Annotated in this window: 21 protein-coding genes, 2 tRNA genes and 2 pseudogenes (1 of these 25 running past the window's edge); 16 read left to right on the forward strand and 9 right to left on the reverse strand. The window is 71.0% G+C overall.

Annotated elements, in window-relative coordinates; genetic code table 11:
• The 5 genes from CRM89_RS25545 to CRM89_RS25555 all read right to left on the reverse strand — a co-directional run.
• Window positions 1-845: the 5' portion of an LLM class flavin-dependent oxidoreductase gene (locus CRM89_RS25545; protein ID WP_098086511.1), read on the reverse strand. 289 nt of this gene lie to the left of the window's left edge; only the first 845 of its 1,134 coding nucleotides appear in the window; it begins with the start codon at window positions 843-845; the stop codon falls past the left edge of the window.
• Window positions 846-1,260: 415 nt separating this feature from the next.
• Window positions 1,261-1,330, reverse strand: a tRNA-Arg gene (locus tag CRM89_RS30630).
• A 411-nt stretch (window positions 1,331-1,741) separates the two neighbouring features.
• Complete coding sequence (locus CRM89_RS31145; protein ID WP_170986843.1) at window positions 1,742-1,918, reverse strand: hypothetical protein; 177 nt, start codon at window positions 1,916-1,918, stop codon at window positions 1,742-1,744.
• Window positions 1,919-2,592: 674 nt separating this feature from the next.
• The gene (locus tag CRM89_RS25550; protein WP_011207232.1) at window positions 2,593-3,123 is read right to left on the reverse strand and encodes an AAA family ATPase; all 531 of its coding nucleotides are present in this window, start codon (window positions 3,121-3,123) and stop codon (window positions 2,593-2,595) included.
• On the reverse strand, window positions 3,120-3,980 hold the full coding sequence (locus CRM89_RS25555) for an AAA family ATPase (RefSeq protein ID WP_011207233.1): 861 nt from the start codon (window positions 3,978-3,980) through the stop codon (window positions 3,120-3,122). Before CRM89_RS25555 ends, CRM89_RS25550 begins: the two co-directional genes overlap by 4 nt.
• 191 nt (window positions 3,981-4,171) lie before the next feature.
• Here CRM89_RS25555 and CRM89_RS25560 point away from each other — a divergent pair, with 191 nt between their 5' ends.
• The 10 genes from CRM89_RS25560 (at window position 4,172) to CRM89_RS25600 (ending at window position 10,958) form a co-directional block, all read left to right on the forward strand.
• Entirely contained in the window at window positions 4,172-4,615 is a 444-nt protein-coding gene (locus CRM89_RS25560; RefSeq protein WP_098086512.1) for a hypothetical protein, read from the forward strand.
• 2 nt (window positions 4,616-4,617) lie between these two features.
• Window positions 4,618-5,235: a DUF2637 domain-containing protein gene (locus tag CRM89_RS25565; RefSeq protein WP_098086513.1), complete on the forward strand. Its 618-nt coding sequence runs from the start codon at window positions 4,618-4,620 to the stop codon at window positions 5,233-5,235.
• A gap of 6 nt (window positions 5,236-5,241) precedes the next feature.
• Window positions 5,242-6,543 (forward strand): FtsK/SpoIIIE domain-containing protein, encoded by a 1,302-nt coding sequence (locus CRM89_RS25570; RefSeq protein ID WP_098086514.1) that lies wholly within the window; start codon window positions 5,242-5,244, stop codon window positions 6,541-6,543.
• The gene (locus CRM89_RS25575) at window positions 6,540-6,866 is read left to right on the forward strand and encodes a hypothetical protein (RefSeq protein ID WP_098084737.1); all 327 of its coding nucleotides are present in this window, start codon (window positions 6,540-6,542) and stop codon (window positions 6,864-6,866) included. Before CRM89_RS25570 ends, CRM89_RS25575 begins: the two co-directional genes overlap by 4 nt.
• Window positions 6,866-7,063 carry a hypothetical protein gene (locus CRM89_RS25580; RefSeq protein ID WP_098084734.1) on the forward strand — a complete coding sequence of 66 codons (198 nt, stop codon included), beginning with the start codon at window positions 6,866-6,868 and terminating at the stop codon, window positions 7,061-7,063. The genes CRM89_RS25575 and CRM89_RS25580 overlap by 1 nt, the downstream gene beginning before the upstream one ends.
• Window positions 7,060-7,215: a hypothetical protein gene (locus CRM89_RS31150; protein WP_172964520.1), complete on the forward strand. Its 156-nt coding sequence runs from the start codon at window positions 7,060-7,062 to the stop codon at window positions 7,213-7,215. Before CRM89_RS25580 ends, CRM89_RS31150 begins: the two co-directional genes overlap by 4 nt.
• Window positions 7,212-7,850: a hypothetical protein gene (locus CRM89_RS25585; protein ID WP_098084731.1), complete on the forward strand. Its 639-nt coding sequence runs from the start codon at window positions 7,212-7,214 to the stop codon at window positions 7,848-7,850. The genes CRM89_RS31150 and CRM89_RS25585 overlap by 4 nt, the downstream gene beginning before the upstream one ends.
• The gene (locus CRM89_RS25590) at window positions 7,847-9,529 is read left to right on the forward strand and encodes a replication initiator (protein WP_098086515.1); all 1,683 of its coding nucleotides are present in this window, start codon (window positions 7,847-7,849) and stop codon (window positions 9,527-9,529) included. Before CRM89_RS25585 ends, CRM89_RS25590 begins: the two co-directional genes overlap by 4 nt.
• A 14-nt stretch (window positions 9,530-9,543) precedes the next feature.
• Window positions 9,544-9,747, forward strand: coding sequence for an AlpA family transcriptional regulator (locus CRM89_RS25595; protein ID WP_011207242.1), 204 nt, complete (start codon window positions 9,544-9,546; stop codon window positions 9,745-9,747).
• 83 nt (window positions 9,748-9,830) lie between these two features.
• The gene (locus tag CRM89_RS25600) at window positions 9,831-10,958 is read left to right on the forward strand and encodes a site-specific integrase (protein WP_041559828.1); all 1,128 of its coding nucleotides are present in this window, start codon (window positions 9,831-9,833) and stop codon (window positions 10,956-10,958) included.
• A gap of 16 nt (window positions 10,959-10,974) precedes the next feature.
• Here CRM89_RS25600 and CRM89_RS25605 read toward each other — a convergent pair.
• Window positions 10,975-11,047: transfer RNA gene (locus CRM89_RS25605), tRNA-Arg, on the reverse strand.
• Window positions 11,048-11,146: 99 nt separating this feature from the next.
• Window positions 11,147-12,784: a long-chain fatty acid--CoA ligase gene (locus CRM89_RS25610; protein ID WP_060593177.1), complete on the reverse strand. Its 1,638-nt coding sequence runs from the start codon at window positions 12,782-12,784 to the stop codon at window positions 11,147-11,149.
• Window positions 12,785-13,085: 301 nt separating this feature from the next.
• Here CRM89_RS25610 and CRM89_RS25615 point away from each other — a divergent pair, with 301 nt between their 5' ends.
• Complete coding sequence (locus CRM89_RS25615; protein ID WP_098086516.1) at window positions 13,086-14,558, forward strand: NAD(P)/FAD-dependent oxidoreductase; 1,473 nt, start codon at window positions 13,086-13,088, stop codon at window positions 14,556-14,558.
• A gap of 60 nt (window positions 14,559-14,618) precedes the next feature.
• Here CRM89_RS25615 and CRM89_RS25620 read toward each other — a convergent pair whose 3' ends face one another.
• Together CRM89_RS25620 and CRM89_RS25625 are read right to left on the reverse strand one after the other, a co-directional pair.
• The gene (locus tag CRM89_RS25620) at window positions 14,619-15,011 is read right to left on the reverse strand and encodes an SCO5389 family protein (RefSeq protein ID WP_011207246.1); all 393 of its coding nucleotides are present in this window, start codon (window positions 15,009-15,011) and stop codon (window positions 14,619-14,621) included.
• A 69-nt stretch (window positions 15,012-15,080) separates the two neighbouring features.
• A complete protein-coding gene (locus tag CRM89_RS25625; RefSeq protein ID WP_229434867.1) occupies window positions 15,081-16,127 on the reverse strand; it encodes a nitronate monooxygenase in 1,047 nt (348 codons plus the stop codon).
• Window positions 16,128-16,348: 221 nt separating this feature from the next.
• Here CRM89_RS25625 and CRM89_RS25630 point away from each other — a divergent pair, with 221 nt between their 5' ends.
• From CRM89_RS25630 to CRM89_RS25650, 5 genes and pseudogenes are all read left to right on the forward strand, one after another.
• Window positions 16,349-17,218: a M23 family metallopeptidase gene (locus tag CRM89_RS25630; RefSeq protein ID WP_170986858.1), complete on the forward strand. Its 870-nt coding sequence runs from the start codon at window positions 16,349-16,351 to the stop codon at window positions 17,216-17,218.
• Between the two features lie 810 nt (window positions 17,219-18,028).
• Window positions 18,029-25,357, forward strand: coding sequence for a non-ribosomal peptide synthetase (locus CRM89_RS25635; RefSeq protein WP_228821914.1), 7,329 nt, complete (start codon window positions 18,029-18,031; stop codon window positions 25,355-25,357).
• 203 nt (window positions 25,358-25,560) lie between these two features.
• Window positions 25,561-31,347: pseudogene (locus tag CRM89_RS25640) on the forward strand (amino acid adenylation domain-containing protein); the annotation flags it as partial.
• 267 nt (window positions 31,348-31,614) lie between these two features.
• A pseudogene (locus CRM89_RS25645) lies at window positions 31,615-40,677 on the forward strand (amino acid adenylation domain-containing protein); the annotation flags it as partial.
• 176 nt (window positions 40,678-40,853) lie between these two features.
• Window positions 40,854-57,593 carry a non-ribosomal peptide synthetase gene (locus tag CRM89_RS25650; protein ID WP_098086519.1) on the forward strand — a complete coding sequence of 5,580 codons (16,740 nt, stop codon included), beginning with the start codon at window positions 40,854-40,856 and terminating at the stop codon, window positions 57,591-57,593.
• Window positions 57,594-57,671 lie beyond the last annotated feature (78 nt).

The raw sequence follows: 57,671 nt of genomic DNA on the forward strand, positions 1-57,671 counted from the left end.
TACGTCGCTGCGCGATGGCTTGCCGTAGCGTCGTCGCTCGCAACAACCACATCAGCAGAGACCGCCAGATACGGTCTCGGGAACCGCGACGAGGGCCGAAACGAATCCCGGTAAGCCTCCACCGTTTCCAGAATGTTGCTGGGCGAAACATGGTAGCTGGCGGCAAACGGAAGCCCGAGTTCACCTGCGAGCCGGGCACTGCCATGAGCGGAACTGCCGAACAGCCAGGGCTGCACAAACGCGCTCTCGCCCGGCACTGCGTGCAGCTCGACTCCTGAAGTTGTCCGAAATGTCCCATCGATTAGTGACAGGACGTCGCGGACCTGCTGGCCGAAGTCTGCGGCGTCCGTGTCGGGGAAAGGTAGGACCTCCTTCCAGGCGTCGAGGTTGGTCGGAGAAATCGGCTGGGTTTGGACGAAAGGTGCTGGTATCACCACGCCCTGTACTGATCGGGAGGCTGTCTTCTCGGCGGCCACCGCCGTGGTGCGGCGCGCCGGTTGCTGCGCCGCCCGATAGGCAGACCGGCCCAGGCCCAGATCGAGTCGCCCAGGGAAGAGAGCATCAATCGTGCCGAAAGCTTCGACTATCGCGACCGGTGTGTGGTGCCCAAGCTGAATCGCGGCCGATCCAACACGGATATTCTTGGTGGCCGAAGTGAGCAACGCTACAAGAGTAGCGGTAGACGAGCTCGCTACCTGCGCGAAATGGTGTTCGGCTACCCAGTACCTTCTATATCCCCAGCGTTCGGCAAGCTGGGCCAATTCGACCGAGTTGCGGAGAGCCTGCCTAGCGGAAGATCCCGCCGCGATCGGCGCAAGGTCCAAAACAGAAAGTGGAATAGTCACTGGCCCCCCTAATCTGCTGTGACTCAGCTTCGGCCACTGACCTGCGGCCAGCCGTCTCTCTGTCAACGTACCGCTGCCGTGCCGGTGCGGAAGACCATAGAAATCGTGACGATCGAAATGATCGACACTGCCTGGTGAATCGCCCCGGTGAGTCCGGAGACCTATCGGTGTGACAGCTCGGCGGACACGCTGCTCGCCTCCGCAGTGCCGACGAGCTCACGCCTGGCGAGACACTGGCCTCCGCTTCCCGGACGTGCTGTTTGAGCACTCGGTCGACCAGGAGAGGCTCATGTCGTAGGTTCGTGACCCCAGGAATCGAACCTGCGACAACCCACCTGGGGCTTTGTGTCCGGCAGCGGCCTCAAGGGGGAGCAGGTTGACCTGACCTGCGGCAATCGATGTCGCAGGTTCGTGCCCTCGGCAGGATTCGAACCTGCGACACCCGCTTTAGGAGAGCGTTCGGGACCGGATTTGCCAGGTGCGGTGGTCGCGGACAGCGTTGGTTACGAGGGGCCGACCTGGGTGAATAGCGATTGATGCGTTGGTATGCGTTGGTGCCGTGTGGTGCTGCTGCGTACGTTCTGCGTACCGAGGCTGCGGGGTGAATGCTCCGCAGCCTTCGTCGTGTCTGGACCACGGTTGGCCTTCCTCGGTGGTGGGTTGCACCTCACCGGGGCTGGCTCACCGCCTGCCCCTACGGCCTGCCCGTCACGCGCAGAGGCTCACGGGTCAAGAGTCGGCGGATGCCGATCCCGTAGGGACGCCGATAGGCGCTCTTGAGGCGTGAGGGGCGCGGGATCACAATGCAGGCCACCACCGAGGAAGGCCACGCGGCCGGAGGACGCGCAAGTACCGCGCCGGTGCGTGAGGGAGAGGGGGCCGGAGCCCCCTCCGGGTCAGTCGTAGTCGCGGTCGAACGCTTCCATCGCGGCGTCGTTGCGGAGTGCCTGGCGGTAGTGGGCGGGGCAGAGGTGATCGGTGATGGTGCGGTTCTGCCACTGGTAGTGGTAGAGGTCGGTGGCGGGGGCGGTGCAGTCGCGCAGGGAGCAGGTCGCGGCGGGGGTGATGGTCATGGTTGTGGTCCTTTCCGGGTCGGTGGGATCTGGGCACCGCCTGGACCAGGCCGCACCCGCCCCGGCAAAGGCTCGGCGCCGGAGGGGGGCGCGCGGCCGTAGCCTTGGAGGTCACCGCCGGATGGGCCGGGAATTGCCGCGTGCCCGCCTCTGGTGCCGACACCGCTTGGCCTTTGCCGGGGTGGGTGTGGTCTGGTACACCCCTCGGGCAGATTCCGTCGACCCGGAAAGGACCGCGGCCCTCGCCCCCGCCGCGATCTGCTCCCGGGTCGTGGCTGCACCGCCCCCGCCACCGACCTCGGTCCCGAAGGCGACCAGAAGCGCTGCCCCGCTGCCCCGTCCGCTACCGCCAGGTGCTCTGGTGAAGCGTGGGAGGAGGCGACCACGGCCGGTCGACCGGGCACAGGCCGGCTGATTCGTGCTCGACTGCGGGAGGCAAGTCCGGTAGGGCACTCGTCGTGCCCAGCACCGCCCGGTTGTTGGAGAAGGCGGCCAGACAGGAACAGTCGGCGTTCTGCCACGGCGCAAACGCGTCGCCGACGCGCCGACGCGCCGCGGGCGACGCCTTATCAGCCAGCGCCGCGCGTCGTAGCGCGGCGGCGGCGCGTATGCGCCGCCGCGGGCGCTCTTGATCCTGTATGGCGAAATTCGGCAACAACCGCGCTAACTGGCGCTCATCGAGAAATCGCGGCATGGATTGCCGCTGCCGCTGCGTCCGGCGAGGTGACGGCGGTGTCGATCTGGAGATGGGCGGACGGCAGAGGCTCGGTTTCGTCCCAAGCTGCAAGGCGTTCGGCTGCATCGCCGGTCGCCCTGGCCTCGATTCGAGTTCGGGCGGTCTCTCTGTCGGTGCACAACGCGACTACCAACCATGAGACGTGCGGCGTGGCTTGCGTTACGGCGGAGATGACGGCGGGCTGTCCGGCATGCACCACTGGGATAACGCCGGAATCCACCATGTTCATAAGCTCGGCTCGGTCGATGGCGTAGCGGGCTCGATAGCGGGTGTTCGTCCACACCAAACCCCCGTCCTTTGCCAGCCGATCGAACTGCTCAGCCGAGACCATGCGGTAGCCAGCGGTCCTACCTGGGCCGTCCTTGAGGCGCTGAAACAGGCGGAATCGCTCGTCAAGCTTCGATAGAGCGGCGGTCACGGTGTCTTTGCCGCTCGCAGGTGGTCCATAGAGCAGAACTCCAGGACTCATCGCTCGGTTGTTTCGCGTCGAAAGCTCTCGATGAGGGCTTGGGCTTGCTTCCTGAGCGGAGGGCTGTCCGGGTCGTTGTCGATGACCACGTGCGCAACCGATGGACGGAAACTGAGGTCCAATCCTGAGCTGTACCTATCCCAGTGCGCCAGCTTCCATGCATCGCGGGCGGCACCTCGACGGCGCAGGTACATCAGCATCGTCTCAAGCGTGCACCGTACCCACACAAAAGTGACATCGGCGCTCTGCGACTCAGCGCGTGCGATCACGTTGTCCAACCAGGTTTGATCCGCAAACTCGCGCAGGTACGGCGCGGAAGCGACCGCGGAATTTCCGACCTCAAGGTTGTCTTGAATGACCGCCGCGAGTGCTTCGTACTCCCGCGGTCGGATGCGATTGAGATAGACGTCTGATTCGCGGTCGTCGATAGTCGAGCCGAGGTCTTCCAGCGCTGGTTCGATGATCGGTCGCGCGATCGTGTCCTTGTCCAGGATCGCCCAACCGGTTTCTCGTGCGAGCGTCCGGGCGAATTCGCTCTTGCCGCTTCCCGGATAGCCTCCGACGTAGACAGCTCGTGGACGGATTGGCCGGACTGGGTGCGTGAGCGAGAGACTGACCGATGTCGGTGTGGTCACGATCCGGCCTGACCGATCGTGACTGGCGACGTACCCATCGGCGGCGAGTTGCTCCATCGCCTTCGTGATAGTCAACTGGCTCGCTTGCCACTCCTCCGCGAGCGCTCGCGTCGACGGAAGGCGCTGCCCGTCCCGGAGTCGACCCGACTCGATGTCGTTCCGGATCGCCTGCGCGATCCGCAAGTGGGCGGGCATCGTGTGGTGACGCTTTGACTCCGGCACTCGGCCATCTCCTTCGTCGGTAGCAGTTGCGTCATTGACAGTAGCAGTCGACTCTGACGCCTCTACCTGGCGATTCCCTGTAATTGTCACGATTTGATCTCGAAGTTGAGGGAAGTAGTTGCTACTCAATGAAAGCAACTGCTACTTTCGCTGTATCACGAGATCGCCCTACTGACACAAAGGAGATTGACATGGCACTCAAGGGCTACCGCTTCCCGATCGCTCACGCTGAGGCGTTCCCGCAGGGGCTCGTGCTGGTCGGCCAGATCGAGCCGTTGATCAAGTACAACCCGGATCGGAACGCGGTCCCCGAGCAGCAGATCGACTACAACCCGAAGACCGGCGCGGGGTCGCGTCTGCCGATGTGGAAGGCGACGGTGACCGATCCGTCGGAGACCACCGCCAAGCGGGCGAGCTTTCAGCTGATCTTCCTGTCCGAGGTTCAGCCGGTGCCGTCGACGCCGGAGGTGCTGCCGGGGATGCGGCAGATCGAGTTGGAGGGTCTGTTGGCCGAGCCGAAGGTGATGGGCACCGGCGAGTTCAAGTACCAGGGGTTCGTGTTCTACGCCGGTGGCATCAAGGGCGACAACTCGGGTGCGCGTGGCAAGTCCGCTGCTGAGTCCCGGGCGGCGTGACGATGAGCGCGGCGGATCAGCAGTCCAAGTCCAAGGGAGTTCGGTGGGCTCGCTGGTCCGCTGTGCTCGTTGTCCTGGCCATTGGTGGGGCCGCGTTCGTGTTGTCGTTCGCGGCCCTGCGTGACCTGGCGATCAAGGCCCATACTCCGACACATCTGGCGTGGCTGTTCCCGGTGATCGTGGACGGCACCATCATTCAAGCCACGATTGCGGTACTCGCCCTCGCGGACTCGCCGGAGCGCCGCTGGTTTACCGGGGTCCTCGCCGCGGGTGCGGCGGTCTCGATCGGCGGCAACGTCGCTCATTCCCTGGTCTCCGGTCACGGCTATCTCGCTGCGCTGCTGGCGGTGATTGCTCCGGCCGCGCTGCTGATCGATACCCACGGCTTGGCGGTGCTGCTGCGTACCCGCCGAGCGTCTGAGCGGTCCGAACCGGCGGATGCGCCGTCTGTTGTTCCGGCTGCTGCGCCGACACCGACACCTCGGCCTGCGGCTGCGTCTGTGCCGACACCGCAGGCTGTCGCGGTCTCCCCGGTGCCGGTGCGACCGATCGCAACACCACCTCGGGTGGTTCAACCTCCGCGCCCGGTCCGGCCGGTCGTGGTTCCTGCTGGGAGTTGAGTTTAAATGTCCACTGTTGCAACACTTGCCGCTGCTGGCGGCGCGCTTGCTGGGGCGGGCTGGCTGGCCTGGATGCGTCATCTGGGTACCGGTCCGCGTCCGGTGAGTGTGGATGACATCGTGGCTGCTGCCCCGCCTGAGCTGCGGCCGGCGGCTCTGATTCTGGGCGACCGTGCCCAGACGAATCTCATGTTCGCTGCCTTGGGTCTGGGTTCGATTGAGGGCGGCTGGCCGTTCGTGGATCGTTGGGACTACACCGACCACGGCGTCGATGTCGACGTGATGATGTTGGGCGGTCAGTCGTTCTCGGACTGGTCCAACGACGAGGTGTTGAGCCAGTTCGCTACCTATTTCTCGGTGCCCGAGGTGACAGTGTCGTCGCCCGCTCCGAGTTGGGTCCGTCTCCATCTCCGCGTGTTCGACACGTTGGAGGCTCCGGCACCGGCGCCGGGTGCGGTCCACAGTGTGGTGGACCTGGAGGCGGTCCCGGTCGGTGTGACCGAGACCTATGACCTGTGGCGGTTGCGGGTGCTCTACGGGCACATCCTGGTCACGGGTGCGACGGGGTCGGGTAAGGGCTCGGTGCTGTGGTCGATCCTGGCCGGTGTCGGCCCGGCGATCCGCGACGGCCTGGTGGATGTGTACCTGGCCGACCCCAAGGGCGGGGTCGAGTTCGGGCGTGGTGAGAACCGGTTGTTCGTCAGGTTCGCCACCGATGTGGATTCGATCCTGGAGATGCTGCGTGAGCTGGTGGAGGTGATGCGGGAACGGCGGGCGTTCATGCGTGCCAATGGGATTCGCAAGCATCGCCCGACCACCGAGCAACCGTTGATCCTGATCATCATCGATGAGGCGGCGGCGTTGTCGGCTTATGCCGAGCCTGACCAGGTCAAGGAGTTCCGCCGCCTGACCGGGTTGATCCTGTCGCAGGGCCGCGCGGTTGCGGTCTCGATGATCGCGGCGCTACAGGACCCGAGCAAGGAGACGATGCCGCTTAGGCAGCTGTTCCCGATCCGGGTCGGGTTGCGGCTGGATGAGCCGACGCAGGTGGCGATGGTCCACGGCCAGGGCGCCCGTGATCGCGGGGCACGCTGCGACAAGATCAGCGAGCAGACCCCGGGTGTCGGCTACGTGGGCGAAGACGGCAGCACCGATTTCCTGCGAGTGCGAGCGTTCTGGGTCTCGGATGAGGCCGCCGACGCGATCGTGGACGCCTACTCGCCTGCCCCCGAAATCACCGGCCCCACTGAGGATTACAGCGGGTTCGATCCGGACTACATCCCGGGCGAGGACGGGGCGGCGGCATGAAGCGCGGCTTCCAGACCGAATCTCACGTGGTCGTCTACTGCGATGTCTGCGGTGACGTCTACACCGAACGGGACGGGGCGTTGACCTGCTTCGCCACCACGAGTGAGGCCATCGGCTACCTGACCCGCCGCGCCGGTCTCGGCTGGGTTTATGACGGTGACCGCGTGATCTGTGACGCCTGCCTGGCCACTCGCGAGTGCCAGGACCACGGCCACGACTTCCCGGCCCGCTGGACCACGACCGTGTGGCCGCTGGGCGAGATGACCCATACCCGCGCCTGCACCCGCTGCGGCGTCCCCGAAAACGAAACCGAGGTTCTGTGATGAGCAACCACCGTTCGACTGACATCGACGCCACCGTGATCGACCTCGCGGCCCGCCGCCGCTGCCGGTGGGAAGCCCGCGGCCTGGACCCGGCTGCGGTCGCGGTCCGGCTCCTGGTCGAGACCGGCACGGCCCCGGCCTGGACCCCTGATGGTTTCGACTACGACGACGACGGTGACGGCGGGTGGGCGGCATGACCCGCAAGCCGCAACCCGCTGCGCCACAGGTCAATCCGATCGTGCGCGCTGCCGCTGAGAAGGTCACACGGACCAAGCGGCGCACGCCGACCGACCTGCACGCCCCGTGCCCCGACCAGCTGACCCTTTTCGACCCGAAGGACCTGCGATGACCACCAACACGAGCACCCGCAATCCCGAGCGTGATCCGATGGATGTGCTCGGCCTGGCCGTGATCAACATCGTCTCCGGCCTGCTCACCGCTGCGTTCTTGGCCTTGTGGTGGGCGGTGCTGTTCCCGATGGTCTCGCTCCCGATCGTGGCGGCGGTCGCGGCCGGCGTGTTCGTGCACCCGTGGGCGGGTGTGGGTGTGGCTGGTGGGGCTGTCGCGGGGATGGTGCTGTGGAGGGCGAAGCACCCGCCCACCTTCGAGCGCTGGCTCACCGCCCGCGCCCGCGCCCGGGCCCTGGCATGGGGCCGCTACCGGCGTCGGTGGGTGGCTCTGATGACTGCTTGCAATCTGGTGGTGCGTGAGGGTGAGCGGGTGATGGTGCCGCGCTGGCTGGAAGTGTGGATCGGTGACGCCGATGACCTCGTGCTGGTGCGGATGCTGCCGGGCCAGTGCCCCGAGGACTTCGAAAACCGCGCCGACCGCTTGGCGCACGCTTTCGGTGCCGACGAATGCCGGGTGCGCGTGGACGGCCCCGGCGTGCTGGAGCTCAATTTCCGCTACGGCGATGCCTTGGCCGACCCGGTGGACCTGCCCCACATCGACGGCGGACTCGGCTGGACCAAGGACGCAGCATGACCACCACCGAGGTTCCGCCCCGCCTGACCGCCGCCCAACGCCGCGCCCTGCCCGACTTCACCGACGTCGCGCAGGCCACCGCCGAGAAGTTCGGCGTCTGCACGCGCCCGGTGACCATGAGGGCTTTCGACCCGATGACCGGGCAGACGACTTACCTGGCGGCGCCGTGCAAGTCGACCATTGCCAGCGTGTGCAAGCCGTGCGCGGACCGGGCTCGCTGGCTGCGCATGACCCAGTGCCGGGAGGGCTGGCACGCCGACACCGAGCCCGTCGATGAGACGCGCGAGCCCTCCGAGCAGCAGACCGAACTATTGGCGGCTCGTGCTGATGCGGTGGCCGACTATGGGCAGGCACGCGAGGACGGCGACACCGAGCTTGCCGACGCCCTGGCCGACGTGGTAGCCGAAATCGACTGCGAGATACGGGAACTCGGTTTCCGTGGCCCTCTGCCGCCGCTGGAGGTGAAGTCTCGGGCTCGGCGGGTGCGGTCGACCAAGCGCCGTCAGGACGTGCCCAACCTGCCCCGCAAGCGCGTCGAGCGGCGCACGGTCGGCCAGGTGATCGGCGGCTATCGGTCCTCGATGATGGTCACCCTCACTATGCCGTCATACGGGGCGATCAACCGCGACGGCGCAGTGGACAGCGAGGGCAAGCCGTGCTCGGACGGCTCACCCCGCAACCCCGACACCTACGACTACGCCCGCGCCGCCCGCGACATCGTGTTCTTCTCCAAGCTGGTCGACCGCTGGATTCAGAATTTGCGCCGCTGCGTCGGCTATGACGTGCAGTACTTCGCCACTGTGGAGCCGCAGAAGCGCGGGGCTCCGCACCTGCACCTTCTGTTGCGGGGCGCGATCTCCCGCGAAATCCTGCGCATGGTCACTGCGGCGACCTACCACCAGGTGTGGTGGCCGCACTTCGACCCCGAGCACGAGGTGTATTCCGGTGATCGGCTCCCGGTCTGGGATCACCGGCTCATGACCTTCGTGGACCCGGATACCCGCCGGCCGTTGACGGGCTGGGATGAGGCCCTGGACATCCTCGACAGCGTGGACGACCTCGACCCCGCCTACGTCGCGCGGTTCGGCGAGCGCATGGACCCCGGCCACATGCGCGGGTTCATTCCCGGGGAGAAGGCTGATCGGGCGATCGGCTACGTGACCAAGTACCTCACCAAGTCGATCAGCGAAGTACTGGACACGACCTCGGCCCGCACGGCCGCGCACTACGACCGTCTGCACGCCGAGCTCCAGCACACCCCGTGCTCGCCGCGCTGCCCGGTCTGGCTGCGCTACGGCATCGTGCCCAAGGGCGCCAGCGACAAAACGATCCCCGGCCGCTGCAAGGGCAAAGCGCACCGCCGTGACACCCTCGGCCTGCCCGGCCGCCGAGTGCTGGTCTCCCGCCGCTGGTCCGGGAAGACGCTGCCCGACCACAAGGCCGACCGCGCGGAGTTTGTTCGGCAGTTGCTGGCTCAAGTGGGTATCAGCAAGCCCGATACCTCGCACTGGATCGTGCGCCCGGTCGAGCCCGGCGACCAGTCCGCGCCACCTCGAGATCACCTGATCATGTCCGCCATCGCCCAACGCACAGCCTGGCGAGCGGAATACACACGCGCCCTGCTGGCGACGGGACCAACAGCAGCACAACGAAGTTCGGCAATCCCGATAGCAGCATAGAAAGGGGTGTTCCGATGGAGGCTGAAACCTACTTGCGGGCGAAGGACTGTGAGGCGTTGACCGGGATTCCGGAAGCGACCTGGAGGTGGTGGGCACACGTGGGCAAGGGACCGGCGAGCTTCAAACTCGGGCCGCGTCGTCGGGTGTGGCGCAAGTCGGTGGTTCTGGCCTGGATCGTCGAGCAGGAACAGCTGACCGGTACCGGTGAGGCCGCCTGATGGCTGTTCGGCGGAACCGGCGGGCAGGCGTCGAAGACCTCTGGACCAAGGAAGAACGCTGCCCCGATGGCACGGTGCATCGGGTGCCCTCCAAGCTGCATGGCAAGGGAAAGCGTTGGCGTGCAAGGTATGTCGACGGAACTGGCCGAGAGAACACGAAGCGGTTCGCTCGCAAGGTGGATGCGCAGTCGTGGCTTGACGCTCAGACGGCGGCCGTCGTGAGCGGGGTTCATGCGCCGCCGTCTGCTGGCCGTGTGACGGTCGATGTCATCGCTACCGCCTGGTTGGACAACCATCCGTCCTGGGAAGAATCGACGCGTTCCCGGTACCGGTCGGTGGTCGACGCCCACATTCGGCCTCGGTGGGGGAACGTCCGTGTCGCTGACCTTGCCCACGAGGAAATTCAGCAATGGGTGATCGAGCAGGTCTCGGGCGGTGCTGCTGGTGGCACCGTTCGGAAGAATCTGGGTGTGCTCTCGCAGATTTGCGACTATGCGGTGATCACGCGCCGCATCGCAGTGAACCCGTGTTCCACCGTGAATCGCCCGAAGCAACGACTTGCCAAGCGCCGGTACCTCTCCGGCATGGAGGTGGAGCGGTTGGCCGAACAGGCAGGCGGTAACTGGCTGACGGTCATGGTGTTGGCCTACTGCGGTCTGCGCTTCGCGGAGTTGGCGGGATTGCAGGTGTCGTCCGTGTCGTTGCAGCGCCGTCGCCTCCAGATCGAGCGCACGATTACCGAGGTTGACGGCGTGTTGGTGACGAAGGCCCCGAAGGATCATCAGCGGCGTAGTGTCCCGTTCCCGGCGTTTCTGGCAGAGCCTCTGGAACGGCATTTGGCGGGCCGTCGCCCCGACTCGGAGGTGTTCACGTCGAGCACGGGCGCGATTCTGCGGGTGCGGAACATGCGCCGCGCCTGGTGGGATGGGGCTGCCAAAGCCGCTGGTCTGGAGGGACTGACTCCGCACGAGATGCGGCACACCGCGGCGTCGCTGGCGGTCTCGCACGGTGCCTCGGTCCTGGCGTTGCAACGGATGCTCGGGCATGACAAGCCGAGTACGACGCTCGACTTCTACGCTGACCTCTTCGATGACGACTTGGATGAGGTCGCGTGCAAGCTCGACGCGGCCCGTACCGGCTTCGCTGCTGCGTACTCTCTGCGTACCGCGTCCGATCCGGCAACGGCTAGTCAGGGTAGGAAAACGGCCTGAACTGCATGTTTGTCTGTGCCCTCGGCAGGATTCGAACCTGCGACACCCGCTTTAGGAGAGCGGTGCTCTATCCCCTGAGCTACGAAGGCTGGTATGGACGTGGGGCAGTCTACCGGGTGGACGGGCCGGAGGCAGCATCGTCCCCGGGGTGCGCCCGGCGGCGAAAGGGGCCGCCGGGCGCACGGGGGTCAGGCGAGGGTCTTGACGTCCAGTTCGCCGTTGGCGTACTGGGCGCGCAGCTGCTTCTTGTCGAACTTGCCGACGCTGGTCTTGGGCACTTCGGAGATGAAGGTCCAGTGTTCGGGGAGCTGCCACTTGGCGAACTTGTCGGCGAGGAAGTCGCGCAGTTCGGTGGGTTCGGCGGTGGCGCCTTCGGCCAGGACGATGGCGACCAGGGGGCGCTCGTCCCACTTCTCGTCGGGCACGCCGATGACGGCGGCCTCGGCGACGGCGGGGTGGCCCATGACGGCGTTCTCCAGGTCGACCGAGGAGATCCATTCACCGCCGGACTTGATGACGTCCTTGGAGCGGTCGACGAGGGTGAGGTAGCCGTCGGGGCTGATCTTGCCGACGTCGCCGGTGCGCAGCCAGCCGTTGTCGAACTTGTCGGGGTCGACGGGGGAGCCGTCGGGGGAGTAGTAGGAGCCGGTGATCCAGGGGCCCTTGACTTCCAGTTCGCCGAGCGATTCGCCGTCGTTGGGCACGACGTTGCCCGCGTCGTCGACCAGGCGGGCCTGCACGGAGGCGGGGAAGCGGCCCTGGGTGTAGCGGTAGGCCCATTCCTCCTCGCCGGTGACGCCGGCGGGCGCGTGGGCGACCGAGCCGAGCGGCGAGGTCTCGGTCATGCCCCAGGCGTGCAGCACGCGCACGCCGTGGCGCTCCTGGAAGGCGTGCATCATCGACGGGGGCACGGCGGCGCCGCCGACCACGACGGTGCGCAGGTGCGAGATGTCCTGCGGCTGGGCGGCCAGCGCGGCGAGCACGCCGCCCCAGATGGTGGGCACGGCGGCGGCGAAGGTGGGCTTCAGGTTCGCCAGGATCTCGAGCAGCGGGCCGGGCTGCAGGAAGCGGTCGGGCATCACGACATTCGCGCCGGACATGAGCGCGGCGTAGGGGATGCCCCAGGCGTTGGCGTGGAAGAGCGGCACGATGGCGAGCACGCTGTCGGCGCCGCTGAAGCCCATGCCCGAGGGCGAGACGACCTGCATGGCGTGCAGCCAGTTGGAGCGGTGCGAGTAGACGACGCCCTTGGGGTCGCCGGTGGTGCCGGACGTGTAGCACATGGCGGCGGCGGAGCGCTCGTCGATGACCGGGAAGTCGTAGCTGTCGGACTGGCCGGCGAGCAGCTCGGAGTAGGAGTGCACCTGCACGCCCTCGGGCGCCTGCAGGGTGGCGGCGTCACCGTTGGCGACGATGACGTGCCGCACGGTCTTCATGTTCGGCAGCAGCTGGGCGAACATCGGCACCAGCGAGCCGTCGACGATGACGACCTTGTCTTCGGCGTGGTTGGCCACGTAGACGAGCTGTTCGGGGAAGAGGCGGATGTTCAACGCGTGCAGCACCGCGCCCATCGCGGGGACGCCGATGTAGGCGACCATGTGCTCGTTGTTGTTCCACATGAAGGTGCCGACCCGGTCACCGACGCCGATGCCGAGCCCGCTCAGCGCGTTCGCCAGCCGGGCGGCCTCGGCGCCGAGCTCACGGTAGGTCATCGTGCGGACGCCGTCGCCGGTCCAGGTGGACACCGTGCTCTCACCCTGGAAGGTGGCGGCGTATTTCAGCAGTGTCGCCAGCGACAGCGGCTCGTCCTGCATGGTGCTCAACATCGAAGAACTCCTTCTCGTCGGTGGCCGGCATGAGCCACGTCACACCGGATGCTACCGAAGGGTCAGCCGTGGTGGTGGCGCTCGGCCTCGGGGCACCCGCCTTCACTTTCCGCAGGTCACGGTAGCTGCCGGAGCAAAAACAAGCACACGAGCCCGGAAAATGGGCTCCTGGCTGCGACGATGCCACGGGCTCGCGCGGCCGTCGTGGTCGCTGGAGCCGGGGCGCGGGTGTGGCCGGAAATGCTGATCGGTTGTCCGCGGATCTCTGCTCCGCGGCGCGTGCGGCGCTTACGCTCGAAAGATGACATCGCCGTCCGTCCTGATCATCGGCGCCGGGTTCGGCGGGCTCGGCCTCGCGCTGGAACTGCGGCGCGCCGGGTTCGACGATTTCCGCATCCTCGAGAAGGCCGCCGACCTCGGCGGCGTGTGGCGGGAGAACACCTATCCCGGCGCCGCCTGCGACGTGCCCTCGCCGCTGTACTCGTTCTCCCACGAGCCGAAAGCGGACTGGCCCCGGCGCTTCTCGGAGCAGCGCGACATCCACGACTACATGCGCGGCGTGGCGCGCAAGCATGATCTGGAACGGTTCATCCGGTTCGGCACCGAGGTCACCGACGCCGAGTTCGACGAGAGCCGCGGCGGCTGGACGGTGTCCACCGCCGACGGCGAGCAGCTGCGGTGCGCGATCCTGGTGTCCGCGGTGGGGCAGCTCTCGCGTCCGGCGATGCCGAGCATCCCCGGCATCGACACCTTCACCGGGGCGGCCTTCCACTCCGCGCGGTGGGACCACGACGTCGATCTCACCGGCAAGCGGGTGGCCTGCATCGGCACCGGCGCCAGCGCCATCCAGTACATCCCGCGCATCCAGCCCGACGTCGCCCACCTCACGCTGTTCCAGCGCTCGGCCGCGTGGGTGTTGCCCAAGCCCGATGTCGAGTACCGCGCGCTGCACCACGCCCTGTTCCGGTACCTGCCGCCGACCCGGCTGGCCGAGCGGTTCGCGATCTGGGCGATCTTCGAGTTCCTCGCGCTCGGGCTGACCGATCTGCCGTGGATCAAAGGGCCGGTGGTGGCGCTGGCCGAACGGCACCGGGAGCGCCAGGTCGTCGATCCGGTCCTGCGCGCCAAGCTGACGCCGGACTACGAGCCCGGCTGCAAGCGCGGGCTGTTCTCCAACGACTACTTCCCGGCCCTGGCCCAGCCGAACGTGACGGTGGAGACCACGGCCATCACCGAGATCACGCCCACCGGCGTGCGCACCGCGGACGGCATCCTGCACGAGGCCGACGTGATCATCTACGGCACCGGTTTCAAGGGCACCGAATTCCTGGCGCCGATGAACATCTACGGGCTCGGCGGCCGCAAGCTGGCCGACGTCTGGGCGGACGAGGGCGCTCGCGCCTACCTGGGACTCTCGGTGCCGGAGTTCCCGAACCTGTTCATGATGTACGGCCCGAACACCAATGTCGGTGCGGGCTCGATCATCTACATGCTCGAGTCCCAGGCCCGCTACATCCGGCAGGTGATCGACTACGTGACCGCGCGGCCGGGCCGTCATCTGGCCGCGCGCGCCGATGTCGAACAGAATTGGGACGACTGGCTGCAACGACGGCTGCGGGACACGCCCTGGAACTTCTGCTCCAGCTGGTACCGCAACGCCTCGGGCCGGATCACCAACAACTGGCCGGGAATCACCTGGCTGTACCGGTGGAAGACACGCCGGTTCGACCCGCTCGACTACGTGGAGGGGCAGGCCGTGGCGGGGCGGGGCTGAGGGAGAACGGCGGCCCGCCCGGCGCGGGGTGTCGCGCCGGGCGGGAAAGCGGCTGCCGGATCAGCAGTTCCGCAGTTCCGGGCTCTGGTTGAGCAGCTGGGCCCGGGTGCTGATGAACGTCGAGTAGGTGTCGCCGCCCACGGCGCTGAGCGGGAAGGCCGCCACCCGGTGGCAGTTCTGGAAGGCGAGCTTGACGCCGAAGTGCCGCTCCAGGCCGCCGCGGATCGCGTCGGAGGCCATCGCGCGCAGCAGCTGCCCGCGGGCGGTCTCGTCCGGCGGCGGAACCACGTTGTCGGCGAATTCGGCTGTGCCCGACTGCAGGTCGCCGACGACCCGGCTCACGACCTCCCAGGCGTAGGGCAGCGAGTTCTTCACGCAGTCGACGAAGTCGGCGTCGTCGATCTCACCGCGTTCGGCGCGTTCGAGCAGGGCGGCGGGAACATCGAGGGACATGGCGCTCTCCTCCTGGGATGGGGTGGATGGCGGTTGCGATGCCTTCCCGAGTGTAAACGATACTCGTTGTCAACAAGGCTGGATTCGGCGCGAAAGTGCCGAATCCAGAGCGGCTTTCGTCTCTTCGGCCAGCTGTCGCACGAGTTCGCCCGCCGGTAACTCGGACGCGAGCGAATGTGCTTGGCCCGCCCACAGATTGACATTCTCCGGGTTGCCGGACGACCGCGCTTCGGCGCGCAACGGCGCTGTCGCGAAGTGGATTTCGGGATAGGCCGCCGGGGCGCTCGCGGAGTGTCGCGCCATGAAGTCGTTGCGCACCCCGCGCGCGAGCCTGCCGGTGAACGCGCGCGTCAGCATGGTGGGCGTCTCGGTCGGCACGGCGGCGCGGTGCACCGGGTTGGTGCCCGCTTCCGGGCAGCGCAGGAACGCGGTGCCCAGTTGCGCGGCGGCGGCGCCCGCGGCCAGGACGGCGGCGATGCCCGCGCCGGTGGCGATACCGCCCGCCGCGACGATCGGCCGGTCGGTGGCGGCGGTGAGCAGTTGGAGCAGGGCGAGCAGGCCGAGCGGGTCGATCGCGTCGTCGGCGACCCGGTCGACGAACGTCGCCCGGTGCCCGCCCGCCTCGGCGCCCTGCGCGACGAGCACGTCCGCACCCGCCTCGACGGCGATGCGCGCCTCCGCCACCGAGGTCACGGTGACCCACACCTCGGTGCCGACCGCGTGCAGGCGCGCGATCTCGGCGGCGGTGGGGCAGCCGAAGGTGCAGCTGACCACGGGCACCGGGGCGGCCACCAGGAGGTCGAGCTTCGCGGCCCAGTCGTCGGTGTCGTGGCGGGGCTCGCCGAGTGCGAACCGCTCGCCGAGCTCGGCGAGATACCCGGCGAATTCGGCGCGGGGAGTGGCCGGTCCCGGCACGAAGAGGTTCACGCCGAAGGGGGCGTCGGTGCGGCTTCTGGTGGCCTCGATCCTGGCCGCGGTGTCGGCGGCGCTCAGGTAGCCGGCGGCGACGGTGCCGAGGCCGCCCGCCGCGCAGACCGCCGCCGCGAGTTCGGGAGTGGAGGGGCCGCCCGCCATCGGGGCGAGCACGATCGGGACGCGCAGTTCGTCGATGATCACGGTCCGAGTCTGCGCCCGCGGCCGCTGTGACATGGACCTCACCGTCGATTCGTGACCGAAGGTTGCGGAATGGTCACGACAGGGTAGAGTTCCCGTCACAACGGATGCCGAAACGTTACAAATCGCGGACCACGGCCGATCCCGACGACATGGTCGGCCCGGGTCAGCGGGTGACGCGGCGGCGTTCGTTGGCAACTGTAGGACGGACGCGAGGACGAATCTTGTCGCAGCACCGGCTTGGCCCCAGTTCCATCACCGTCGAGAGCCTGCTCGGCCACGGCGCCACGGGTCGTCCGACGCGTCACCGTGCCCAGTCCAGCCAGGGTGAGCGGGTGCGGGCCGCCGCGAGCGCCGCCGTCGCCGCGGGTGCCCTGGTCGGCGTCGCCGCGCAGGTCGCCCCGGCCCTCGCCGCCGCATCGCCGCTGGCCCCCGCGCGCAACACCGAGGCCGCCGAGGAGACCATCGCGTTCAAGGGCACCGCCGAGATCCCGGCCGCCGAGGCGAAGCAGATCGCCGAGCCCGCCCCGGCCGCCGATCCCGCGCCGGTCACCCAGGTCGCCGCGCCGGTCGCGCAGAACGTCGCGCAGCAGCCGTTCGGTATCCCGAACCTGCCGCCGGAGATCGCCGCGCCGCTGGCCCAGGTCGAGGACGTGCTCAAGAACGTCCAGCAGCACGTGGCGCCGCCCGTGGCGGTTCGCCCGGTCGCCGGCGCCATCAGCTCCGGCTACGGCACCCGCTGGGGCCAGTTCCACTACGGGCTCGACTTCGCCGACGCGCTCGGCGCCCCGATCCGCTCGGTCAGCAGCGGCACCGTCATCGAGGCCGGTCCCGCCTCGGGCTTCGGCCTGTGGGTGCGCGTGCTGCAGGACGACGGCACCACCGCCGTCTACGGCCACGTCAACGACATGTATGTACAGGCGGGCCAGCGCGTCAACGCGGGCGACGTCATCGCCACCGTCGGCAACCGCGGCCAGTCCACCGGCCCCCACCTGCACCTGGAGATCTGGGACCAGGGCGGCAACAAGATCGACCCGATGCCCTACCTGGCCGCCAAGGGCGTCCCGATGCACTGGGGCCCGTCCGCCCACTGAGGGTAAGGAACGCGGCCGTAGACCGTGATCCGACCGCGTCCTCCGGCGAACGGATCGATACTTTCCGGACCGAGGGCGATCCCGTGCAACGCGGACCCGATCACCCGCCCATGCCCCGGGGGGACGTCGTACGGTCCGCTCACGCGGCCGACCCTGCGCCGGTCCCTCGTGCGGGCCGCTTTGTCGAGGGACGTGGGTCCGCTGGCGTGGCCGCCTCACGATGACGATGTCGGTTTGGCCGTCTCGGTGACGGGGGTCCGTTCCGCAGCCGTCTCCCGACGGCGTGAGTTCGCGGGCGTGGCCGTCTCGCGACGGCGGTGTCGGTTCGTTCGGATGGCTGCCTTCGATGACGGGGGTCCGTTCGCGCGGCGGTCTCGCGAGGGTGACGCGGGCTGGTTCGTGTGGCCGCCTTCGCGACGCGGCCCGCAGGCGGCGTGGCCGTCTCGCGACGGCGACCTCGGCCTGCTAGCGTGCCCGTCTCACGTCGCCGTTTCTCACCCGACCAGCCCGTTTCGGCCTTCGCTCGGCCTACGCCTAAACTTCCTGTAACCGGTGTCAACACAAGCCGCAACCGCAGGGCGTTACCCCCTTGCGATCCGGCCCACACCGCCGGATAGTGTGAGCTGCGCCACTCGGTGGCAACGGGTCGATGTGGGGGGACGATTAGAACAGGGTTGCCGACGTTGTCGGGGGCAATGGCGCCAGGTCGAGCGGGCCCGGACTGCGCTGGCGCAGCAGAAAGCACGGCCTCGGGTGGGGCTGAGGTAACCGGCCGTGTGGCCATATGTGACGCGAGAGGTGTGCAGTCGGATGGATAGCGCTCGTCGTTCTGCCGGTACACGCGGTGCGGGTGGGCGTCGCCGCCGATCCGGTGCGGCGCTGTTGCCGCAGTTGCTGACGGCGGCTGTCGAGTCCGCGCCCGAGGCGGTGGCGCTGCGATTCAATCCGACGGGTGCGCCGGCCGATCAGCGCGAGCTGACCTACCGGGAATTGGACGAGTCCTCGTCGCGGCTGGCGCGGGAGCTGATCGACCGCGGCATGGGCCCCGGCGACTTCGTGGCGATGGGCATCGCCCGCTCGGTCGAGTCGGTGAACTCCCTGTGGGCGATCGCGAAGACCGGCGCGACCTATGTGCCGGTCGATCCGGCGTATCCGGCCGACCGCATCGCGCACATCCTCGGTGATTCCGGCGCCCGTGTCGGGCTGACCACGTCGGCGCATCGCGGCGCGCTCGGTGGCGATGTCGACTGGATCGATCTGGACGACCCGGAGCAGCTGGCCCGGATCGCCGCGCGCCCCGCGCACCCGATCTCCTACGCCGACCGGGTGCGCCCGCTCACCGCCGCGCATCCGGCCTGGGTCATCTACACCTCCGGTTCCACCGGCAAACCCAAGGGCGTGCTGGTCTCCCATCACGGCCTGGCGATGGTCGCCGCGGTCGGTGCCCGGTTCGGTTTCGGTGTCGGTTCGCGGGCCACCCACGTCACCTCGCCGAGTTTCGATTTCTCGCTGATGGAGATGCTGTTCGCCTTCTCCCAGGGCGCGACGTTGATCGTGGCGCCGCCGATGGTGTACGGCGGCGCGGAGATGGCCGAGCTGGTGCGGCGCGAGCAGGTGACCGACCTGCTGATGACCCCGGGTGCGCTGGAGTCGGTGGATCCGGCGGGTCTGGACTCGGTGCGCACCGTCGTGGTGGGTGGCGAGAAGGTCAATCCGGAGCTGGTGGCCCGCTGGCAGCGCCCGGATCGGGCGATGCACAACGTGTACGGGCCCACCGAGACCACCGTCATCGTGACGTCGGCGGAATTGCGCGCCGACGAGCCGGTCACCATCGGCACCGCGTTCCCCGGTGTGGGCGCCTACGTGCTCGACCCGCGTCTGCGGCCGGTGCCCGCCGGGGTGGTGGGTGAGCTGTATCTGGCGGGCCCGTCGCTGGCGTACGGGTATTGGGGTAGGCCGGAGTTGACCGCGGAACGGTTCGTTGCCAATCCGTTCGCTGCCAAATCGTCGGCTTCCGAATCCTCGGGCGGCGAAACCGATTCGGCCGGTTCCCGGATGTACCGCACCGGCGATCTGGTGCGCCGTCGCGAGTCCGACGGCGCGTTCGAGTACATGGGCCGCTCGGACTTCCAGGTCAAGATCCGCGGCCTGCGTATCGAATTGGGGGAGATCGACAACGCGCTGATCGCCCATCCCGACATCGATTACGCCGCGACCCTGGGTGTGACGTTGCCGTCGGGCACCACCGCGCTGGCCGCCTACGTGCTGGCCAAGCCGGGCACCGAACCGGACACCGCCGAGGTGGCCGAGTTCGTCGGGAAGACGTTGCCCGCGTACATGGTTCCGGCGTCGATCACGGTGCTCGACGAGCTGCCGCTGAACGCGGTCGGCAAGCTGGACCGGGCCGCGCTGCCCGCTCCGGTGTTCGCGGGCAAGGCGTTCCGTGCGCCGTCGAACCGCTACGAGCAGATCGTCGCCGACGTGTTCGCGGCGCTGCTGCTGCCGGATTCCGAGGAGCGGGTCGGCGCCGACGACGACTTCTTCGAACTCGGCGGCAACTCGCTGCTGGCCACCCAGGCGGTGGCCCGCATCGGCGCCGAACTCGACACCCGGGTGCCGCTGCCGCTGCTGTTCGAATCGCCGAGCGTGTCCGGGCTCGCCGCGCAACTCCAGCAGCAGCTCGGTGCGCCGTCGCGACCCGCGCTGCGCGCCGTGCCGCGTCCGGCGCGGGTGCCGCTGTCGTATGCCCAGCAGCGGATGTGGTTCCTCAACCGCTTCGATCCCGACAGCGGCGTCAACAACATTCCGGTCGCCGTGCGTCTCACCGGCTCGCTGCACGTGGACGCCCTGCGAGCCGCCGTGCGTGACCTGGTGGAGCGCCACGAGGTGCTGCGCACGGTCTACCCGGAGGTCGACGGGGACGGCGTGCAGGAGGTGCTGCCGCTCGACGACCCGCGCGCCGTGCCCGCGCTGGATGTGGTCACCGCGACCGAGGAGGAGCTGTTCGCTCAGGTCGGCACCGTCGCACTGGGCGGGTTCGACGTCACCGTCGCGCCGCCGGTGCGGCTGCGGCTGTTCGCGCTCGGGCCCGAGGAGCACGTGCTGCTGTGCGTGGTGCATCACATCGCCGGTGACGGCTTCTCGATGGGCCCGCTGACCCGCGACCTGATGTCGGCCTATTCGGTGCGCGTGAACGGCGACCGTCCGCGGTGGGCGCCGCTGGCGGTGCAGTACGCCGACTACGCGCTGTGGCAGCGCGAGACGCTCGGCGCCGAGGACGACCCGGATTCGCTGCTGGCCCAGCAGATCGCGTTCTGGCGGGAGCAGCTGGCCGGGCTTCCCGAGCAGCTGGACCTGCCCGCGGACCGTCCGCGTCCGGCGGTGATGTCCAACCGGGCCGCCGCGTACTCCTTCGAGCTCGACGCCGAACTGCACGCGGCACTGGACAGCCTGGCGCAGCAGCACAATTCGACGCTGTTCTTCGTCATGCACGCCGCGTTCTCGGTGCTGCTGGCGCGGCTGTCGGGGACCACCGACATCGCCGTCGGCACCGCGGTGGCCGGTCGTGGCGACGAGGCGCTCGACGATCTGGTCGGCATGTTCGTCAACACGCTGGTGCTGCGCAGCGACGTCGACCCGGACGCGAGCTTCGCCGAACTGCTCGCCCAGGTCCGCCAGACCGATGTGGCGGCCTTCGCGCACGCCGATCTGCCCTTCGAGCGGCTGGTCGAGCTGCTCGACCCCGCCCGGTCGATGGGCAGGCACCCGCTGTTCCAGGTGATGCTGACCTTCCAGAACATGGCCCACACCGAACTGCGGCTGCCCGGCCTCACCGCGGCGGCGCTGGAACTGGGTGCGCCGCTGGCGAAGTTCGATCTGGAACTGACCCTGGTGCCGCGTGAGACCGACGGCGCCCCGGCGGGCATGGCGGCCTCGTTCATCTACGCCACCGACCTGTTCGACGAGTCGACGATGGCGGCCTTCGCCGAGCGGTTGCGCCGCGTCCTGACCGCGGTGGTCGAGGACGCCCGGCGCAGCGTCGGCGCGATCGATCTGCTGGAGCCGGGGGAGCGGCAGCGGATCCTGCTCGACTGGAACGACACCGCGCACCCGCTGCCCGCGCGGCTGCTGCTGGACGGCTACCGTCGCGCGGTGGCCGCGCACGCCGACGCGGTGGCGCTGTCCTACGAGGGTGCCGAGTTGACCTACCGCGAGTTCGACGAGCGGGTCAACCGGCTGGCCCGGCTGCTCATCGCGCGCGGTGTCGGCGCGGAGTCCCTGGTCGGCCTGGCGATCCGGCGGTCGCTGGATCTCGTGGTCGGTATGTATGCGGTGGTCGCGGCAGGTGGCGCGTATGTGCCGTTGGATCCGGATCATCCGGCCGAGCGCATCGCGCACATCCTCGACACCGCCGATCCGGTGTGTGTGCTGTCCACGTCCGCCGACGCGGCGGCCGTGCCCGCGGGGGCCGAGGTGCTGCACGTCGACACCGTCGATCTGTCCGGGTACTCGGCCGCGCCGGTGGAGGCGGCGGAGTTGGTGCGTCCGGTGCGTCGGGACAATCCGGCGTATGTGATCTTCACGTCGGGTTCGACGGGTCGTCCGAAGGGCGTGGCGGTCTCGCACGGGGCGATCGACAATCAGATCGAGTGGATGCTGTCGGAGTATCCGATGGGTCCGGGGGATGTGTATCTGCAGAAGACGGCGACGACGTTCGACGTTTCGCTGTGGGGTTACTTCATGCCGCTGCGGGCGGGCGCGAAACTGGTGGTCGCCACCCACGACGGCCACCGCGACCCGGTGTACATCGCCGAAACCATTGCCGCGCAGCGTGTCACGGTCACCGACTTCGTGCCCTCGATGTTGACGGTGTTCGCCACCCACACCGCGCCCGGCTCGGTGCCCACGCTGCGGGACATCTTCGTCATCGGTGAGGCGCTGCCGCCGGAAACCGTCGCCGCCGTCCGCGCGATGTCCGACGCCGCCGTGCACAACCTGTACGGCCCCACCGAGGCCGCCGTGTCGGTGACGTACTGGCCCGCCCGTGAGACGGACGTCGCCACGGTGCCGATCGGCCTGCCGCAGTGGAACACCCGGGTGTACGTGCTGGACGCGCGCCTGCGCGCGGTGCCCGCGGGTGTGGTCGGCGAGCTGTACCTGGCCGGTGCGCAGCTGGCCCGCGGCTATGTGTCGCGGCCCGATCTCACCGCCGACCGGTTCGTGGCCAACCCGTTCGAGCCGGGCGCGCGCATGTACCGCACCGGTGACCTGGTGGTGTGGCGCGATCAGCCGCACCGGCTGGAGTACTTGGGCCGCACCGACTTCCAGGTGAAGTTCCGCGGCCAGCGCATCGAGCTGGGCGAGATCGAGACCGCGCTGCTGGCGCAGCCGCAGATCAGCCAGGCCGCGGTGCTGGTGGTGCCGACGGCCACCGGTGACCAGCTCGTCGGCTACGTGGTGCCCCGCCCGGGCGAAACCGTCGACACCGACGACCTGCTCGCCGCCGTCGGCACGACACTGCCCGCCTACATGGTCCCGGCCGCGATCGTCGTGCTCGACGCCTTCCCGCTCAACACCAGCGGCAAGCTGGACCGCAAGGCGCTGCCCGAACCCACCTTCCGCGCCAGGGAGTTCCGCGCGCCGGTGACCCAGGTGGAGGAGATCGTCGCCACCGTCTACGCCGAACTGCTCGGCCTGGACCGCGTGGGCGCCGACGACGACTACTTCGCACTCGGCGGCAACTCGCTGCTCGCGACCCGGGCGGTGGCCCGGATCAACGAGACGCTGGAGACCAACGTCTCGGTGCGCGATCTGTTCGAGGCGCCCACCGTGGCGGCGCTGGCGGCCCGCATCGTGCCCGGCGTGGGCCGCCACGCCGCCGCGCGCCCGCCGCTGACCAGGGCCGAACGGCCCGAGCAGGTGCCGCTCTCGCTCGCCCAGCAGCGGATGTGGGTGCTCAACCAGCTCGATCCCGCCTCGGCCGCCTACAACCTGCCGTTCGCGATCCGGCTCGCGGGCGCGCTAGACACCGACGCGCTGCGGCTGGCCGTCGAGGACGTGCTGGTGCGGCACGAGGCGCTGCGCACCCGGTTCCCCACCACGGGACCGGGCGGGCAACCCTATCAGCAGGTGCTGCCGGTGACCGCGGTGCTGCCGCACGGTCTCGCGGTGGAGCACCCGGCCGACCCGCGCGCCCGCATCGGCGAGCTGATGTCGGCGGGCTTCGACGTGACCGAGGCCGCGCCGGTGCGCATCGCCCTGCTCGCCGCGGGCGCCGAGGAGCACGTGCTGGTCGTCGTGGTGCACCACATCTGCGCCGACGGCGTCTCGCTCGCCCCGCTGGCCCGCGACCTGGTGACCGCCTACCTGGCCCGCACCGAGGGCGAGGCGCCCGGCTGGGCGCCGCTGCCGGTGCAGTACGCCGACTACGCCCTCTGGCAGCGCGCCGTCGTCGGTACCGACGAGGACCCGGACTCCCCGGCCGCGCGTCAGCTGGACTACTGGCGGCAGCAGCTGGCCGGGCTGCCCGGGGCGCTGGAACTGCCGCTGGACCGCCCGCGGCCCGCGGTGCCGTCCGAGCGCGGCGCCAGTGTCGGCATCGTCGTCGACGACGACGTGCACGCCGGGCTGGTCCGGTTGGCGCACGAGCACCGGGCGTCGCTGTTCATGGTCGTGCACGCCGCGCTCGCGGTACTGCTCGCCCGGCTGTCCGGCAGCTCGGACATCGCGATCGGCACCCCGGTCGCCGGCCGCGGCGAGCGCGCGCTCGACGACCTGGTCGGCATGTTCGTCAACACCCTGACCCTGCGCACCGAGGTCGACCGGGCCGCCTCCTTCCAGGCGCTGCTCGAGGCGACCAGGGAGACCGACCTGGCCGCGTTCGCGCACGCCGACATCCCGTTCGAGCGGGTGGCCGAGGTGATCGCGGGTGGCTCGCGTGAGCAGACCCCGCTGTTCCAGGTCGCCATCACCTTCGAGGATTTCGCCCCGCCGCGCGCCGAACTGCCCGGGCTCACCATCTCGCTGCTGGAATCCGACCAGCTCAGCGCCAAGTTCGACCTGCAGCTGGTGGTGCAGCCGACCCAGCACGCCGACGGCACACCCGGTGAACTGGCGATCTCGTTCACCTACGCCACCGACCTGTTCGACGAGGCGACCGTGGCGGCGATGGCCCGCCGCTTCGACCGCATCCTGCGGGCGGTGCGCGCGGACGCCGGCGCGATCGTCGGCGACATCGACATCCTCGACCCCGAGGAACGCGGTGCGGTGGCGGCGCCGGAGCCGGAGTTCGACGAGGACGAGTTCGTCGTCGCGGGCGGCACCGAGCTGCCGCAGCTGCTCACCGCCGCCGTCGAGGACGACCCGGACGCCCCGGCGCTGGCCGCCGGCGAGACCGAGACCAGCTTCCGCGAGCTCGACGCCGAGTCCTCCCGGCTGGCGCGGGTGCTCATCGCGCGCGGCTGCGGGCCGGGCAGCGTCGTGGCGGTGGCGCCCGCGCGGGACGTCGCCTCGGTGGTCGCGGTGTGGGCGGTGCTCAAGGCGGGTGCCGCCGTGGCGCCGGTCGGACGCGCGGAACTGCCCGAGGGCGCGGTCCTCGGTCTGGTCGCGGGCACCGCGGGTTCGCCGGACGGACAGTGGTTGCGGCTGGACTCGGCCGAGGTGCGTGACCTCGTCGCCGCCGAGTCGAGCAGGCCGGTCACCTACGCCAATCGCGTGACGGTGTTGCGCGGCGAGCATCCCGCGCTGGTGCTCGCCGACGGGGCGATCTTGACCTACGACGCGTTGGCGACCGCGGCCGAACGCATGCAGACGCGGGCCAAGCTGACCTACGAGTCGCGGACCTTCCGGCACGGCGGCCTGGACTCCGCGGCGTTCGTCGCCGAGATCGTGGCGGCGGGCGCGGCGGGGGCCACCCTGGTGCTCGCCCCCGAGGGGCCGGGCTACGACCTGACCGGAGTGCTGGCGGACGAGTGGATCACCCATTTGCTGGCCGAGGACAGCGCGCTGTCCGGACTCGATACGGCCGAACTACCCGATTTGCGCGTGGTGGTGTTCGACGGCCATGATCGGGAGGCGGAAGCCGGGCAAGACATCGCAGTCTTCGCGCTCGCCGACTTCCTGAGGACCGCCCGCCGATGAAGTGAGCCCGGTCGCGGCATTCTCGAAAACGAAAGATCGCACGTGGTCAGGCAGCCCCTGATCGCGCCTGTGTAGTGCAGCCGTTGCCCGACAGGAGTGAGTGTGATGTACCAGCTTTCGACACGCGACCGGAGCTACCTCCTGGCGGGGGCCACCCGGTGAGCGGGGCGCGTAGCCGCCCCGTCCGATCCCGGCGGCCACGCGTCCCGGTGTTTCCCCAGCTGTTGGTGGCCGCTGTCGAAGCGAGCCCCGACCGCACCGCGGTGGTGTTCGCCGATGCTTCGCGCACGCTCGGGTCGCTGACCTACGCCGAACTCGACGCGCGCTCCACCCGCCTGGCCAGGGCGTTGATCGCGCGCGGCGTCGGGCCGGAGGATCTGGTGGCGCTGGGGATGCCGCGGTCGCTGGAGTCGGTGGTCGGCATGTGGGCGGTGGCGAAGACGGGTGCCGGCTTCCTGTCCGTCGACCCGGCCTATCCCGCCGACCGGGTCGCGCACATGCTCGCCGATTCGGGCGCGGTGCTCGGCCTGACGGTGGCCGAGGTGGCGGAAAGTCTTCCGGCGCAGGTCGACTGGCTGGTCGTCGACGGTGAGCGCGTGCGCGCCGAGTGCGCGGCGCAGTCGAGCGAGCTGATCACCAACGCGGACCGGACGCGGCCGTTGCGCGCCGAGCACCCGGCCTACGTCATCTACACCTCCGGTTCCACCGGGCTGCCCAAGGGCGTCGTGGTCTCCCACGCGGGTATCGCGGGCATCCGCGCCGAGCAGGCCGCCCGCTACGAGGTGGACGGCGCGTCCCGGGTGCTGCACTTCGCCTCGCCTTCGTTCGATCTCTCGGTGTTCGAGCACCTGTTGATGCTGGCGGGCGCCGCGACGCTGGTCGTGGTGCCGCCGACCGTGTACGGCGGCGCCGAGCTGGCCGAACTGCTGCGGCGCGAGCGGGTGACACACGTGGGGATGACGCCCTCGGTGCTGGCCTCGCTCGATCCCGCCGGACTCGACGACCTGCGGGTGGTGGTGGCGGCCGGTGAGGCGTGCCCGCCGGAGCTGGTGCGGCGCTGGACGATTCAGCTCCCCGACGGCCGTAGCCGCCGGTTCTTCAACGGCTACGGCCCCACCGAGACCACCATCGTGACCAACCTGAGCGACGTGCTCGTCCCCGACCGGCCGGTGACACTCGGCCCGCCGTTGCGCACGGTGCGCGAGTACGTCCTCGACGAGCGGTTCGTCCCGGTGCCCGTCGGCGCGGTCGGCGAACTGTACATCGCGGGCCCGCAGCTGGCGCGCGGTTACCGGGCCAGGCCCGCGCTCACCGCGTCTCGTTTCGTGGCGAACCCGTTCGAGGCGGGCACCCGCCTCTACCGCACCGGCGATCTGGTGCGCAGGCTCGCCGACGGTGATCTGGAATACCTGGGACGCAACGACTTCCAGGTGAAGATCCGCGGCTTCCGCATCGAGCTCGGTGAGATCGACGCCGTGCTGGCCGGACACGAATCGGTGAGCTTCGCGGTCACCGTCGGGCACCGGCTCGACAACGACGCGACGGTGCTGGCCGCCTACGTGGTGCCCGCCGACGGCGCCGAGATCGACATCGAGGCGCTGGTCGCGCATGCCGCGGCCGCGCTGCCCGCGCACATGGTGCCGACCGCGATCACCGTGCTCGACGAGATCCCGTTGACTCCGGTCGGCAAGCTGGACCGCCGGGCGCTGCCCGCGCCGGTCCTGCGCACGACCGAGTTCCGGGCGCCGTCCGGCCGGCTGGAGGAGCTGGTCGCGGGCGTGTTCGCGCAGGTGCTCGGCGGGGACGTGCGGGTGGGTGCCGACGACGATTTCTTCGAACTCGGCGGCAATTCGCTGATCGCCACCAGGGTGGCCGCCCGGCTCGGGGCGGAACTGGGTGTGCGGGTGGACGCGCGCGCGGTCTTCGAGGCGCCGACGGTGAGCGGGCTGGCGGCCCGGCTCGCGGACACGACCGGGCACGAGACCCGCCGTGCCCTGCGGGCGGGCCCGCGGCCGGAGCGCATCCCGCTGTCGCTGGCCCAGCAGCGGATGTGGTTCCTCAACCGGTTCGAGCCGGACTCGGCGGCCTACACCATTCCGATCGCGCTGCGGATGACCGGCGCGCTGGACGTGCCCGCGCTGGCCGCGGCCGTGCGGGACCTGGTCGCCCGGCACGAGGTGTTGCGGACGGTGTACCCGGAGACCGCCGAGGGGCCCGCGCAGGTGATCCTGTCGCCGGGCGACCGGACCCCGGAGCTGGAGGTGCGCGACGTCGCGCCCGAACAGCTGCACACGGCCGTCGCCGGCGTGCTCGGCGCGGGATTCGACGTCACCGCCGAGGTGCCGTTGCGCATCGTGCTGTTCCGGGTCGCCCCGGAGGACTTCGTGCTCGCGATCGCGGTGCACCACATTTCGGGTGACGGCTCGTCGGGTGGGCCGTTGACGCGGGATCTGATGACGGCCTACGCGGCGCGGGCGGCCGGGCGCGCCCCGGAGTGGGCGCCGTTGCCGGTGCAGTACGCCGACTACAGCATCTGGCAGCGCGAGGTGCTGGGCAGCGAGGACGACCCGGACACCGCCGCCGCGCGTCAGATCGCCTACTGGCGGGCCGAACTCGCGGGCCTGCCGGATCAGCTGGACCTGCCGACCGACCGACCCCGCCCGGCCGTGCAGTCCTACGACGGCGATGTGGTCGATATCCGCATCGATGCCGAGTTGCACCGTGGGCTGGTGGAGTTGGCGCGGGCTGAGGGTGCGACGTTGTTCATGGTTGTGCACACGGCGTTGGCGGTGTTGCTGGCCCGGTTGTCGGGTGGTGACGACGTGGCGGTGGGCACGCCGATCGCCGGTCGTGGTGAGGCGGTGCTGGACGACCTGATCGGCATGTTCGTCAATACCCTGGTCTTCCGCAGCCGCATCGACCCCGGTGAGTCGTTCACCGAACTACTGGCCCGCCAGCGGGAAACCGATCTGCGCGCGTTCGCCCATGCCGACGTGCCGTTCGAGCGGCTGGTCGAGGTGCTCAACCCCGTGCGGTCGACGGCGCGGCATCCGCTGTTCCAGGTCGGCTTCTCGTTCCAGAATCTGGCCGAGGCGAGCCTGGAGTTGCCGGGGCTGCGCGTGTCGGGTCTGGATGTGGATGTGCATGTCTCGCAGTTCGATCTGCACTGGATCGTGGGCGACCGTTACGACGAGAGCGGCGCGCCTGCGGGCATGGGTGGTGCCCTGACCTACGCCACCGCGCTGTTCGACCCGGCCACCGTGCGCGGCTTCGTGGACCGGTTCGAGCGGTTGCTGCGCGAAGTGGTCGCCGCCCCGCGCACCGCGGTCGGCGAGATCGATCTGCTGGATCCGGTCGAGCGGGAGCGACTGACGCGCGGCGTCAACGCCACCGACCATCCGCTCCCGCCGGGCACCCTGGCCGATCTGCTGGACGCCTCGGCGGCCGCGGCCTCCGCCCACGCCGTCGCCCTGGTGGACGCCGATCGCCGCCGGATCTCCTGGCCGGAGCTGGACGCCCGCGTCAACCGCCTGGCCCGCACCCTCGTCGCGCGAGGCGTCGGCCCCGAGGATCGGGTGGCGTTGGCGCTGCGGCGCGGGGTCGATCTGGTGGTGGCGATGTACGCGGTCGCCCGTGCGGGTGGTGCGTACGTGCCGGTGGACCCGGATCAGGCGGCCGAACGCACCGACTACATCCTGCGCACGGCCGCACCGGTGCTGGTCCTCACCGACCGCGCGACGGGTTTCACCACCGAGGTCGCCCCGGTCCTGCCGGTCGACGGCCCGGTCGCGGACTCGGCCGCGCCGATCACCGACGCCGACCGTCGTGCGCCGCTGCGCCCGGACCACACCGCCTACGTCATCTTCACCTCCGGTTCCACCGGACGGCCCAAGGGTGTGGCGGTGCCGCACGCCGCCGTGGTGAACCAGTTGCGGTGGAAGGTCAGCGAATTCGAGCTCACCGCCGACGACGCGGTGTTGCTCAAGACGGCCGCCACCTTCGACCTGTCGGTGTGGGAGTTCTGGTCGGCCGCGGCCTGCGGCGGCCGGTTGGTGATCGCCGCGGCCGACGGGCACCGCGACCCGGCCCGGTTGCACGAGCTGATGGAACGGGAGAACGTCACCGTCCTGCACACCGTGCCCTCGATGCTGGACGCGCTGCTCACCGCCTCCGGCGAGGTCCTGCCGGGCTCGCTGCGCTGCGTACTCGCCATCGGTGAGGCGCTGCCCGCCGCGCTGGCGCAGCGCGCGCTGGCCTCCGGTGTCGCGCTGTTCAACCTCTACGGTCCCACCGAAGCGGCGGTGTCGATCACCGGCCACCACGTGACGGACGCCGATCAGATCTCGGTGCCGATCGGCCGCCCGGAGTGGAACTGCCGGGTCTACGTGCTCGACGCCCGCTTGCGGCCGGTGCCGGTGGGGGTCTCCGGTGAGCTGTACCTGGCGGGCGCGCAGCTGGCGCGCGGCTATTTCGGCAAACCGGAGCTGACCGCGGAACGGTTCGTCGCGAACCCGTTCGCCGCGGGCGAGCGAATGTATCGCACCGGCGATGTGGTGGCGTGGAATTCCGGCGGGGAATTGGAGTACCGGGGACGCGCCGATTTCCAGGTGAAGATCCGCGGTTTCCGCATCGAACTCGGCGAGATCGAGGCCGTGTTGCAGGCGCAGCCGGGCGTGGCCGCGGCGGCGGTGGCGGCGAAATCCGACGCCACCACCGGCGAGCGTCTGGTCGCGTATCTGGTGCCGTCCGACCCGGTCGCGGGCGTCGACGTCGCCACACTGCCGTCCCGGCTGGCGGGACGGCTGCCCTCCTACATGGTGCCGAGCGCGTTCGTGGTGCTCGACGCGCTGCCGCTCAACGTCAACGGCAAACTCGATCGCAAGGCCCTGCCCGACCCGGTGTTCGAGGCCCGCGAATTCCGGGCGCCGACGACCCCGCTGGAGGAGACCGTCACCGCGGTGTTCGCCGAGGCGCTCGGCGTGGACGCGGTCGGATTGGACGACAACTTCTTCGAGCGCGGCGGGAATTCCCTGGTGGCCACCCGGGTGGCGGCGCGGCTCGGGGCGGAACTGGGGATCCCGGTGCCGGTGATGTGGCTGTTCACCACGCCCACCCCGGCCGGGGTGGTGGCCCAGGTGATCGCGGAGCGCACCGGTGTGGGGTCGATCTCGCGGACAGCCTTCGACGTGCTGTTGCCGCTGCGGGCGGGGACGGGCGCGCCGCTGTTCTGCATCCACCCGCTCGGCGGCATCGCCTGGTCCTTCGCCGGGCTCGCCGCGCATCTGGAGACGGACCGGCCGATCTACGGCCTCCAGTCACCGGCGCTCGGCTCGCGCGAATCGCTGCCCGACACCACCGAGAAGTGGGCGCTGCGCTACCTGGAGGAGATCCGGTCGGTGCAGCCACAGGGGCCGTATCACCTGCTGGGCTGGTCGCTGGGCGGTGTGCTCGCGCACGCCATCGCGGTGCAACTGCAGGAAGAAGGCGAACGGGTGGAGTTGCTGGCCATGATGGACAGCTACCTGCCGGAGGCCATCGACCCGAGCATGATCCCGGCCGAGCCGGTGCCGATGACCGAACTGCTGGGCGGGCTGCTCGGTCAGCAGGTCACCGATCTCGGCATCGACGACGGCGCGCCCGGACCCGCCGAACTCGCGCGGCGGCTGGCCCAGCTGCCCGAACCGTTCGCCTCCTTCGGCGCCGACCGGATCGAACGGGTGCTCACCGCGGCGCGCCACTCGCTCCGAGTGACCGCGGGCTACCGGCCGCACCGGTTCGAGGGCGACCTCGTCTACTTCAGCGCGGTCGAGGACGAGCCCACCGGACGCCTCGGCGCCGACACCTGGGCGAGCGCGATCGGCGGCCGCATCGACACCCACCCGGTGCCCACCACCCACTGGCGGATGACCACCACCGCCGGGCTCTCCGCGATCGGCCGGGTCCTCGACCGCTTCTTCACCGCCGCGGAGCGCACCGATCCGACGCCGTAACACCGGACGCGTGTCCTACCGATGAGCTGTGGGTGAACTCGCTCGGGCCAAGCAACTGCTTGGCCCGAGCGGGCGCTGACCTGCTCACGCACCGCTGTCCATGACGTGACAGGGTAGATGGCGACGCACCGCAGGCCGTGTCTCCGACGGGCGGTGCACGCTCGGCAGAAGTGGTAGGAAGTTCCGGATGGTTGATCGGTTGGGTATGTGGCAGACGACCTCGCAGCGCGTCGTGAGCGTCGGAGCGGGCGCATGACCCGCCCCACCCGCGTGCGGCCCGCACGGACCCGCCGCCCCCGCCTCACCGCCCTCCCGCAGTTGATGGCCAAGGCCGTGGAGGCCAATCCGGCCGGCGTCGCCGTGCTGTGCGCGGACGCCACCGACACCCTCGGTCAGCTGACCTACGCCGAACTGGACGAGCGGTCCACTCGCCTGGCGCGGGCGCTCATCGCGCGCGGCATCGGCCCGGAGGATCTCGTCGCGCTGGGCATCCCGCGCTCCGTCGACTCGGTGCTGGCCTGCTGGGCGGTGGCCAAGACCGGCGCGGGTTTCGTGCCGGTCGATCCGAACTATCCCGCCGACCGGGTCGCGCACATGCTCGGCGACTCCGGCGCCGTCGTCGGCATCACCGTCGCCGACGTGCGCGACGACCTGCCCGGCGACGTGGAATGGCTGGTGCTCGACGACCCGGCCACCGTCGACCTGCTCGCCGCGCAGTCCGGCGAGCCGGTCACCGGCGCGGATCGGGTGCGTCCGCTGCTGGCCGAGCATCCGGCCTATGTCATCTACACCTCCGGCTCGACCGGTCTGCCCAAGGGCGTGGTCGTCACCCAGGCCGGGCTGGCGAGCTTCTGCGAGGAACAGCGCGAGCGGTACCGGGTCACCGAGGAGTCGCGCACGCTGCACTTCGCCTCGCCCTCGTTCGACGCCTCGGTGCTGGAACTGTTGCTGGCGCTCGGTGGCGCGGCGACGATGGTCGTGGTCTCGCCCACGGTGTACGGCGGCGCCGAGCTGGCGGGGCTGCTGCGTCGCACCGGGGTGACGCACGCGTTCATCACCCCGGCCGCGCTGGCCTCCATCGACCCCACCGGACTCGACGATCTGCGCGTGGTGGTGGCCGGCGGCGAGGCCTGCCCGCCGGAGCTGGTGCGCCGCTGGGCGGTGCCGCTGGCCGGTGGCTCGGTGCGCGAGTTCTACAACGGCTACGGCCCCACCGAGACCACCATCATGACCAACATCAGCGAACCGCTGCGGCCGGGGGAGCTGGTGACGATCGGCGCGCCGATCCGCAATGTGGCCGCCTACGTGCTCGATTCGCGGCTGCGGCTGGTGCCCACCGGTGTGGTGGGTGAGCTGTATCTGTCCGGCGCGCAGCTCGCCCGCGGCTACGGGAACCGCCCGGGGATGACGGCGGGGCGGTTCGTGGCCAACCCGTTCACCGGGGACGGCGCGCGCATGTACCGCACCGGTGACCTGGTCCGCCGGACCGCATCCGGTGCGCTGGAGTACCTGGGCCGCAACGACTTCCAGGTGAAGATCCGCGGCTTCCGGATCGAACTGGGCGAGATCGACGCGGTGCTGGCATCGCACGAGAACGTGGATTTCGCGGTGACCGTCGGGCACCGGCTCGACAACGGCAGCACCATCCTCGCCGCGTACGTGCATGCCGCCGACGGCAGCCCGCTCGACACCGCCGAACTCACCGCGCTGGCCGAGCAGCAGCTGCCCGCGCACATGGTGCCCACCTCGATCACCGTGCTCGACGAGATCCCGCTGACCCCGGTCGGCAAGCTGGACCGCCGCGCGCTGCCGGCTCCGGCCTTGCACACCAAGGAGTTCCGCGCGCCCGCCGGTCGGTTCGAGGAGATGGTGGCGCAGGTCTTCGACGACGTGGTGGGCGACGGTTCCCCGATCGGCGCCGCCGACGACTTCTTCGAGCTGGGCGGCAACTCGCTGATCGCCACCCAGGTGGCGGCCCGGTTGGGTGCGCTGCTGGAGACCAAGGTGCCCACCCGGCTCATCTTCGAGGCGCCGACGGTGGCCAGGCTGGCCGAGCGGATCGCCGAACTGTCCGGGCAGGGGGGACGCACCGAACTGCGCTCGGGCCCGCGCCCCGAGCGGATCCCGCTGTCGCTGGCACAGCAGCGGATGTGGTTCCTCAACCGGTTCGAGCCCGAGTCGGCCGCCTACAACATCCCGATCGCGATCCGGTTGTCCGGCGCGCTGGACGTGCCCGCGCTCGGGCAGGCGATCGCGGATCTGGTGGCGCGGCACGAGGTGCTGCGCACCGTCTATCCCGAAACCGCGCACGGTCCGGTGCAGGTGATCCTCCCGGCCGGGGACGCCTCGCCGGAGCTGGAGGTGCGCGACGTCGCGCCCGAGCAGGTGCGCGCCGCGGTGGCGGAACTGCTCGGTGCCGGGTTCGACGTCACCCGGGAGGTGCCGCTGCGGGTGGTGCTGTTCCGGGTGACGGCCGAGGACTTCGTGCTCGCGATGTCGGTGCACCACATCTCCGGTGACGGCTCGTCGGGTGGGCCGTTGACGCGGGATCTGATGACGGCCTACGCGGCGCGGGCGGCCGGGCGCGCCCCGGAGTGGGCGCCGTTGCCGGTGCAGTACGCCGACTACAGCATCTGGCAGCGCGAGGTGCTGGGCAGCGAGGACGATCCGGAATCGCCCGCCGCCAAGCAGATCGCCTACTGGCGTGACCAGCTGGCCGGTCTGCCGGATCAGCTGGATCTGCCGACCGACCGACCCCGCCCGGCCGTGCAGTCGTTCCAGGGCAGCGTGGTCGACATTCGCATCGATGCCGAGTTGCACCGTGGGCTGGTGGAGTTGGCGCGGGCCGAGGGTGCGACGTTGTTCATGGTTGTGCACACGGCGTTGGCGGTGTTGCTGGCCCGGTTGTCGGGTGGTGACGACGTGGCGGTGGGCACGCCGATCGCCGGTCGTGGTGAGGCGGTGCTGGACGACCTGATCGGCATGTTCGTCAACACGCTGGTCTTCCGCAGCCGCGTCGACGGCGCGGAACCCTTCACCGAGCTGCTGGCCCGCCAGCGCGAAACGGATCTGCAAGCGTTCGCGCACGCGGATGTGCCGTTCGAGCGGCTGGTCGAGGTGCTCAACCCGGTGCGCTCCACGGCCAGGCATCCGCTGTTCCAGGTGGGCCTGTCGTTCCAGAATCTGGCCGAGGCGAGCCTGGAGTTGCCGGGGCTGCGCGTGTCGGGTCTGGATGTGGATGTGCATGTCTCGCAGTTCGATCTGCACTGGATCGTGGGCGACCGCTACGACGAGAGCGGCGCGCCCGCGGGCATGGGCGGCGCCCTGACCTACGCCACGGCGCTGTTCGACCGGGCGACCGCCGAGGTGTTCGTGGAGCGTTTCGTGCGATTGCTGCGCGCGGTCGTGGCCGCGCCGCGCACCGCCGTGGGCGACCTGGACCTGCTCGAGCCCGCCGAGCGGCAGCGCCTGCTCGTGGACGTCAACGCCACCGACCATCCGCTCACCCCGGGCACGCTCGCCGATCTGCTGGACGCCTCGGCGGCCGCCGCCTCCGGGCACGCGGTCGCGCTGGTCGGCCCCGACGGCGGCCGGGTGTCCTGGCCCGAACTCGACGCCCGGGTCAACAGTGTTGCGCGCGTGTTGATCTCGCGCGGGGTCGGCCCCGAGGATCGGGTGGCGTTGGCGCTGCGGCGCGGTGTCGATCTGGTGGTGGCGATGTATGCGGTCGCCCGTGCGGGTGGTGCGTATGTGCCGGTGGACCCGGATCAGGCGGCCGAACGTACCGACTACATCCTGCGCACGGCCGCACCGGTGCTGGTCCTCACCGACCGCGCGACGGGTTTCACCTCCGACATCGCCCCGGTGCTGGCGGTCGACGGCGCCGAGGTGGCCGTCACCCCGCCGGCCCCGGTCACCGACGCCGACCGGCTCGCCCCGCTGCGCCCGGACCACACCGCCTATGTCATCTTCACGTCCGGTTCCACCGGACGGCCCAAGGGCGTGGCGGTGCCGCACGCCGCCGTGGTGAACCAGTTGCGGTGGAAGATCAGCGAATTCGAGCTCACCGCCGACGACGCGGTGCTGCTCAAGACGGCCGCCACCTTCGACCTGTCGGTGTGGGAGTTCTGGTCGGCCGCGGCCTGCGGCGGGCGGTTGGTGATCGCGAGCCCCGACGGGCACCGCGACCCCGCCTATCTCACCGAGCTGATGGCGCGCGAGGGCGTGACCACCCTGCACCTGGTGCCGTCCATGCTGGACGCGCTGCTCACCGCCTCCGGCGACGCACTGCCCGGTTCGCTGCGGCGGGTGCTCGCGATCGGTGAGGCGCTGCCCGCGGCGTCGGCGCAACGCGCGCTGCGCACCGGCACCGCGCTGTTCAACCTGTACGGTCCCACCGAGGCGGCCGTCTCCATCACCAACCACCTCGTCACCGAGGCCGACCGGTCGACGGTGCCGATCGGCGCGCCGGAGTGGAACAGCCGCGTCTACGTGCTCGACGGCAGGCTGCGGCCGGTGCCGGTCGGCGTGTCCGGTGAGTTGTACCTGGCGGGTGCGCAATTGGCGCGCGGCTACTTCGGGCGGCCCGAGCTGACCGCCGAGCGGTTCGTCGCGAACCCGTTCACGCCCGGTGCGCGGATGTACCGCACCGGCGACGTGGTGGCGTGGAACGCCGCGGGGGAGCTGGACTACCGGGGGCGCACCGACTTCCAGGTGAAGATCCGCGGTTTCCGCATCGAACTCGGCGAGATCGAGGCCGTGTTGCAGGCGCAGCCGGGCGTGGCGGCGGCCGCGGTGGCCGCGCACTCGGACCCGCACACCGGTGATCGGCTCGTCGGGTACGTGGTGCCCGCCGATCCCGCGGCCGAGGTCGACACCGCGGCGATCAAGACCGCGCTGGCCACCGAGCTGCCGTCGTACATGGTGCCGAGCGCGTTCGTGGTGCTCGACGCGCTGCCGCTCAACGTCAACGGCAAACTCGACCGGAAGGCGTTGCCGGAGCCGGTGTTCGAGCTCCGTGAGTTCCGCGCGCCCACCACACCGGTGGAGGAGATCGTCGCCGAGATCTTCACCGATGTGCTCGGGGTCGAGCGCGTCGGCGCCGACGACGACTTCTTCGCCCTCGGCGGCAACTCGCTGATCGCGACCCAGGCCGCTGCCCGGATCGGCGCCGCACTCGACACCGAGGTGCCGGTCCGGCTGCTGTTCGAGGCCGCCACCGTGGCCGCGTTGGCGGTCCGGGTGGAGGCACAGGCGGGCGCCGGACGGCGCCCGGCGCTCACGCCGCGGCCGCGCCCGGAGCGGATTCCGCTGTCGCCGGCCCAGCAGCGCATGTGGCTGCTCAACGGCATCGACGGCGGCGCCGCCGTCTACAACATCCCGGCCGCGGTCCGGCTGACCGGCACCCTGTCGGTGCCCGCGCTCCAGCAGGCCGTCGCCGACGTGCTGGCCAGGCACGAGGTGCTGCGGACGGTCTACCCCGCGCACGACGGCACCGCCCACCAGGTCGTCCTGCCGGTCGACCACGTGGTGCCCGACCTCACCCCGCGCGTCGTGCCGGCCGCCGCGCTGCGCGAGCACATCGCGGCCGAGCTGGGGACCGGCTTCGACGTCACCCGCGAGGTACCGGTGCGGGCCGTGCTGTTCCGCGTGGCCGAAGATCCGGCCGAGCACGTGCTCGTGCTGGTCGTGCACCACATCGCCGCCGACGGCTGGTCGATGGCCCCCTTCACCCGCGACCTGATGGTCGCCTACGCCGCCCGCGAGATCGGCGAGGCGCCGTCGTGGCAACCGCTGCCGGTGCAGTACGCCGACTTCAGCCTGTGGCAGCGCGAACTGCTCGGCGACGAGAACGACCCGGCCTCCCCGGCCGCCCGCCAGCTGGCGTACTGGCGCACCGCGCTGGCCGGTCTGCCGGACGCGTTGAGCCTGCCGTTCGACCGGCCGCGGCCCGCCATCCAGGAGACCGCGGCCCGCGCGGTGGCCGTGCACATCGACGCGCGGACCCACCGCGCGCTGCTGGAGCTGGCGCGCGCGCAGCACGCGACGCTGTTCATGGTCGTGCACACGGCGCTGGCGGTGCTGCTCGCCCGCTGGTCGCGCGCCGACGACATCGCCATCGGCACGCCCGTGGCGGGCCGGGGTGACGCCGCACTCGACGATCTGGTCGGCATGTTCGTCAACACCCTGGTGCTGCGCACCCGGGTCGACTCCGCCACCCCGTTCACCGAGCTGCTCGCCCGCCAGCGCGACACCGACCTGGCCGCCTACGCCAACGCCGACGTCCCGTTCGAGCATCTGGTCGACGTCCTCAACCCGGTGCGCTCCACCGCCCGGCACCCGGTGTTCCAGGTGATGCTGGCCTTCCAGAACCAGGCCCGCGCCGGTCTCGAGCTGCCCGGCCTGTCGGTCTCGGCCATGGAGTTCGAGTCCGAGCAGACCGAATACGACCTGCAGCTGATGGTCGCCGACGGCTACGACGAGCACGGCGAACCCACCGGTATCGCGGGCAAGGTGGTCTACCCGACCAGCCTGTTCGACGCGGCCACCATCGAAGGCTTCGCGCGGCGGTTCGAACGCGTCCTGGCCGCGCTCGCCGAGGAACCCGGCCGTCCGGTCGGTGACGTCGACTGGCTCACCGACGCCGAACGCACCGAGGTACTGACCACCCGCAACGCCACCGCGCACCCGCTCGACGAGTCGGCCACGCTGGTCTCGCTGGTCGCCACCGGCACCCGCATCGACCCCGACGCGGTGGCGCTGGTCGACGGCGCACTCACCGATCAGCGCAGCGAAGTCAGCTACGCCGAGTTCGACGCCCGGGCGAATCGCCTTGCCCGGCATCTGATCTCGCTGGGTGTCGGACCCGGTTCCCGGGTCGTGGTCGCACTGCACCGGTCGGTCGATCTGCTGGTGGCGATCCACGCGGTGCTGCGCACGGGCGCGGCGTACGTGCCGGTGGATCCCGACCACCCGGCCGAGCGCACCGCCTACGTGCTCGACCTGTCCGAGCCGAGCTGTGTGCTCACCCACGCCGCCGCCGATTTCCGCACCGAGCGGGCACCGGTGATCCAGGTGGACGCGCTGGACCTGTCCGGCTACCCGGCCGATCCGGTGACCGACGCCGACCGCCGCGCGCCGCTGCGCCCGGCGGACACCGCCTACATCCTGTTCACCTCCGGCTCGACCGGACGGCCCAAGGGCGTCGCCGTGCCGCACCGCGCGGTCGCCAACCATGTGCGCTGGTTCGTCGCCGAGTACGGGATCGGCGCCGCCGACGTGTCACTGTTCAAGACCACCATCACCTTCGACATGTCGGTGTGGGACGTGTTCGTGCCCTTCGTCACCGGCGGCCGGGTGGTGATCGCCGGCCGCGACGGGCACCGCGATCCGCGCTACCTCGCCGAGGTGATCGCCGCCGAGCGGGTGACCGTCATCCCGTTCGTGCCGTCGATGCTGCGCGCCATCGTCGACACCCTCGACGGTGCCGCGTTGGACACGCTGCGGGTGATCTGGCTGGCCGGTGAGGCGCTGTCCGCCGAGACGGCCGCGGCCGCGCGCCGGGTCTCGCGGGCCCGGCTGGACAACCTCTACGGCCCGACCGAAACCGCGGTCGTCACCATGACCGCGCGGGTGCCCGCCGACGCCGTAGGCATCGTGCCCATCGGCGCCCCCATCTGGAACGTGCGCGCCTACGTGCTCGACGACCGGCTGCGGCCGGTCCCGGTCGGTGTCGCCGGCGAGCTCTACCACGCCGGTATCCAGCTCTCGCACGGCTATTTCGGTCGCCCCGACCTCACCGCCGCCCGGTTCGTGGCCAGCCCCTTCGGCGACGGGGAGCGGCTCTACCGCACCGGCGACCTGGTGCGCTGGACCGCCGACGGACAGGTGGAATACCTGGGCCGCACCGACTTCCAGGTCAAGGTGCGCGGTCTGCGGATCGAGCTCGGCGAGATCGAGACGGCGCTGCTCGGCCACGACGCGGTCCGCCAGGCTGTCGTCGTGGTGCACACCGACGCGCAGCTGGGCGACCAGCTCGTGGGCTATGTCGTGCCCGAGCCGGGAAGCGGCGAGCTCGACGCCGAAGCGTTGCGCGCACACCTGGCCGCGCTGGTGCCCTCCTACATGGTGCCCGCCGCCTTCGTGCTGCTCGCCGAGCTGCCGCTCAACGCCAACGGCAAGCTCGACCGGAAGATGTTGCCCGAGCCGGAATTCGCCGCCCGCTCGCAGCGGCAGGCCCGAACGCCGGTGGAACGCACCATCACCGGGGTCTTCGCCGAGGTGCTCGGTCTCGAGTCGGTCGGCATGGACGACAGCTTCTTCGAACTCGGCGGCAATTCGCTGGTCGCCACTCGGGCGGCGGCCCGGCTGGGCGAGGAACTCGGGCTGCGGGTGCCGGTGGTGTGGCTGTTCACCACGCCGACTCCGGCCGGGATCGCCGGGCAGGTGCTCGATGCTGGTGCCGCGGAACGTGCCGATGGTGCGTCGGCGTTCGATGCCGGTGCGGCGTTCGACGTGCTGTTGCCGCTGCGGGCGGGGACGGGCGCGCCGCTGTTCTGCATCCACCCGTTCGGCGGCATCGCCTGGTCCTTCGCCGGGCTCGCCGCGCATCTGGGCGGCGACCGGCCGATCTACGGCCTGCAGTCCCCGGCCCTCGGGTCGGACGAGACGTTGCCCGACTCCACCGAGAAGTGGGCGCTGCGCTACCTGGAGGAGATCCGGTCGGTGCAGCCGCGCGGACCGTATCACCTGCTGGGCTGGTCGCTGGGCGGTGTGCTCGCGCACGCCATCGCGGTGCAACTGCAAGCCGAGGGCGAGCAGGTCGAACTGCTGGCGATGATGGACAGCTACCTGCGTTCGGAGATCGCCGAGTCCGCGATCCCGGCCGGGGAGGCGCCGCTGGCCGAACTGCTCGGCGGCCTGCTCGGCGACGACGCCCCCGGCGTGGACCTGGCCGTCGGCGACGGTGTGGACGGGGCCGATCCCGCCGGCCTCGCGCGCCGGTTGGCCGAGTTGCCCGAACCGTTCGCCTCCTTCGGTGCCGACCGCATCGCCCGGGTCCTCGACGCCGCCGTTCGATCGGCGACTGTCACCGAGCGGTACCGACCCCGTCGGTTCGCCGGTGAACTGGTCTATTTCGCCGCCGCCGAGGACGATCCGACCGGCAGCGTGGGCGCGGCCACCTGGGCCACGGCGGTCGACGGACCCATCCGCACCATCGCGGTGCCCACCACGCACTGGCGGATGACCACGGCGGCCGGTCTCGCGGTGATCGGACGGACGCTCGACGAGCTGAACGCGGCGCACGAGGCGGCGACAGACCGAACCTGATGTCCGGTTTGTGATCGGAGTAGCCTACCGGGACCGCGGCTGCAATGATGCGCGCTGTCCGACCGATGTGCAGAGCATCGCGGGCAGTTATTGTTGCGTGCCCGGGATCGCCGTGGAAGTCCGCAGCACGCGGTGCACGGGTGTGGTTGCTCGACCCGAGAGGTGAACAGGCGCGTATGGACACTGCCCGACGTTCCAGCCGTGAAGGCCGCCGCCGCCGATCGGGAACACCGCTGCTCGCGCAATTGCTGACCGCGGCGGTGGAATCGGCGGCCGACGCCATCGCCGTGTGCTTCGACCCGACCGGTGATCCCGACGACCGGGTCGAACTCACCTACCGGGAACTCGACGAGGCCTCCTCCCGGGTGGCCCGGGAACTGATCGGGCGGGGAATCGGTCCCGGCGACATGGTCGCCATGGGCATCTCCCGCTCCATCGGCTCGGTGCTGGCGCTGTGGGCGATCGCCAAGACCGGCGCCACCTATGTCCCGATCGACCCGACGTACCCGCCCGACCGGATCGCCCACATCCTGCGCGATTCCGGCGTCGAATACGGCCTCACCACCGCCCGCCACCGCGCGGTGCTCGGCACCAGCGCCTACTGGATCGAGCTGGACGACCCGGTGCGCGCCGAGCGCATCGCCGCGCACCCCGGCCACCCGATCTCCTACGCCGACCGGGTGCGCACCCTCACCCCGCAGCATCCGGCCTGGGTCATCTACACCTCCGGCTCCACCGGCCTGCCCAAGGGCGTGGTGGTGCCGCACGGCGGTTTGTCCGCGGTCGCCGGGGTGGGCGCGCAACTGGGCATCGGGATCGGCGACAAGGTGACCCACCTGAGTTCGCCGAGTTTCGACTTCTCCCTGATGGAAATGCTGTTCACCTTCCCGCAGGGCGCCACGCTGGTGGTCACGCCGCCGGAGGTCTACGGCGGGCGGGAGTTGGCCGAGCTGATCCGCCGCGAAGGGGTCACCCACCTGTTGATGACGCCCGCGGCGCTGGAATCGGTCGACCCGTTCGGGCTGGCCTCGGTGCACACGCTCATCGTCGGCGGCGAGAAGCTCAACCCCGACCTGGTGAGCCGCTGGGACCGGCCGGGCCGCACCATCCACAACGTCTACGGGCCGACCGAGACCACCGTCATCGTCACCGCCTCGGCGCCGCTGCACCCGGACGAGGAGGTCACCCTCGGCGGGGCCCTGCCCGGTGTCGGCGCCTACGTGCTCGACTCCCGGCTGCGGCCGGTGCCGCCCGGCGTGGTCGGTGAGCTGTATCTGGCCGGTCCGTCGCTGGCGCACGGCTATCACGCGCGGCCGGGCCTGACCGCCGCCCGGTTCGTGGCCGACCCGTTCGACGGCGACGGCAACCGGCTCTACCGCACCGGCGACCTGGTGCGCCGCCACGAAGACGGCACGTTCGAGTACGTGGGCCGCACCGATTTCCAGGTGAAGATCCGCGGGCTGCGGATCGAACTCGGCGAGATCGACACCGCGCTGATCGCCCACCCGGACATCGATTTCGCCGCGACCGTCGGCCGCACCCTGCCCTCGGGTGCGCCCGCGCTGGTGTCCTATGTGCTGTCGCGGGCGGGCTCGGCCGTGGACACCGCCGAGGTGCTCGAGTTCGTCCGGAAATCGTTGCCGTCCTACATGGTTCCGGCCGCGATCGTGGTGCTCGACGAGCTGCCGCTGAACGCGGTGGGCAAGCTGGACCGCGACGCGCTGCCCGCGCCGCAGTTCGCCGTCAAGGCCTATCGCCCGCCGGCCACGCCGCTCGAGCAGATCATCGCCGACGTCTTCGCCGCGCTGCTGCGCCCCGACGCCGGACCGGAGGAGCGGATCGGCGCCGACGACGACTTCTTCGAGCTCGGCGGCAACTCGCTGCTGGCCACCCAGGCCGTCGCGCGGATCGGCAGCGCCGTCGGGCTGGCGGTGCCGGTGCGGGTGATGTTCGAGAAGTCGACCGTGGCCGGGCTGGCCGCGCTCATCGAGAGCATGGACGCCCCCGCGCGCCCGCCGTTACGGCCGATGCCGCGCCCGGCGCGGGTGCCGCTGTCGTACGCCCAGCAGCGGATGTGGTTCCTCAACCGGTTCGATCCGGGCAGCGGGGTCAACAACATTCCGGTGGCGGTGCGGTTGTCGGGCACGCTGGACGTACCCGCGCTGCGCGCCGCGATCGCCGACGTGGTCGAGCGGCACGAGGTGCTGCGCACCGTCTATCCGGAGGTCGACGGTGCGGGCGTGCAGGTGGTGCTGCCCATCGACGACCCGCGCGCCCTGCCCGAGCTGTCGCTGATCTCGGTGACCGAGGACAGCGTGGCCGACCGGGTCGCGGCCGCGGTGACCGAGGGCTTCGACGTGACCGCCGCGCCGCCGGTCCGGCTGCGGCTGCTGGCGATCGACGACCGCGAATACGTGCTGGTGTGCGTGGTGCACCACATCGCGGGCGACGGCTTCTCCATGCGGCCGCTGACCCGCGACCTGATGACCGCCTACGCCGCGCGGGTCGAGGGCAAGACCCCCGAACTCGCACCGCTGCCCGTGCAGTACGCCGATTACGCGCTGTGGCAGCGCGAGGTGCTCGGCGGCGAAGACGATCCGGACTCCGTGCTGGCCCGCCAGGTCGCCTACTGGCGGCAGCGGCTGGCCGATCTTCCCGAACTGCTCGCGCTGCCCACCGATCGGCCGCGCCCGCAGACCGCCTCGTATCGCGGCGCCACGGTGAGCTTCGACATCGACGCCGACACCCACGCCACCCTGGCCGAGCTGGCGCGCAGGCACAACGCGACGCTGTTCATGGTCGCGCACGTGGCGCTGGCCGTGCTGCTGGCGCGGCTGTCCGGGCGCACCGACATCGCGGTGGGCACCCCGGTCGCCGGGCGCGGCGAGCCCGCCCTCGACGACCTGGTCGGCATGTTCGTCAACACACTGGTGCTGCGCACCGACATCGACGGCGCCGCCACCTTCGACGAGCTGCTCACCCGGACCAGGGCGGTCGACGCGGCGGCCTTCGAACACGCCGAACTGCCGTTCGAGCGGCTCGTGGAACTGCTCGACCCGCCGCGCTCGGCCGCGCACCATCCGCTGTTCCAGGTCATGCTCACCTTCCAGAACCTGCGCCTGGGCGGCCTCGACCTGCCGGGTCTGACCGCGACCGGCGTCGACGCCACGCTCCCGCTGGCCAAGTTCGACCTGCACCTCACCCTGGCGGAGGCCACCGACCGGCACGGCGTCCCCGCGGGGCTCGCCGCCGAGATCACCTATGCCACCGACCTGTTCGACGAGGCGACGGTGCGCGCGTTCGCCGAGCGGTTCCGGCGGGTGCTGGCCGCGATGGTGTCGGACACCCGGCAGGTCGTCGGTGATCTCGACCTGCTCGTCGCCGGGGAACGCGACCGGGTGCTCGCGGACTGGAACGCCACCGGGCATCCGGTGCCGGCCCGCACGCTCGTCGACCTGTTCGAAGCGCGGGTGGCACGCGATCCGGAAGCTGTCGCCCTGGTGGCCGAGGGCATCGAGCTGACCTACGCCGAGTTCGCGGCGCGGGTGCACCGGCTCACCCGGGCCCTGCTGCTCTCCGGTGTCGGACCGGGAACCCTTGTCGCGCTGGGCATGCGGCGCTCGGTCGACCTGGTGGTCGCCCTGTACGCGGTGCTGGAGGCGGGCGCGGGCTATGTGCCGCTCGATCCCGATCAGCCCGCCGAGCGCACCGAGCACATCCTGCGCACCGCCGCACCCGCCCTGGTGCTCACCACCCGCGCCGACGCCGTGCGCAGCAGCGCCGTCGCGCCCACGATCGCGATCGACGCACTCGACCTCGACGGCGTCCCCGACGGTCCGGTCGCCGATGTGGAACGACCCCGGCCGATCACGCCCGCCGACATCGCCTACGTGATCTTCACCTCCGGTTCGACGGGCCGCCCGAAGGGTGTGGCGGTCGGTCATGCCGCGATCGTGAACCGGCTGCTGTGGATGCAGGCGCAGTACCCGATCGGTGCCGAGGACGCGGTGTTGCAGAAGACCCCGGCGACCTTCGACGTGTCGGTGTGGGAGTTCTTGTGGCCGTTGCAGACCGGCGCGCGACTGGTGCTGGCCGCCCCGGACGGACACCGCGATCCGGCGTACCTGGCGCGCGCGATGGCCGAATTCGAGGTGACGGTCGTGCATTTCGTGCCCTCGATGCTGGCGGTGTTCGTGGCGGCGCTGGCCGAGTACGGATCCGACGCCCGCACGGCACTGCCGCGGTTGCGGCAGGTGTTCGCGTCGGGTGAGGCGTTGCCTGCGGCGACGGCGCGGCGGTTGTGTGAGTTGACCGGTGCGCGGTTGCATAATTTGTATGGTCCGACCGAGGCTGCGGTGGATGTCACTTATCACGAGGTGACGGCTGCGGATGTGGTGTCGGTGCCGATCGGTCGTCCGGTGTGGAACACGCGGGTGTTCGTGTTGGATGCGCGGTTGCATCCGGTGGCGCCGGGTGTTGCGGGTGAGTTGTATCTGGCTGGTGATCAGCTGGCGTTGGGGTATTTGGGTCGGCCGGATTTGACGGCGGATCGGTTTGTGGCGAATCCGTTCGGTGGTGTGGGTTCGCGGTTGTATCGCACCGGTGATCTGGTGGCGTGGACGAAGTCCGGTGAGTTGGAGTATTTGGGGCGTACGGACTTCCAGGTGAAGTTGCGTGGTCTGCGGATCGAGTTGGGTGAGATCGAGGCGGCGTTGTCGGCGCAGCCGGGTGTTGCTCAGTCGGTGGTGGTGGTGCGTTCGGATCCGCATGCCGGTGATCAGCTGGTGGGTTATGTGGTGGCGGGGTCGGATGCGTCGGTGGATGTGGCTGCGGTGCGGGCTGGGTTGTCGGCGGTGTTGCCGGGGTACATGGTGCCTGCGGCGATTGTGGTGTTGGATGCGTTCCCGACGAACGCGTCGGGCAAGTTGGACCGCAAGGCCCTCCCCGCCCCCGTCTTCGTCGGCGCGCACGACTTCCGCGCCCCCGCCACCCCCATCGAGCAGACCGTGGCCGCGGTCTTCGGCGAGCTGCTCGGCCGGGCCGAGGTAGGCCTCGACGACGACTTCTTCGCGCTCGGCGGCAACTCGCTGCTGGCCACCCGGGTGATCGCCCGTGTCAACGAGGCGCTCGAGGTGGGTCTCGAGGTGCGCGAGCTGTTCGAGGCGCCGACCGTCGGCGCGCTGGCCGCGCGGATCGTGCCCGGTTCGGCCGCGGGGACCCGGATACCGCTGGTGGCGCGCCCGCGTCCGGAGCGGGTGCCGCTGTCGCTGGCCCAGCAGCGCATGTGGGTGCTCAACCGGATGGACCCGGCCTCGGCCACCTACAACATTCCCTTCGCCCTGCAGATCGCCGGCGACCTCGACGTCGACGCGCTGCGTGCCGCCGTGGACGACGTGCTCGACCGGCACGAGGCACTGCGCACCCGCTTCCCGATCGGCCCCGACGACCTGCCCTACCAGGAGATCCTCGCCGTCGACGAGGTGCTGCCCGGCGGTCTGCGCGTCGAGCGGCCCGCCGACATCATGGGCCGGGTGCTCGACCTCATCGCCTCGGGATTCGATGTGACCGAGGCGGTCCCGGTGCGCATCGCCCTGCTCAACGGCGGCGTCCCCGACAAGCACCTGCTGGTGCTCGTCGCCCACCACATCAGCGCCGACGGCGCCTCGCTCGGCCCGCTGGCCCGCGACTTGATGACCGCCTACCTGGCCCGCTCCCAGGGACAGGAACCGGCCTGGGCGCCGCTGCCGGTGCAGTACGCCGACTACGCGCTGTGGCAGCGCGCGGTACTGGGGGAGGAGGACGACCCCGACTCGCCCGCGGCCCGGCAACTCGCCTACTGGCGCGACCGCCTGGCGGGCCTGCGCCCCGGCCCGATCCTGCCCCAGGACCGGATCAGGACCGCGAGCACCGGTACCCGCGGCGCCTCGGTCCGGTTCGCGCTGCCCGCCGAGATCCACGGCGCACTGGCCGAACTGGCCCGTGCCCACCACGCCTCGCTGTTCATGGTCGTGCACGCCCTGCTCGCCGCGCTGCTGGCACGGCTCGGCGGCGAATCCGACATCGCCGTCGGCACCCCGGTGGCGGGGCGCGGCGAACGCGCGCTCGACGACCTGGTCGGCATGTTCGTCAACACCCTGACCCTGCGCACCGAGGTCGACCCCGACGCGCGTTTCATTGACCTCCTCACCGCCGCCCGGGAAACCGACCTCGCCGCCTTCGCCCACGCCGACCTGCCCTTCGAGCGGGTCGTGGAGGCCGTCGCCCCCGGCCGGGTCGGCGCCGCGAACCCGCTGTTCCAGGTGGTGCTCGGCTTCCAGAGCCTCACCCAGCCGGTGCTCGAACTGCCCGGGCTCACCGTCACCGCGATGGACTCCGGCCCGCTGGCCGCCAAGTTCGACCTGCTGCTGCACGTCGAGGCCGGGCAGACCGCCGACGGCGAGCCCGCCGAGCTGGCCGGTGTGTTCACCTACGCCACCGACATCTTCGACACCCTCACCGTGCAGGGCTTCGCCCGCCGGTTCGCCCAGCTGGCCGCCGCGGTGGCCGCCGACCCCGAACAACCGATCGGCGACATCGACCTGCTCGACGACCTGGACCTGCGGCACCTGCGGCCCGCCGACATCCCGGTCCGCGCCGACCGCACCCTGCCGCAGCTGCTGGCCGACGCCGTCGCGGCCGCACCGCGGGGCAGCGCCGTGGTGTTCACCGACGCCGTGGAGCGGCTCGGCGCGCTCGACTACGCCGAACTCGATGCCCGCTCGACCCTGCTGGCCCGCGAACTCGTCGACCGCGGCGTCGGCCCCGAGGACGTGGTCGCCGTGGCCGCGCCGCGCTCGGTGGAATCGGTGCTCGCCGTCTGGGCGGTCGCCAAGAGCGGCGCCGCGTTCCTGCCCGTCGACCCCGCCTACCCGGCCGAGCGGATCGCGCACATGCTCGCCGACTCCGGCGCCGTGCTCGGCCTGACCGTGTGTGACGAGGTCGCGGCACTGCCCGGCGACGTGCGCTGGCTGCTGCTCGACGACATCGCCTTCGTCGCCCGGCTGGCCCGCTTCTCCGCCCGGCCGCTCACCGACGCCGACCGGGCGCGCCCGCTGCGGCCCGCCCACCCGGCCTACGTCATCTACACCTCCGGCTCCACCGGAACACCCAAGGGCGTCACCGTGACCCACGCCGGGCTCGCCGCGCTCGTGGCGGAACAGCGCGAACGGTTCCGGGTGACCCCGCACGCGCGGGTGCTGCACTTCGCCTCGCCGTCCTTCGACGCCTCGGTGTTCGAGCTGCTGCTGGCCGTCGGTGGCGCGGCGACCCTGATCGCGGTCGCGCCCAGTGTGTTCGGCGGGGGCGACCTGGCCGAGGTGCTGCACCGCGAACAGGTCACCCACGCCGTCATCACCCCGGCCGCGCTCGCCGGACTCGACCCCGCGGGCCAGGACGCGCTGCGGGTCTTGATCACCGCGGGCGAGGCCTGCCCGCCGGAGCTGCTGCGGCGCTGGGCGGCCCCCGTCGACGCGGGCACACTGCTGTTCTTCAACGCCTACGGCCCGACCGAGGCGACCATCATGACCTCGGTCACCGACCCCATGACCCCCGACCGGCCCATCACGATCGGCGCGCCCATCCGCGGGCTGGCCGCCTACGTGCTCGACCGGCGGCTGCGGCCGGTGCCCGCCGGGGTGACCGGCGAACTCTACGTCGCGGGCGCCGCCCTGGCCCGCGGCTACCTGCACCGGCCCGCGCTCACCGCAGACCGTTTCGTCGCCGATCCGCTCGCCGCCGACGGCAGCCGCATGTACCGCACCGGCGACCTGGTGCGCCGCACCGTCTCCGGCGACCTGGAATACCTGGGCCGCAACGACTTCCAGGTGAAGATCCGCGGCTTCCGGATCGAGCTCGGTGAGATCGACGCGGTGCTGAGCGCGCACGCCGACGTCGATTTCGCGGTCACCGTCGGGCACGAACTCGACAGCGGCGCCACCGTATTGGCCTCCTATGTGCATCCCGTGCCCGGCGCGCACGTCGACCCGGACGACCTGTTGGCCGCCGCCGCGCTCGCCCTGCCCCGGCACATGGTGCCCACCTCGGTCACCGTGCTCGACACCCTCCCGCTCACGCCGGCGGGCAAACTGGATCGGAAGGCCCTGCCCGCGCCCGTGCTGCGCACCGGCGAGTTCCGCGCGCCCCGCGGGCGAGTGGCGGAACTGGTCGCCTCGCTGTTCGCCGAGGCGCTGGGCAGCGCCGAACCGATCGGCGCCGACGACGACTTCTTCGCCCTCGGCGGCAACTCGCTGATCGCCACCCAGGTGGTGGCCCGGCTCTCGGCCACCCTCGGCACCCGGATCGAGGTGCGGGAACTGTTCGACGCGCCGACCGTCGCCGGGCTCGCCGCCCGGGTCGAAGCCGCCGCCCCCGTCCCGGCGCGGCCGCCGCTGGTCGCCGGGCCGCGCCCGGAGCGCATACCGCTCTCGCCCGCCCAGCGCCGCTACTGGTTCCTCAACCAGTTCGACACCGCCGCCTCCGCCGTCGACAACATCGCGACGGCGGTGCGGATGTCGGGCGAGCTGGACGTGGCCGCCCTGGCCCGCGCCGTGGCCGACGTGCTCGAACGCCACGAAGTGCTGCGCACCACCTACCCCGGTGGCGACGAGGAACCCCGCCAGCTCATCCATCCGGTGTCCGCCGATGCCGCCGCGCTCACCCCGGTCGAGGTGCGCGAGGACGCGCTGCTCGACACCGTGGTGGACCTGGCGCGCCGCACCTTCGACGTGACCCGCGAGATACCGTTCCACGTCGCGCTGCTGCGCCCGGCCCCGGACGAGCACGTGCTCGCGTTCGTGGTGCACCACGTCAGCGCCGACGGCGCCTCGATGGCCCCGCTGGCCCGCGACGTGATGGTCGCCTACACCGCCCGCCTGCACGGCACCGCGCCGCGCTGGACGCCGCTGCCGATCCAGTACGCCGACTACGCGCTCTGGCACGCCGCGGTGCTGGGCAGCGAGGACGACCCGGGTTCGCTCGCCGCCAACCAGATCGCCTACTGGCGCGCGCGGCTGGCCGGCCTGCCCGACCAGCTGGAACTACCCACCGACCGGCCGCGCCCGCCGGTGCAGTCCTTCCGCGGCGCGGTGGTGCGCGAGGTGCTCGACGCCGACCGGCACGCCGCACTGCAGGCACTGGCCCGCGAACACCGGGCCTCGCTGTTCATGGTCGTGCACGCCGCGTTCGCGGTGCTGCTGGCCAAGCTGTCGGGCACCGGTGACATCGCGGTCGGCACCCCGCTGGCCGGGCGGGGCGAACGCGAACTCGACGACCTGATCGGCATGTTCGTCAACACCGTCGTCTTCCGCACGCAGGTGCGCCCCGGCGACTCGTTCACCGATCTGCTCGCCGAGGTCCGCGAGGGCGACCTGGCCGCCTTCGACCACGCCGACGTGCCCTTCGAGCGGCTGGTGGAGGTGCTCAACCCGGCTCGCTCGACCGCCCGCAACCCGCTGTTCCAGGTGGGCCTGTCGTTCCAGAACCTGCGCGAGACCACCTTCGAGCTGCCCGGACTGCGGGTGCGGCCGTTGGAGTTCGACACCCACCTGGCCAAGACCGACCTGCAACTCACCGTCACCGACCGCTACGACGCCGACGGCGCGCCCGCCGAGATCGTCACCGAATTCAGCTACGCCACCGACCTGTTCGACGAGGCCACGGTCCGCGCCATCGCCCAGCGGTTCGTGCGCGTCGTCGATTCCGTCCTGGCCGACCCCGCGGCCCGCGTCGCGGCGATCGACGTGCTCGCCCCCGCCGAGCGCGCGACCATCCTGCGCGACTGGAACGAGACCGAGCACTGGATCGACCCGCGCGCCACCCTCGCGTCGCTGCTCGACGACACCGTCGCCCGCGACCCCGACGCCCCCGCCCTGCTCGCCGACGAGCGCGGCCGCACCGTCCGGCTCAGCTACGCCGACCTCGACCAGCGGGTCAACCGCCTGGCCAGGCACCTGATCCGGCGCGGCGTGCGCCCGGAGGACCGGGTGGCGCTGGCCATGCGCCGCGGCGTCGACCTGGTCGTGTCGATGTACGCCGTCGCCAAAGCCGGTGCGGCCTATGTGCCCATCGACCCCGATCAGCCGCTCGACCGGGTCGAACACATCCTGCGCACCGCCGCGCCGGTCTGCGTGCTCACCACCACCCGCGACGCGTTCGACACCGGCGTGGCGCTCACCGTGTCGGTGGACACCCTCGACCTGTCGGCGATCTCGACCGCCTCGATCGCGCCGTCCGAGCGCAACGGGATGCTGGTCGACGCCAACACCGCCTACGTGATCTTCACCTCCGGCTCGACCGGCGTGCCCAAGGGCGTGGCCGTGACGCACGCCGCGATCGTCAACCAATTGCTGTGGGAAGCCGCGGAATTCGGCCTGGACCGGGACACCGTCGTGTTGCTCGACACCGCCGCCACCTTCGACCTGTCGGTCTGGGAGTTCTGGTCGGCCGCCGTCGGCGGTGGCAGGCTCATCGTCGCCGACGCCGACGGCCACCGCGACCCGTCCTATCTGAACGCCCTGATCCGCGACACCGGCGTCACCACCCTGCACGCGGTACCCGCCCAGCTCGACGCGCTGACCACCGAGGCGGGCGGCACGCTGCCCGCCACCGTGCGGCAGGTGCTGGCCATCGGCGAGACACTGCCGCCCGCGCTCGCCGCCCGGATCCGGGCGGGCGGCGCGACGCTGTACAACCTGTACGGGCCCACCGAGGCCGCGGTGTCGATCACCGCGCACGAGGTCACCGACGCCGACACCGCGAGCGTGCCGATCGGCACGCCGGAATGGAACAGCCGGGTCTACGTGCTCGACGCGATGCTGCGGCCGGTGCCGGTCGGCGTCCCGGGCGAGCTGTACCTCGCCGGGGTGCAGCTGGCCCGCGGATACCACGGCCGCGCGGCGGCCACCGCCGAACGGTTCGTCGCCGACCCGCTGGCCGCCGAGGCGGGCGGCACCGCCGGTGAGCGCATGTACCGCACCGGCGATCTCGTCGTCCGGACCGCCGACGGCGAGCTGGAGTACCTGGGCCGCACCGACTTCCAGGTGAAGGTGCGCGGGTTCCGGATCGAACTGGGCGACATCGACGCGGCGCTGGCCGCCCAGCCCGGCGTCGCGCAGGCCGTGACGATCGGGCGCGAGCAGCCCGGCCGCGCCCCCATGCTGGTGTCGTACGTGGTGGCCGCCGACGGCGCGCGACCCGAACAGGCGACCCTGCTGGCCGGGCTGCGCAGCCGGCTGCCGGAATACATGGTGCCCGCGGCGATCGTCGTGCTCGACGCACTGCCGCTCACCGCGGTCGGCAAGGTCGACCGGGCCGCGCTGCCCGCCCCGCGGCCGACCGCCACCGCGCACCGCGACCCGGCGACCCCGGCCGAGCGCGTCGTCGCCGAGGTGGTGGGGGAGGTGCTCGGCCGCGAGACCGTCGGCGCCGACGACGATTTCTTCGCCATCGGCGGTGACAGCATCGCCGCCATCCAGGTCGTCGCCCGGGCCAGGGCCAGGGGCGTCACCTTCACCCCGCGCCAGGTGTTCGAACTGCGTACGGTCGCGGGACTGGCCGCCGCCGGCGCACCGCAGCCCGCTCCCGTCGCCGCGCGCACCGGCGAACTGCCGCTGACCCCCGCCGCCGCGCGCCTGCTGGCCGCCCGCCCCGACGGCGTCGAGGTCCGCGCCGTCGTCCTCGACCTGCCGACGGGGCACCCGCCGGTGCGCGAGGCCATCGACACCGTGCTCGACCGCAACCCGATGCTGTGGGCGCGGCTGCGGCCCGCCGCCGACGGACGTCCACCGGCCTTCGTGCTGCCCGAGGCGCCCTCGCCCACCGACCAGCCGTACTTCCGGCTGCTGGACACCTCCGCCGACACCGTCCCGCTCGACGACGTGGTCGCCGCCGCGGCGGCCGCCCTCGATCCGGAGGCGGGGCGCAATATCCGCTTCGTGCACCTCGGCCCCGACGACCGAGCCCAGCTGGTGGTGGTCGCCAACGGCCTGGTGCTCGACGACCATTCCTGGCGGGTGATCGTCGACCAGCTCGGCGCCGCCTGGTCGCGGCGCCGCTACGCCGCCGCCGTCACCGGTACGGGCCTGGCCGGCCTGCTGCGCGAGCTGGCCGCGCGCGCCGCCGACCCGGCCGTGCACGCCGAACTCGGCTGGTGGCGCGCGATGGGTGCCGACTCCGGCCGGATACCCCCCGGCGCGGATCTCTCGGTGCGCTCGCGGGTGTCGCTCACCATGACCCCCGAGGGCGCCGCCGCGGTCGCCACCACCGCCCAGGCCTATCACGCCGGGATCGACGAAGTCCTGCTCACCGCGCTCGCCCTGGCCCTGCGGACCGCCGCCGACGAGCCGGTCGTGCGCACCGCGGGCACCGTGGTCCGCCTCGGCGCGGACGCCCGCGACAGCGACCACACCGACGCCGTCGGCGCGTTCACCACCGACTACCCGCTCGCGCTGCGCCTGGGCGAGCTGGATCCGGCCGACGCGCTGGTCGGCGGCCCGGCCGCGGGCACCGCGCTGGGCCGGGTGAAGGAACTGCGCCGCGCGGTGCCCGGCGAGGGTGTCGGCTACGGCCTGCTGCGCTACCTCGACCCCGGCATCGAGCTGCCCGGCCCGGGGCTGATCCGGCTGCGCTACCGCGACCTGGGCCCGGCCCGCGTGCACACCGACGCACCGGCCGACGATCTGCTGATCGATCTGCTCGTCGAGGCCACCGACGCCGGCCTGCTGGCCCGGTTCGATTTCGCGGCCGCGGTCTTCACCGCCGATCAGGTGCGTGCCTTCGCCGAGCACTGGGTGCGGGCACTGGGCGGACTGGCCGAGCACGGCACCCGGCCGGGGTCGGGCGGGCACACGCCCTCGGACTTCCCGCTGGTGCGACTGAGCCAGGCCGACCTGGACCGGTTCACCCAGACCGTGCCGGCGCTCGCCGACGTGTGGCCGATGACGGCGATGCAGTCCGGCATGCTGTTCCACGCGCTGCTCGCCGACGCCTCCATCGACGCGTACATGATCCAGTTCGTGCTCGACCTCGACGGCGCGGTCGACCCCGGCCGCCTGCGCGCGGCCGCGCAAGCGGTACTGGACCGGCACGCCAACCTGCGCGTCGCCTTCGCCGACACCGCCGACGGCAGCACGGTGCAGGTGGTGCCCGACCGGGTGCAGGCGCCCTGGCGGCAGATCGCGCTGGACCACCTCGACCCCGAGGTCATCCCGGTCGAGGCCGAGCGCATCGAGAACGCCGAACTGGCCCAGCATTTCGATCCCGCGGTGGCGCCGCTGCTGCGTTTCACCCTGCTGCGCACCGCACCCGAGCGCTACCACCTGGTGGTCACCAGCCACCACATCCTGCTCGACGGCTGGTCGGTACCGCTGCTCATGCGTGAGCTGCTCACTGTGTACGCGCTCGGGCCGCAGTCGCGGCACCTGCCCAAGGTGCGGCCCTACCGCGACTACCTGGTGTGGCTGGCCGCGCAGGACCGCGACGCCGCGATCGCGGCCTGGCGGGCGGCGCTGGACGGTGTCACCGAACCCACCCTGCTGGCTCAGCGGCCCACCCACGAGATCTCCGCGGGCATCGGCGAAGCGGGCTTCGCGATGTCCACCGCGCAGACCGAGGCGCTGACCCATCTGGCCGCCCGCGTCGGCGTCACCGTCAACACTGTCGTGCAGGCCGCCTGGGCGCTGCTGGTCGGGCGCAGCACCGACCGCGACGACGTGGTGTTCGGCGCCACCGTCTCCGGTCGCCCCGCCGACATCGACGGTGTGGAGACCATGGTCGGGCTGTTCCTCAACGCCGTGCCGGTGCGGGTCCGCCTCGCGCCGACCCGCACCCTGGAATCGCTGCTGCGCACCGTGCAGGACGAGCAGGCCGCCCTGCTCGAACACCACCACCTCGGTCTGGCCGAGATCCAGGAGGCCGTCGGACTCGAGTCGCTGTTCGACTCGCTGGTGGTGTTCGAGTCCTACCCGGTCGATCACGAAGGGCTGCGCCGGGTCAGCGAGATCGACGGCATGACGGTGAGCGGGGTGCACGTCACCGACGGCACGCACTACCCGGTCACGGTGATCGTGGCGCTCGGTGACCAGTTGCGCGTGCAGGTGAAGTACCTGCGCGACCTGTTCGACCCCGAGGCGGCCCGCACCCTGGCGGCCCGGCTGTCCGCGCTGATCGGCAAGTTCGTGGCGGTGCCGCACGCCAGGGTCGGCGAGGTGGACGCCCTGCTGGCCGACGAACGCGCGGCCTTGTTCGCCCGCAACGCGACCGTGGTGCCGGAACTGCTCGACGAGGCCACCCTGCTGACCCTGTTCGACGCCCAGGTGGCGCGCACGCCACGGGCCACCGCGCTGCGCTACCGCGACACCACGATCAGCTACGCCGAGCTGGACCGGCGCTCCCGGGTCCTGGCCGGCGAGCTGGCCGCGCGCGGTGTCGGGCCGGAGAAGCTGGTCGCGGTCGCGATGCGGCGCAGCATCGACCTGGTGGTGGCCGTGTACGCGGTGTTGCGCGCGGGCGGTGCCTACGTGCCGGTCGATCCGGACCATCCGGAGGAACGCAACGAGTACGTGCTCGCCGGCGCGGCCCCGGTGTGCGTGTTGACCAGGACCGCCGACGGTTTCACCACCCGCACCGGCGTGCCGGTGGTGGCCGTCGACACCCTCGAGCGCGCCGCGCGGCCCTACCGGGGCGTGGCCGTCGCGCCCGACGACCTGGCCTATGTCATCTACACCTCCGGCTCCACCGGACGTCCCAAGGGCGTGGCGATCACGCACCGGCAGATGGCCAACCAGTTCCGCTGGGCCCAGCTCACCCACCCGCACGACCGCGGCGACGTGGTGCTGCACAAGACCCCGATCACCTTCGACATCTCCACCTGGGAGCTGTTCTGGCCGTTGCAGACCGGCGCGAGCGTGGTGATCGCCGAACCCGACGGCCACCGCGACCCCGGCTACCTGGCCCGCGTCGTCGCCGAACACCGGGTCACCACCGTGCATTTCGTGCCATCGATGCTGGATGCCTTCCTGGCCGACGTGCGGCCCGGCCGGCGCACCTCGCTGCGGCGGGTGTTCGCCGCGGGTGAGGTGCTCGCCACCGAGACCGCGGCGATGTTCGCCGAGCGGCTGCCCGGCGTCGACCTGTTGAACTGGTACGGACCCGCCGAGGCGACCGTGGTCACCGAGGAGCGCGCCTCGGCCGACGCCGACGGCGCCGGCGTCCCGATCGGCACCCCGGTCGCCAACACCCGCGTGCACGTGCTCGACCGCCAGCTGCGGCCGGTGCCCGACGGCGCGGCCGGTGAGTTGTACGTCGCCGGCGTGCAATTGGCGCGCGGCTACCATCGCGCGCCCGGCCTGACCGCGGAGCGGTTCGTCGCCCGCAACGGCGGCGAACGCATGTACCGCACCGGCGACCTGGTGCGCTGGCGCACCGGCGCGGACGGACGCGCGGTGCTCGAGTACCTGGGCCGCACCGACTTCCAGGTGAAGCTGCGCGGCCAGCGGATCGAACTCGGCGAGATCGAGGCGGTGCTGCTCGCGCATCCGGCCGTGCGGCACGCGGCGGCCTCGGTGGTGTCGGCGGCGGCGGGCGAACGCCTGGTCGCCTATGTCGTGGCCGAGGAGGGTGTGGTCGCCGACCCGCGCGCGCTGCTGGCCCACGCCAGGGCCGCGCTGCCGCCGTACATGGTCCCGGCGGCGGTGGTGGCCCTGCCGGAGCTGCCGCTCAACGCCAGCGGCAAACTCGACCGGCTGGCACTGCCGGTCCCCGAACTGCCCGTGCGGCCCTACCGCGCACCGGCCACCGACACCGAGCGGCTGCTGGCCACCGTGTTCGCCGATGTGCTCGAGATCGACCGCGTCGGCGCCGACGACGACTTCTTCGAACTCGGCGGTAACTCACTGGCCGCGACCAGGGTGGTGGCCCGACTGCGCCAGGACGCCGACTTGGACACCCGGGTGCAGTGGTTCTTCAGCGACTCCACCGTGGCCGCGCTGGCCCGCCGCATCGACGAGGCACAGGCCTACGGCGTGGACTACGACGCGGGCACCGCCGACGCGCTCGGCCCGCTGCTGCCGATCCGCGGCGAGGGCACACTGCCACCGCTGTTCTGCCTGTATCCGATGGCGGGTCTGTCGTGGGGGTACGCGGGCCTGTTGCCCTACGTGGAGCAGGGGCGGCCGGTGCTCGGTCTGCAATCGCCCGCGCTGTCGGAACCGGACTACCTGCCGGAGTCGCTGGGCGAGATGGCCGCCCGCTGCCTGGCGGAGATCCGCTCGGTCCAGCCGTACGGCCCCTACCACCTGCTCGGCTGGTCGCTGGGCGGCATCCTGGCGCACGCGGTCGCGGTCGCCTTGCAGGAGGCGGGGGAGCAGGTCGCCCTGCTCGCGCTGCTGGACAGCCACCACGACATCGCCGCCGCCGATTTCCGGGTCGCGCTGCGCGGCGCGCTCGCCGAGATCGGCATCCAGGCCGACAACCTGCTCGGCGACAGTCCGGCGCCCGCGCTGGGCGAGGACGAGCTGCTCGCTCTGCACGCGGCGATACCGCCGGAGTTGTCGACGCTGACCCCCGAGCGGCTCGGCCGGGTCTATCGCAGCGCCGTCCGGTCGGCGGAGCTGATCGGCGAGCACCGTCCCGGCGTGTTCCGCGGCCGGGTCGACTACTTCAGCGCCCGCATCCTCGGCGCCAACCTGGTGCGCGGTATCGACCCGGAGAACTCGGCCGCGAAGTGGCGTCCCTTCGTCGACGGCGAGGTCGCCGATCACCCGGTGCACGCCGCCCACGACGAGATGACCGCGCCGCACGCCCTCGCCCAGATCGGACCCGTGCTCGCGGCGCGACTCGCCGCCGGGGGTGCGGGCCTGCCCGCGGGGGCCGGTCGGGCATGATGTCACGACGAGGCGACGGAACCTCCTTTTGTGAGGTAACGGAACGACCTGTTGTAACGACTTAACAAGCCGTATGGT

The organism is Nocardia sp. FDAARGOS_372 (assembly GCF_002554515.1).
Classification (GTDB): domain Bacteria; phylum Actinomycetota; class Actinomycetes; order Mycobacteriales; family Mycobacteriaceae; genus Nocardia; species Nocardia farcinica.

Excerpts from the sequence above, each read along its gene's own strand:
- CRM89_RS25590 (WP_098086515.1), top strand. The coding sequence starts at position 7,847 with ATGACCACCACCGAGGTTCCGCCCCGCCTGACCGCCGCCCAACGCCGC.
- CRM89_RS25615 (WP_098086516.1), top strand. The coding sequence starts at position 13,086 with ATGACATCGCCGTCCGTCCTGATCATCGGCGCCGGGTTCGGCGGGCTC.
- CRM89_RS25560 (WP_098086512.1), top strand. The coding sequence starts at position 4,172 with ATGGCACTCAAGGGCTACCGCTTCCCGATCGCTCACGCTGAGGCGTTC.
- CRM89_RS25565 (WP_098086513.1), top strand. The coding sequence starts at position 4,618 with ATGAGCGCGGCGGATCAGCAGTCCAAGTCCAAGGGAGTTCGGTGGGCT.
- CRM89_RS25610 (WP_060593177.1), bottom strand. The coding sequence starts at position 12,784 with ATGTTGAGCACCATGCAGGACGAGCCGCTGTCGCTGGCGACACTGCTG.
- CRM89_RS25550 (WP_011207232.1), bottom strand. The coding sequence starts at position 3,123 with ATGAGTCCTGGAGTTCTGCTCTATGGACCACCTGCGAGCGGCAAAGAC.
- CRM89_RS25575 (WP_098084737.1), top strand. The coding sequence starts at position 6,540 with ATGAAGCGCGGCTTCCAGACCGAATCTCACGTGGTCGTCTACTGCGAT.
- CRM89_RS25580 (WP_098084734.1), top strand. The coding sequence starts at position 6,866 with ATGAGCAACCACCGTTCGACTGACATCGACGCCACCGTGATCGACCTC.
- CRM89_RS25635 (WP_228821914.1), top strand. The coding sequence starts at position 18,029 with ATGGATAGCGCTCGTCGTTCTGCCGGTACACGCGGTGCGGGTGGGCGT.
- CRM89_RS25570 (WP_098086514.1), top strand. The coding sequence starts at position 5,242 with ATGTCCACTGTTGCAACACTTGCCGCTGCTGGCGGCGCGCTTGCTGGG.
- CRM89_RS31150 (WP_172964520.1), top strand. The coding sequence starts at position 7,060 with ATGACCCGCAAGCCGCAACCCGCTGCGCCACAGGTCAATCCGATCGTG.
- CRM89_RS31145 (WP_170986843.1), bottom strand. The coding sequence starts at position 1,918 with ATGACCATCACCCCCGCCGCGACCTGCTCCCTGCGCGACTGCACCGCC.
- CRM89_RS25650 (WP_098086519.1), top strand. The coding sequence starts at position 40,854 with ATGGACACTGCCCGACGTTCCAGCCGTGAAGGCCGCCGCCGCCGATCG.
- CRM89_RS25595 (WP_011207242.1), top strand. The coding sequence starts at position 9,544 with ATGGAGGCTGAAACCTACTTGCGGGCGAAGGACTGTGAGGCGTTGACC.
- CRM89_RS25620 (WP_011207246.1), bottom strand. The coding sequence starts at position 15,011 with ATGTCCCTCGATGTTCCCGCCGCCCTGCTCGAACGCGCCGAACGCGGT.
- CRM89_RS25585 (WP_098084731.1), top strand. The coding sequence starts at position 7,212 with ATGACCACCAACACGAGCACCCGCAATCCCGAGCGTGATCCGATGGAT.